Source organism: Streptomyces sp. NPDC059668, assembly GCF_042734135.1.
Lineage (GTDB): Bacteria > Actinomycetota > Actinomycetes > Streptomycetales > Streptomycetaceae > Streptomyces.
This window is the reverse complement of record NZ_JBHWEL010000002.1, coordinates 187,553-243,271: the sequence shown is the minus strand read 5'-3', so window position 1 is coordinate 243,271 and position 55,719 is coordinate 187,553. Positions and strand designations below refer to the sequence as shown.

Here is a 55,719-nt window from a genome sequence, read left to right as displayed (position 1 = left end):
AAGGTCATCCCGGGCTGGATGACGGTCGTGGCGTGCGGGCTGTCGTAGTGCGGAACGATCAGTCCGGAGTGGAACGAGGAGTTGATCCCGTGTCCCGTGAAGTCCCGCACGACCCCGTACCCGAAGCGCTTGGCGTACGACTCGATGACGCGGCCGATGACGTTGATCTGACGGCCGGGCCTGACCGCCTTGATCGCGCGGTCGAGGGACTCCCGGGTCCGCTCGACCAGCAGCCTCGACTCCTCGTCCACGTCGCCGACCAGGTACGTCGCGTTGTTGTCGCCGTGCACCCCGCCGATGTACGCCGTCACGTCGAGGTTGATGATGTCGCCGTCCCGCAGGACCGTGGAGTCGGGGATGCCGTGACAGATCACCTCGTTGAGGGAGGTGCACAGCGACTTGGGGAAACCGCGGTAGCCGAGGGTCGAGGGGTAGGCGCCGTGATCGCACATGTACGCGTGCGCGACGCGGTCCAGCTCGTCCGTGGTGACGCCGGGCGCGATCAGCTTGGCGGCCTCCGCCATCGCCTGCGCGGCGATCCGGCCGGCGATCCGCATCGCCTCGACCGTCTCGGCGTTCTGCACCTCCGGACCGGTGTACGGCGTCGGGGCGGGCTTGCCCACATACTCGGGACGCCTGATGTTTCCCGGGACGGGACGGGTGGGAGAGAGCTCTCCTGGTACGAGCAGCGACTGGCCAGACATGCCAGCGAGTCTAACCAGCGGGCATGGGGGCACTATGTCCGTGGCGAAAGGAGCAGGTCATGGCCCTCTTCAAGAAGCGGACCGTCGGGAAGCCCGGCGAGTGGTACTACTGCCTCGTCCACCAGAAGGTCGAGGAGGGGCCGGACTGCCCCGCCAAGGACCGTTTCGGCCCGTACACCACCCGTGCGGAGGCCGAACACGCCATGGAGACCGCCCAGGAACGCAACCTGGAGTGGGAGACGGACCCCAAGTGGCACGACGCCCAGGACCGGAATCCGGACGACGACTGACCCCAGCCGGGCCCCGGGCGCGGCCCTCCGGCGGGACGGCCGTTCGGGGCGCCGCCCGGGCGCATTGCGCCGGTGACCGCACGGACGGGACGCGACACTCCGGCCGGTCCACGGCGGCATCGGCTACGAGGACGGACTCGACGTCGGCCAGGGCCGAGGGGCACCGCCCCCGTCCGGCGTCCCCAGGGGACGGCCTCGTCCCCGTCCGAGGCCCCTCGCCCCTCTCCCCGTCGCGGCCCCCACCGGGGCGGGCGGCCTCAGGGGTGCGGGTGGGAGGGCACGGCCCGTCCCCGGGCGGAGCGCATCCGTACGGCGTGCTCGTTCGTCCGTACGTCGTACCTCATCAGCCCCGGCAGGCAGAGCCCCAGCAGTCCCACCGCTCCCACGCAGATCACACCCCCGGCCCAGACCGAGGTGCGCACACTCGTCCAGGCGGCCATCCCACCGGCCCGCACCTGCCCCAGCTGGGGTCCGACGGAGTACGACAGCAGCTCGATCCCGGCCAGCCGGCCGCGCAGCTCGTCCGGGATCGTCTGGTCCCACATCGCGCCCCGGAAGATCCCGCTGACCATGTCGAAACTCCCGGCGAGGACGAGGAACAGCAGCACCAGCCCCACGTCGTGGACGGCCCCGGCCCCCACCATGGCCAGCCCCCAGCAGGCCGCCGCGAGGGCCACCATCCGCCCGTGCCGGTGGACGCGGGAGGTCCATCCACTGGTCAGCGTCACCAGCAGCGCCCCGGCGGGCAGCGCCGCGTACATCAGCCCCAGCGACCACTCGGCGTCGAGCTCGTCCGCCAGGAACGGCAGCACGGCGAGCGGCATCGCGAAGAACATCGCCGCCAGGTCGATCGCGTACGTGCCGAGGAGCTCCTTGCGGTTCCACGCGTACCGCGCGCCCTCCGCGATGGACCTCAGCGACGGCCGCGCGGCCTCGTGCGCGGCCGGTGACGCCCCGAGCCCGAGGACCAGGGCCACCGAGACCACGAAGGTCGCCAGGTCCACGGCGTACGCCCAGCCGAGCCCGGCGTAGGCCACCACGACCCCGGCGAGCGCGGGCCCCGCGACCCCGCCGACCGACCAGCGCAGCGAGTTCAGCGAGGCCGCGGCCGGCAGGTGCTCGTGCGCCACGATCCGCGGCACCAGCGAGTCCAGCGCGGGACGCTGCACCGCTCCGAGAGCGGAGGAGAGCGCGGCGACCGCGTACAGCGGCCACACCGCGGGAGTCGGCATCAGCGCGTCGACCAGCAGCCCCGCGCAGAGCAGCCCCTGTCCGGCCTCCGTTCGGACGATCAAATTCCGCTTGTCCAGGGCGTCGGCCAGCGCCCCGCCGTACAGTCCGAACACGATCAGCGGGACGAGTTCCACGGCGCCGATCGCGCCCACGGCGACCGCGGACCCGGTCAGCACCTTCATCTGCACCGGCAGCGCGACAAGGGTCAGCGAACTGCCGAAGTGGGTGATCAGCCCGGACAGCCACAGCCGCCGGAAGTCGGCGGACGCCCGCCAGGGCGCGAGATCGGGGAGCAGCGACCGCGCACGCGGGGCCGGTGCGCCGGGCGAGGCGTGGTCGGCCCGCGTGTCCGGCGAGTCGGGGGAGCGGGGGGAGACGTCGTCACGGGGTGGTACGACCCGGGTCGGCGGGGCCGGGGGCGCGGGGGCTTCTTCGGTCACGTGGGGTCATGCTGAACGGCGTCCTCCCCGGGCGGCAACCGCTTTTCCGCGCGGACGAGGCCGGTACGTGGGCAGGTCCGGGCGGCTCGGCGGAGTGGTGGCGTGCTGGGGCGGTGGGGTGGCGGCGTGCCGGGTCGGCGGGGCGCTGGGGGGGGCGGTGAGGCGCCTACCACCGTGCCGCGGGCGGCGCCGTCAGCTGGTCCGCGAGCCGGGAGAGCCGGTCGCGCAGACGGCGGCGCCCCCGCTGCGAGGGCAGGGTGTTCTCCCCGGCCGCCGCACTGACGAGGTGCTGGACGGTGTCGAGGTCGAGCTCGTGCTCCGGCGGCACGGTCAGGGCCTCGTGCGCCATCGCGCCCAGTTCACGGTCACCGGCGTCGAGCGCGAGCACGGTCGCGCCGGCCCGCCGGGCGTCGTGGACCCGCTCCAGGAGCGGCGCCCCGGGAGCGGACGGCGCCACCACGAGCAGGGTCTCCCCGCGGCGCGCGGCCTCGACGCGGCCGAGACCCACGGCCAGATGGGCCGGGTCCGAGGCCCGCGCCCCGTGCCGCACCAGCGTCGGCGACAGCTCCGGCGTGCCCGACCAGGCGGCCTCGTCCACCAGGTGCGCGGCCAGGTGCCACGGCTCGTACTCCGCCGTGCCCACGAGCAGCAGCCCGCCCCCGTACGACACCACCGAGCCGCGCAGGGCCCCCGCGAACCGCCGGGTGGCCCCCGGCCACTCCGTCCCGGCCAGGACCTCGCGCAGCAACGCGACCCGTACGGCATCCATGCGCACGCATCCTGCCGCAACCGACGACTCGTCAGGCGGAGTTCACCATGAATTCGCCCAAGTGGGGCAGAGCCCGCCCATGACCGAACCGAACACAGTGACCAGCGTCCCCTTCCGCGCGGGGAGCGAGGGCCGGGCGAGTTTCCGGATCCCCGCCCTCGTCGTCACCCACGCGGGCACCCTGCTCGCCTTCTGCGAGGGCCGGACCGACTCCGCCCAGGACCACGGCCGCATCGCCATCGTCCTGAAACGGTCGACGGACGGCGGCCGCACCTGGGGTGCGCCGCAGGCCGTGGCCGAGAACGGGGCCGACCTCGCCGGCAACCCCGCCCCCGTCGTCCTCGACACCGGCCGCGTCCTGCTCGTGCACGTCCGTGCCGCGGCCACCGCCACCGAGGACGCCATCCTGCGGGGCAGGGTGAGCGCCGCCGACGGCCGTCGCGTGTGGGTGCAGTACAGCGACGACGACGGCCTCACCTGGTCCGCGCCGCGGGAGATCACCGCGCAGGTGAAGAGAGCGGGATGGCGGTGGTACGCGACCACGCCGGGGCACGCGATCCAGCTCACCACCGGCCGCGTGGTCGTGCCCGGCAACCACACCCTGCCGCCCGTCGGCACCGACAACGGCACGGAGGCGAGGTACAACAGCGGGCACTGCCTCCTCAGCGACGACCGCGGCGCGAGCTGGTACCTCGGCTACCTCGACGAGAACACCGACGGATACGTCAACGCGAACGAGACCACCGCCGCCGAACTCCCCGACGGTCGCGTCTACTTCAACACCCGCAACGACTCCCCGTCGCCCGGCTGCCGCGCCGACGCGCACTCCGCGGACGGCGGCCGGACCCTGCTGAAACCCTTCCGTCCGCAGGCGGGGCTCGTCACCCCGGTGGTCCAGGGCAGCGTCCTCCAGCTCCGCGATCCCGATCTGCTCCTGTACGCGGGACCCGCCGACCCCGCCGCCCGCGCCCTGATGACGGTCCGCGCCTCCGCCGACGGCGGCACCACCTGGCGGCCCGTGCACACGGTCGACGGACTGCCCGCCGCGTACTGCGATCTGGTCCGCGTCGACGCGGAGACCGTGGGACTCCTCTACGAGACCGGCGACTTCGGCCCGTACGAGACGATCACCTTCCGGCGCGTCCCGGTGACCGCCCTCACCTGAGCCCCCACAGCCCCCGAGCCGCGATCCGCGCACGTAAGGTCGGCCCATGACCTCTACTGACAGCGCACAGAAGGCCCCCGCCAAGGACCCCTGGGACCTTCCCGACGTCTCCGGGCTCGTCGTGGGCGTGCTCGGCGGCACCGGTCCCCAGGGCAAGGGCCTGGCCTACCGGCTCGCCAGGGCGGGCCAGAAGGTGATCATCGGTTCGCGTGCCGCGGAGCGGGCGCGGGCCGCCGCGGAGGAACTGGGGCACGGCGTCGAGGGTGCCGACAACGCCGAGTGCGCCCGCCGCAGCGACCTCGTGATCGTCGCCGTGCCGTGGGACGGGCACGGCAAGACCCTGGAAGCCCTGCGCGAGGAACTGGCGGGCAAGCTCGTCGTCGACTGCGTCAACCCGCTCGGCTTCGACAAGAACGGCGCGTACGCCCTGAAGCCGGAGGAGGGCAGCGCCGCCGAGCAGGCCGCGGCCCTGCTGCCGGACTCGCGGGTCACGGCCGCCTTCCACCACCTCTCCGCGGTGCTCCTCCAGGACCCGGAGATCGAGGAGATCGACACCGACGTGATGGTCCTCGGCGAGGAGCGCGCGGACGTCGAACTGGTGCAGGCGCTCGCCGGCCGCATCCCCGGCATGCGCGGGGTCTTCGCGGGCCGCCTGCGCAACGCCCACCAGGTCGAGTCGCTGGTCGCGAACCTGATCTCGGTGAACCGGCGCTACAAGGCCCACGCGGGCCTGCGGGTGACGGACGTATAAGCGACGGCCGTACGGATGGCGGACGTACGGGTGACGGACGCGTAGACGCGCGGCGGCCGCACGGGCCCGGGTCGGGCGTGGGGCACGGGGCACGGGGCAGGGGGGACACGGACATGAGGGACACGGACATGAGGGACACTGGACGCCGCAGCACCAGCGATCCGTCCGTCTGTCAGGAGCCGTCCCCCATGTCCGCCTCGCCCTCGTCCGACCCGACCCGGCGACTCGCCTTCTACGCCCTCGCGGTCTGTGTCCTCTCCGTCGCCGCGGCCGTGGTCTCCTTCGTCCAGGGCAGCTGGCTGGGGATCGTGTGGGTGCTGCTGGCCGGGCTGTCGTCCAACATGACCTGGTACTACGCGCGGCGCGGCCGGCTGCGCCGCCGGTCCGGTTCCGTCACCGGCTGACGCTGCAGAACTGGTCGACGCCGTCCCAGAAGCGGTAGAGGTTCTGGCCGCAGTAACGGTGCAGGTCGTCGATGCCGAGGCCGCCCAGGATGGAGTAGATCGCGTCGAAGAACACGGTGTTCACCGACGGGATCCACAGCACCGCGAACACGGCGAGCAGGCCGAACGGCGCGAAGGGCTCCACCTGGCGGCGGACGCCGTACGACAGCCAGGGCTCGATCACGCCGTAGCCGTCCAGGCCGGGCACCGGCAGGAAGTTCAGGATGGCGGCCGTGACCTGGAGCAGCGCGAGGAACGCCAGCGCGTACTGGAAGGCGGGCGGCACGCCGTCCAGCGCGTGCAGCCAGAACGGCGCCGTGCACACCACCGCGAACAGCACGTTCGTCAGCGGACCCGCCGCCGAGATCAGGCTGTGCTTCCAGCGGCCCTGGATGCGGTCCCGCTCGATGAAGACCGCGCCGCCGGGCAGACCGATCCCGCCCATGATCACGAAGATCACCGGCAGCACGATGCTCAGCAACGCGTGCGTGTACTTCAGCGGGTTGAGCGTCAGATAGCCCTTCGCGCCGATCGAGATGTCACCGCTGTGCAGCGCCGTGCGCGCGTGCGCGTACTCGTGCAGGCAGAGGGAGACGATCCAGGCCGCGGTCACGAACAGGAAGACGGCCACACCGGGCTGCTCGGCGAACCCGGTCCAGGTCGCCCAGCCCGTCACCGCCATCACGGCCACGATCCCGACGAAGACGGGGCTGATCCTCCGGTCGCTGCGACGGGACGCGGCGGTGGTCATGGGACTCCCTGGACTGGTACGCGTGTGCTGGGCCTGCCCGACCGTACCGGGCCAGGACGGAAAACGTCTCGCGATCGGTCCTCGGTTCCGGAGAGGGTGGGGCCATGGCCGTACGGGACGGCGGCGCCCCGACCGCCGGAACGGGCCGAAGCGGGGTCCTCGCCCGGTGTCCCACCCCGGGCCGGCACCCCGCTCCGGGCCCGGTCCGCCACACCCGACGCCCGCACCTGACGTCACCGGAGACAATGGACCCCGTGCGCTACCGCATCCTCGGAACCACCCAGGCCCTTCGCGCCGACGGCACCGCCGTCCCGGTCGGCGGGGCACGGCTGCGCGCCCTGCTGACCGTGCTCGCGCTGCGGCCGGGCCGGACCGTGCCCGCCGCCCTCCTGGTCGACGAGGTGTGGGGCGACGACCCGCCCGCCGCCGCGCCCGCCGCGCTGCAGGCGCTGGTCGGAAGGCTGCGGCGGGCGCTCGGCGCGGGCGTGGTGGACTCGGTGGACGGGGGCTACCGGCTCGTCGCCGCCGCCGACGACATCGACCTGCACCGTTTCGAGCGGCTCGCGGGCGAGGGGGCCCGGGCGCTCGCCGACGGCGACCCGTCGAAGGCGGCCGTGATCCTCGACGACGCCCTCGCGCTGTGGCACGGGCCGGCTCTGGCCGACCTCCCGGACCGCGCCGCCGAGTCGGCCCGCTGGGAGACCCGCCGCCTCGACGTGCGCCGCGCCCGCCTCGGCGCGGCCCTGGCACTCGGTCACGCCGAACAGTCCCTGCCCGAACTCACCGCCCTGTGCGACCTCCACCCCCTGGACGAGCCCCTGCACGCCCTGCGGCTGCGCGCCCTGCGCGACGCGGGCCGCCCGGCCGAGGCGCTGGCCGCCTACGAGTCGCTGCGCGTGCTGCTGGCCGACCGGCTGGGCTCCGATCCCGGCCCGGAGCTCCGCGCGCTGCACGGAGAACTGCTCCGCCCGGCCGGCCCGGCACGGTCCCCGGGGGCCCCGGCGGCCGAGGTCCGTACCGCGTCCGCACCGCGCACCCCGGCGCCGACCCGGCAGCCCCCCGCGCCCGCCCCGTACCTTCCCGCGGTCCAGGGAGGTCCCCGTGCCCCCGCCGCGTCCGCGCCTCCCGGCAACCTCCGTGCCCGGCTCACCTCGTTCGTCGGACGTCAGGCCGACATCGACACCATCCGGGGCGACCTCGCCTCGGCGCGGCTGGTGACGCTGCTCGGCCCCGGCGGCGCCGGCAAGACCCGGCTGTCGCAGGAGGCGGCGGAGGCCGCCGCCTCCGGGGTCCGGGACGGGGTGTGGCTGGCCGAACTCGCGCCGGTCGACGACCCGAAGGCCGTGCCCGACGCCGTACTCACCGCCGTCGGGGCCCGCGAGACGGTGCTGCGCGGCGCCGGCGCCGAGGAGATGCGGGCCGCCTCCGACCGGCACGACGACCCCCTGCACCGGCTCGCCGAGTACTGCTCCAAGCGCAGCATGCTGCTCATCCTCGACAACTGCGAGCACGTCGTGGACGCCGCGGCGCGACTGGCCGAGGAGCTCCTGGAGCGGTGCCCGGGGCTGACCGTGCTGGCCACCAGCCGTGAACCCCTCGGCGTACCGGGGGAGTTGCTGCGGCCCGTGGAGCCGCTGCCGGAGCCGTTCGCGCTGCGGCTGTTCGCCGACCGCGGGGCCTCCGCCCGGCCGGGCTTCCGGATCGACGCCGACGCCGGGACCGCCGAGGCCGCCGCGGAGATCTGCCGCCGGCTGGACGGCCTGCCGCTCGCCATCGAACTCGCCGCCGCCCGGCTGCGGATGCTCACCCCGCGGCAGATCGCCGACCGGCTCGACGACCGGTTCCGGCTGCTGACCTCGGGCAGCCGTACGGTGCTGCCGCGCCAGCAGACCCTGCGGGCCGTCGTCGACTGGTCCTGGGACCTGCTCGACGGGGACGAACGGGACGTCCTGCGGCGGCTGTCGGTGTTCGCGGGCGGCTGCGACCTCGCCGCCGCCGAGGCCGTCTGCGGGCCGGTGGCCCTGGAGGCGCTCGGCTCGCTCGTCGACAAGTCCCTCGTCGTCGCCGCCCCCTCCGGCGACGGCGCGATGCGCTACCGGCTCCTGGAGACGGTCGCCGAGTACGCCGGTGAACGGCTCGACGAGTCCGGGCAGCGCTCCGCCGCCGAGCGCCACCACCTCACGTACTACCGGGAACTCGCCCGCACCACCGACCCCCAGCTGCGCGGTACCGGCCAGCGCGCGGCGATCGAGCGGATGGAACGGGAGTCGGAGAACCTCCGGGCCGCCCTCCAGCGTGCCGTCGCCACCGGTGACGAACAGGAGGCGCTCTGCCTCGTCCTCTCGCTGGCCTGGTACTGGCAGATGCGTGACCTGCGCCTGATGGCCCGCCACTGGTCCGCCGAGGTCATGGCCCTCGGCCCCGACCCCTTCGCCGAACCCCTGCGGCCGGTCCCCGCGCTGGCCGAGAGCTGCACGGACGCCCCGCCGCCGATGCGCCCCGAGATGCTCGACGAGGCCCGCCGCGGCCTGCATCTCGTCCATCTCGCCTGTATGGACATGGACATGGGCGCCTGGGAGACCCCCGAGGCCCAGGTGAAACTGCGTGCCATCAGCCGGGCCTACAGCCCGGGCCTGCCGCAGACCTGCCGCAGCCCCGGCAACCTCTGGTTCTACGCCGTGATCATGACGGGGGACATGGACCGGATGCGCGCCGTCATCGACGAGACCGTCCGCACCTGCCGCGAGCTCGGCTACGCGTGGGAGCTCGGCGTCGCCCTCCAGATGCGCGCCAACGTCCTGGCCAACCGGGCCACCTGGGCGGGCGACGCGGTCCGGGACGCGGACGAGGCCCTGGAGATCTTCACCCGGATCGGCGACGCCTGGGGCGCGGCCGAGGCGCTCTCGGCGCGCGGCGAGGCCCATGAACGCCGGGGCGCCTACCAGCTCGCGGCCCGCGACTACGCCCAGGCGATGGAGCACGCCGAGGGGCTCGGCGCGCACGCGCAGACGGCGGTGCTCAGCACCCGGCTCGGCGGCGTCCTCATCGAGTCCGGCGAGAGCGAGCGCGGTGAACGGATGCTGCGGGACGTGCTGGCCCGGGGTGAGGGCACTCTGAACGAGGCCATGCCCGCCTCCCGGCTGTTCCTGTCGATGTGGCTGGCCCGCAGCGGCCGGGTGTCCGAGGCGCGCGAGCAGATGCGGCAGCTGCGCGCGGACTTCGAGGCCGTCACCTTCGTGGTCTTCGACGGCTTCGTGCTGGGCATCGAGGCCTGGCTGGACGCGCTGGAGGGGCTGCACGAGGCGGCCCTGGTGAAGGTGCGCAGGGCGCTGGAGCGGGCGGGCGATCCGCTGTCGCAGCTCATCGCGCCGCACATGACCTCCGCGCATCTGACCACCGCCGCCGTCGCCCTCACGGGCCTGGACGGCGGACGCCGGGTGCGGGACGCGGCCGTGCTGCTCGGCGCGGCCGACCGGCTGCTGCCGCCGGGCCACTTCGTGGGCCCGATGGAGGACGAGGTGCGGGTGCGGGCCGAGGCCGGCGTACGGGCCCTGCTGGACGACGGGACGTACGAGAGCGCGTACGCCGAGGGCGGCGCGCTCTCCCTGGAGGAGGCCGCCGCCCTCGTGTGACGCGAGCCGGGGTCCCGGTCATGACCCGGGTGGACGTCAGCTCTTGGTACGGAACTTGTGGATCGCGATCGGCGCCATGACCACGGTGAGTCCTGCCGTCCAGGCGAGGGTCACCCACAGGCTGTGCGTGACCGGGCCGCCCACCATCAGGCCGCGCGTGGTGTCCGCGAGCGAGGACAGCGGGTTGTAGTCGGTGAAGGCGCGCAGCCAGCCCGGCATGGTCCCGGTCGGCGAGAAGATCGACGAACCGAACTGCAGGGGCATCAGGACGAGGAAGCCCATCGCCTGTACCGACTGCGCGTTCTTCATCGTCACGCCGAGGACCAGGAAGATCCACATCAGGGCCGAGCCGAAGAGGACGGAGAGTCCCACCGAGGCGAACAGGCCCGGCCAGTTGGTGATGTCGAAGCCGACCAGTACGCCGACGACCAGGAGGATCGTCGTGGCGACGAGCATCCGCATCAGCTCCACCACGATCTTGGCGAAGAGCACGGAGCCCTGGCCGATCGGCAGGGTGCGGAAGCGGTCCATGACACCGGTCTGGAAGTCCTGGTTGAAGCCGGTGCCGACGGCCGTCGCGATGTTCATGGCCGTCATCGCCATCAGACCGGGCACGACGTACTGCACGTACCTGTCCTGGCCGCCGCCGAGCGACTGCCCGATGGAGCCGCCGAAGACGTACACGAACAGCAGGGTGAAGACGACCGGCATCAGGACGGCGTCGAACATCGACTCCGGGTCCTGGCGGATCCACAGCAGGTTGCGGCGGACGAGGGCGCCGATGTGGCGCGCGTGGGCCCGGGGCGAGATACGCGGGTCGCCCTGGGCGGCGAGGGGGGCTTCGGCGACGGCGGTGCTCATGCGGAGACCTCCTCGTAGGCGGGGGCGGCGGCGGGGGCCGGGTCCTGCGGGGCACTGGCCTTGTGGCCGGTGAGGGACAGGAACACCTCGTCCAGACTGGGCAGTTCGGTGGAGATGGAGGCGATCGTGATGCCGCGCGCGCTGACCGCGCCGACCACGGCGGTGAGCTGTTCGTCGCTGAGGATGGGCACCACCACGGTGCCGGTCTCGATGTCCACGGCCGAGGAGGCGAGACCGGTGAGGCCCAGCTCGTCGAAGAGGGCGGCCAGCGGGCGCAGTTCCAGCGGGTCCAGCGGGCGGATGCGCAGCGTACGGCCGCCGACCCGTGCCTTCAGGTCGTCGATCCGGCCGTTCGCGATGACCTTGCCGCGGTCGATGACCGTGAGCTCGGAGGCCAGCTGTTCGGCCTCCTCCATGTACTGGGTGGTGAGCAGTACGGTCGCGCCGTCGGCCACCATGCGCTTGACCTCCTTCCACACCTCGTTGCGGGTGCGCGGGTCGAGCCCGGTGGTCGGCTCGTCCAGATACAGGACGGACGGGTGGCCGATCATGGAGGCGGCGAGGTCGAGACGGCGGCGCATACCGCCGGAGTACGTCGACGCGGGGCGCTTGGCGGCGTCGGTGAGGGAGAAGCGCTCCAGGAGCTCGTCGGAGCGCCTGCGGGCCTCCTTGCGGGGCAGGTCGAGCAGCCGCCCGATCATGTAGAGGTTCTCCCAGCCGGGGAGCTTCTCGTCGACCGAGGCGTACTGGCCGGTGAGGCCTATCACCCGGCGCAGCTGGCGGGGCTGGGTGAGCACGTCGTAGCCGGCCACCGTCGCCAGGCCGGAGTCGGGCTTGACCAGGGTGGACAGGATGCGGACGAGGGTGGTCTTGCCGGCGCCGTTGGGACCGAGCACGCCGAGGACGGTGCCTTCGTGGACGTCCAGGTCCACGCCGTCCAGTGCCTTGGTCTCGCCGTAGTGCTTGACCAGTCCCCGCACGGTGACGGCGCTGCGGGCGCCGCTGCCGGGGTTCTTGTCGATTCGCGTCATGCCCTCAAGATGTCAGTGCCCACCGACAAACCGCCTACAGGGTGCCTACAGCGTCCGGCGGTCACCGACAGGCCGCCGACGGAGGCCGTCGGCGGGCGGTGCGCGCACCGCGGTCCGGGAACGGCGACAGCCCGCCGACGGGGGAAGTTCGGCGGGCTGTCTTCGTGCCGCAATGGCTCGGTGGGGCCTGGTGACGTCAGTGGACGGAGTGCTCCTCCAGCGGGAACGTTCCACCCACGACGTCGTCGGCGAACGCGCGGGCCGCGTCGCCCATGACCGCGCGCAGATCGGCGTACTGCTTCACGAACTTCGGCACCTTGCCACCGGTGAGACCGAGCATGTCGGTCCACACCAGGACCTGCGCGTCCGTCTCCGGTCCGGCGCCGATGCCGACGGTCGGGATGTGCAGGGTGCGGGTCACCTCGGCGGCGAGTTCGGCCGGGACCAGTTCGAGGACGACGGCGAACGCGCCCGCGTCCTGGACCGCCTTGGCGTCGCGCAGCAGCTGCTGGGCGGCTTCCTCGCCGCGGCCCTGGACGCGGTAGCCCATGGAGTTCACGGACTGCGGGGTGAGGCCGATGTGCGCCATGACGGGGATGCCGGACTCGACGAGCAGCTCGATCTGGCGGTGCGAGCGCTCGCCGCCCTCCAGCTTCACCGCGCCGACCCCGGCCTCCTTGACGAGCCGGGTGGCGGAGCGCAGGGCCTGGACCGGACCCTCCTGGTACGAGCCGAAGGGCAGGTCGCCGACGATCAGGGCGCGGCTGGTGCCGCGGACGACCGCGGCGGACAGCATCGTCATCTCGTCGAGGGTGACGGGCACGGTCGTCTCGTAGCCGAGGTGGCAGTTGCCGGCCGAGTCGCCGACGAGCATCACCGGGATGCCGGCCTCGTCGAAGACGGACGCGGTCATCGCGTCGTAGGCGGTGAGCATGGGCCACTTCTCGCCGCGCTCCTTGGCCGCGGTGATGTCGCGGACCGTGATGCGGCGGGTGCTCTTGCCTCCGTACAGCGCCCTGGCGCTGTCGGTGGTGGCCCGCGCACCGTCCGCGGGCTGCTTCGGGGCAGCCGAGAGCTGCGTCATCGCAACGGCTCCTTCTGTCATCTCGAGGCGCCCTGACGGCGTCCCCGGACCCCCTCCATGGTGGCACCTCGTGCCACCGGGGGCCAGACCGGGTCGAGCGACACGCGTCTCATCCTCCGCCTCCGGGATCCGCCTTTCCGTGGATTCGTCCACCCGGCCCGGCGCTCCGGGGCCGGTTCCGGGGCGCCGGGGAGTTCAGCCGTTCGGGTCGGGCCCGCGCCGGGCCGGCCGCCATCGCCGGCCCGGCGTACGGGGCGGTCCGGCCCTGTACGCCGGGGCCGGCACGTGGGGCCCGGATGGCCCGTACGGCCCATCCGTCCCATTGGTCCGGGTCGCTTGGTAAGGCCTCCGTAAAGGATTTACGATACGATACGGTTCCGTATCGAATTTCGTTAGGCTCCCGCCCATGACAACTCCCGCTGCCCCCGCCGAACGGCGTGTGCCCGAAGCGGTGCACCGGCGCCGCTGGGCCATTCTCGGCGTGCTCATGCTCAGCCTGTTGATCGTGGTGCTGGACAACTCGATCCTCAACGTCGCGATCAAGACGATCTCCACCCCGGCGCCCACCGGACTCGGCGCCACGCAGAGCGAGCTCGAATGGGCCATCAACGCCTACACGCTCGTCTTCGCCGGACTGCTCTTCACCGCGGGCCTCCTCGGCGACCGGCTCGGCCGCAAGAAGGTCCTGCTCGCGGGTCTGGCCGTCTTCGGAGTGGGCTCGGCGCTGGCGGCGGAGTCGGGCTCGCCCGTCCAGCTCATCGTCTTCCGCGCCGTCATGGGCTTCGGCGCCGCCTTCGTGATGCCCGCCACCCTCGCCGTGCTCATGAACGTCTTCGAGCGCGAGGAGCAGCCCAAGGCCATCGGCATCTGGGCCGGCGGCGTCGGTCTCGCCATCGCCATCGGCCCGATCACCGGAGGTGTGCTGCTCGCCCACTTCTGGTGGGGCTCGGTCTTCCTGATCAACGTGCCGATCGTGGTCCTCGCGCTCGGCCTGATGTTCTGGCTGGTCCCGGACTCCCGCGACCCGAACCCCGGCCGCGTCGACCTGGTCGGTGTCGTCCTGTCCGTCATCGGGCTCGTGCTGCTCGTCTACGGCATCATCAAGGGGGGCCAGCTGGCCTCCTTCACCGACGCGACGGTCCTCGCCACCATCGGGGCCGGAGTCGCCGTCCTCGTCGCCTTCGTCGTCTACGAGAAGCGCAGCGACCACCCCTCCATCGACGTCTCGTACTTCAAGAACAAGGTCTTCTCGGCCGCCATCGCCGCCATCGCGCTCGTCTTCTTCGCGCTGATGGGCGTGACCTTCTTCTCCGTCTTCTACACCCAGAGCGTGCGCGGCTACTCGCCGCTGAAGACCGGCGTGCTGATGCTGCCGCTCGCCGCCGCCCAGCTCATCTTCGCGCCGCGCGCCCGCCTCGTCGTCGACCGCATCGGCAACCGCGCCACCTGCACGGGAGGCCTGCTGCTGCTCGCCGCGATGCTCGGCGCGTTCGCGACGCTGAAGGCGGACACCCCGATCTGGCTCCTCGAGGTCATCTTCTTCCTGATGGGCACCGGTATGGCGCACATCATGACCCCGACGAGCGTCGTCATAATGCAGGCGCTGCCGCGCGAGAAGGCCGGCTCCGCCTCCGCCCTGAGCAACGTCTTCCGCCAGGTGGGCGGCGCCCTCGGCATCGCGGTCCTCGGTTCGGTCCTCTCCTCGGCCTACCGCAACGGCATCGAGGGCAAGCTCTCCCTGCTCCCGCCCGGCCTGCGCCACACCGCGGGCGAGTCCATCGAGGCCACCCTCGGTGTCGCGGCCAAGCTCGGCCCCAGGGGCGACGCCCTCGTCACCCCGGCCAACGACGCCTTCCTGCACGCCATGCACGTGACCGCCCTGTGCGGCGCGGGGGTCGCGATCGTGGGCGCGGTCATCGTGGCCGTGTTCCTGCCGGGCCGTCCGCCCACCCGGCAACAGGACGAGGACCGGACGGAGTTGGTGACCGCGGAGCACTGACGGGAGTACGCGGCGGGGGCACCCCTTGCACCGGCACCGGGTGCCCCACGGGCCGTACACGCCGTAGACCGGGAAGAACCACCAGGACAGGACGAAGGAACGGAGCGACACGTGAGCCTCGCGGACAGCCGGGCCAGGAACGAGGGTTCCCCGCGGGGGCGCCCCCGCAGCGAGGCCGCCGAACGCTCCATCATCGAAGGCGCGATGAAGCTCCTCGAGGACGGTGTCCCGCTCGCGGACATCTCCATCGAACGTCTGGCCCGCACCGCGGGCGTCGGCAAGGCGACCATCTACCGCCGCTGGAGCGGCAAGGACGAACTCTTCGTCGACGTCATGCGAGCGGCCGAACCCCCGGACGCCGAACTCCCGGGCACCTCGATGCGCGACGATCTGATCGCCCTTCTGGAACCGCTGCGCCAGCGGGGACTGGCCAGCCGGTCGTCCGCGCTCCTGCACAACGTCTACGCCCAGATAAAGACCAGCCCGAAGATCTGGGCGGCCTACCAGGCCACCGTCATCGAACCGCGGCGCCGGACCACCTTCGAAGTCCTGCGCCGCGGACAGCGCGACGGCGAACTCCGTGACGACGTGGACATAGAGGTCATCAACGACCTCTTCGTCGGACCCATGCTGGTGCGCGCCGTGATGCGCCCGGAGGCAGAACTCCCCGAGGACCTCGCGGAGCAGATCGTCGACGCGGTGCTCATGGGCCTCCGCCCGCCCGGACGTTAGCCCATCTGTTCGACATCGGTTCACCCGGGCGAAGGGTGGGTCGAATGTGCGCGTTTCGTCACAGAGGGCGCGCTCCGCCCCCGATTCGGAACTCCGGAACCCGAGTTGTTCGTCCTCGTGCCCGTACGGCCGTCATGGGACGGCAGGAACGGCACCGATCATCCCCTAGGGTCGTAACCGCGGGGCTGACGGTGTGCACGGCAGGTTGTGAGGCGACGGTATGGCGCAGGCGTATATGACGGAGACGGGCAGCGGCGGCTCGGGGCCCGAGCGCCGAGGACCCCGGCTTCGGCGCCTGCTGGACAGATGGCGCGGCGACCGCGGCATCTGGCGCCGCGGCCTGATCCTCGCCGCGCTCGCGCTGCTCCTCGCGCTCGTGATGCTGCTGCACGCGCAGATCCCGAACCGGATCGGCAACCTCGGCAGTCTCACCGAGACGTTCCTGCCGTGGCTGGGCCTGTTCGTCCCGGTCCTGCTGGCCCTCGCGCTGGTACGGAGGTCCGCGAGCGCCCTGATCGCCGTGCTGCTCCCCGCGGTCGTCTGGCTGAACCTCTTCGGCGGCCTGCTCGTCGACAGGACCGGCAGCGGCGGCGACCTCACCGTCGCCACGCACAACGTCAACGCGGAGAACCCCGACCCGTCCGGCACCGCACACGACGTGGCCGCCTCCGGCGCCGACGTGCTGGCCCTGGAGGAGCTGACGGCCACGGCGGTCCCGGCGTACGAGAAGGCGCTGGCCGCCACGTACAAGTACCACTCCGTGCAGGGCACCGTCGGACTGTGGAGCAAGTACCCGCTGACCAGGGCCCGGCCGGTGGACATCAAGCTGGGCTGGACGCGGGCGATGCGGGCGACGGTGGCCACGCCGGACGGCGGCGTCGCCGTCTACGTCGCCCACCTGCCCTCGGTCCGGGTGAAGCTGGAGGCCGGGTTCACCGCCCGCCAGCGCGACCGCAGCGCCGACGCGCTGGGCGAGGCGATCGCCGACGAGCCGATGAAGCGGATCGTCCTGCTCGGCGACCTCAACGGCACGATGAACGACCGCTCCCTCAACGGCGTCACCTCGCAGATGCGCTCCACCCAGGGCGCGGCGGGCAGCGGCTTCGGGTTCAGCTGGCCGGCGTCGTTCCCGATGGCCCGGATCGACCAGATCATGGTCAAGGGCGTCGAGCCGGTGACCTCCTGGACGCTGCCCGAGACCACCAGCGACCATCTTCCGATCGCCGCCCGTGTGAAGGTCGCGGCAACCGGGTCTTAACCTGCTGGAATACTGGGCCTGACAGAGTTTGTTCCATAGCTGAACTTACGAAGCCCGTGCACACCGGTGTGCACGGGCGCCTCCGTGCGCGCCGAACGGCCCCGGCTCCGGCCGACCCGGTCCGTCCTCCCCGCCCGCCGGCCCGTCGGCTCACCCCCGCGAGGCCCCCGCCCCGCCCCTCCGCTCCTTCGAAAGGCCCCTTCATGCCCCTGGCCCTGCTCGCCCTCGCCGTGGGCGCCTTCGGCATCGGCACCACCGAGTTCGTGATGATGGGCCTGCTGCCCGACGTCGCGGACGACCTCCACATATCCATCCCCACCGCGGGACACCTGGTCTCGGCGTACGCGCTCGGCGTGGTGGTCGGCGCTCCGCTGCTCGCGGCCGCCACCGCCCGGATGTCCCGCCGCAAGGTCCTGATCGGCCTCATGGTCCTCTTCGTCGCGGGCAACGCGCTCTCCGCCCTCGCCCCCGACCAGCACTGGCTGCTCGCCGCGCGCTTCCTCAGCGGTCTGCCGCACGGTGCCTTCTTCGGCGTCGGCGCCGTCGTCGCCACCGGCCTCGTCGCGCCCGAGCGCAAGGCGCGCTCCGTCTCGCTGATGTTCCTCGGGCTGACCGTCGCGAACATCGCGGGCGTGCCGGTGGCCACGTTCATCGGCCAGCACTTCGGCTGGCGGGCCACCTTCCTCGGGGTCAGCGTGATCGGCCTGGCGGCGATCGCCTCGCTGGCGCTGCTCATCCCGCACGACCACACCCACGCGGCCACCGGCGGCCTGCGCGGCGAACTGGCGGCCCTGCGGTCCCTCCCCGTCTGGCTGGCCCTGGGGACGACGGTGGCCGGCTTCGGCGCGCTGTTCTCCGCGTACAGCTACGTCACGCCGATGCTCACCGGGTCCGCCGGGTACGCCGAGTCCAGCGTCACGCTGCTGCTCGCGCTGTTCGGCGTCGGCGCGACGGTGGGCAACCTGGTGGGCGGACGGCTGGCGGACCACTCCCTGCGCGGCACGCTCTTCGGCGGCCTCGCCTCCATGGTCGCGGTGCTCGCCCTCTTCCCCCTGCTGATGTCGGCGCAGTGGAGTGCCGCTCTCGCCGTCACCCTGCTCGGCACGGCCGCCTTCGTCACCGGCTCGCCGCTCCAGCTGATGGTCATGGAGAAGGCCTCCGCGGCCCCGTCGCTGGCGTCGTCCGCGAACCAGGCCGCGTTCAACCTCGCGAACGCCGGGGGCGCGTGGATCGGGGGGCTCGCGCTGGCCGCCGGGTTCGGCGCCACCTCCCCGGCGCTCGCCGGAGCCGTCCTCGCCGTGCTGGGCCTGGCCGTCGCCGGGACGGCGTACACGGTCGACCGCCGTCACGGGGCCGCCCCGGCGGTCACCCACGGCCGGCTGGTCGCCGCTCACGTCCCCGACCGGCCGGAGGCCCTGCGCCGCTGAACGGTCAGTCCCGCGTCTCCGGCGGGTCGAAGCGGGCCAGGTCACGCAGCCAGGTGCGGGCCGAACCGTCGGACGGCGCGCGCCAGTCGCCGCGCGGCGAGAGCGAACCGCCCGCCGAGACCTTCGGCCCGTTCGGCATCGCCGAGCGCTTGAACTGCGCGAACCCGAAGAAGCGGCGGCAGAACACCTCCAGCCAGCGCCGGATCTCCGGCAGGTCGTACGCGACCCGCTCGGCCTCGGGGAAGCCGGGCGGCCAGGCGCCCGCGTCCGGGTCGTGCCACGCGTGCCAGGCGAGGAAGGCGATCTTCGACGGCCTGAACCCGTAGCGCAGCACGTGGAAGAGCGTGAAGTCGTGCAGCGCGTACGGGCCGATCTTCGACTCGGTCGACTGCATCTCCTCGCCCGGGACCAGCTCCGGACTGATCTCCGTGTCGAGGATCGCGGCGAGCGTCCGGCCGGTCTCCTCGCCGAACTGGCCGGTGCCGATGACCCAGCGGATCAGATGCTGGATCAGCGTCTTCGGGACACCCGAGTTGACGTTGTAGTGGCTCATCTGGTCGCCCACGCCGTACGTGGACCAGCCGAGCGCCAGCTCCGACAGGTCACCGGTCCCGAGCACGATGCCGCCGCGCTGGTTGGCGAGCCGGAACAGGTAGTCGGTGCGCAGTCCGGCCTGCACGTTCTCGAAGGTGACGTCGTACACGGGCTCGCCGGACGCGAAGGGATGCTCCATCTCCTCCAGCATCAGCCGGGCGGTCGGCGTGATGTCCAGCTCGGCCGCCGTGACGCCGAGGGAGCGCATCAGCTCGTGCGCGTTGCCCTTGGTGTGGTCGCTGGTGGCGAAGCCGGGCAGGGTGAAGGCGAGGATGTCGCTGCGCGGGCGGCCCGCCCGGTCCATCGCGCGGGCCGCGACGATCAGCGCGTGCGTGGAGTCGAGCCCTCCGGACACCCCGATGACGACCTTCGGGCCACCGATCGCCGCGAGCCGCTGCTGGAGCCCCGCGACCTGGATGTTGTACGCCTCGTAGCAGTCCAGGGCCAGCCGGTCGGGGTCCGCGGGCACGAACGGGAAGCGCTCGACGCGACGCCGCAGGCCCAGGTCGCCGGCCGGCGGGTCGAGCCGGAACGACACCGTGCGGAAATCGGCGGTGCGGGGCGTGTGGGTGCGCCGGTTGTCGTCGAAGCTGCCGGTCCGCAGCCGCTCCTGCCGCAGCAGGTCGAGGTCGACGTCCGCCACGGCGAACTGGTCGTCGAGCGGGAAGCGTTCGGACTCGGCCAGCAGCGCCCCGTTCTCGTAGATCATGGTCTGTCCGTCCCAGGACAGGTCGGTGGTCGACTCGCCCAGGCCGGCCGCCGCGTAGACGTACGCGGCGATGCAGCGCGACGACGCCGAGCGGCACATCAGCTTGCGGTCCTCGGCCCGGCCGACGGTGATCGGGCTGCCGGAGAGGTTGGCGAGGACGGTGGCGCCCGCCAGGGCCGCCTCGGCGCTCGGGGGCACCGGCACCCACATGTCCTCGCAGATCTCCGTGTGCAGCACCAGGCCCGGGACGTCGTCCGCGGCGAACAGCAGGTCCACACCGAACGGCACGGACTCCCCGTCGACCCGGATCGTGCCACCGCGCTCGTCGTCGCCCGCCGCGATCTGCCGACGCTCGTAGAACTCCCGGTAGTTGGGCGGGTACGACTTGGGCACGACACCGAGGACCCGGCCGCGGTGCACGATCACCGCGCAGTTGTAGACCCGGTTGCGGTGGCGCAGCGGGGCGCCCACGACCAGGACCGGCAGGAGTTCCGCCGACCCCGCCACCACGGTCCGGAGCGCCTCCTCGACCTGGTCGAGCAGCGCGTCCTGGAGCAGCAGGTCCTCGATCGAGTAGCCGCACAGTCCCATCTCCGGGAAGACGGCGACGGCGACGCCCTCCCCGGCGCACCTGCGCGCCTGGCGCAGGACCGCTTCGGCGTTGGCGGGCGGGTCCGCGATGACGGTGTGGCCCGTACAGGCGGCGACGCGTGCGAAGCCGTGCTGATAGAGCGACCGGAAGTTCAGAGAAGGCACCCGCCCAGTGTAATCGTCAGAGCGACACAATGGGGTGTGGGGCGCCCCACGCGCGGACGCCCATGGCGAAGGGCCGGGCCCACCCCGCGCGAGCGGAGTGGGCCCGGCCCCTCAGGCCAGAGCCGCGATCGGGCTCAGTGGCGGCGGTACGACTCGACGTAGCCGGGGGCGGGCGAGCCCACTCCGGTGACGTCGTCGTAGCCGCGTACGGCCGACAGCGAGCTGTCCTTGCCGAGGCTGCGCACGGAGATCAGCAGACCCCCGGACGCGTCGAACGAGTTGGCGAAGTCCACACGCGCCACGGCGAGTCCGGAACCCTTGGGGTTGTCCGTGACGTCGTGGTACGCCTTGGAGCCGTACTTCGCGTAGATCGACGGGTTGGCGAAACCGATCGCCTTGCCGCCGCGCGCCTCCTGGGCCAGGGCCTGGACGGCCGCGATCACCGGCGCGGCGAGCGAGGTGCCGCCGATCCGGTACTCGCTGTACTGCTGCGACCCGTCCGGGAAGGTCTGCGTCTGGCCGACGCGGAAACCGGTGTTGGGGTCGGCGATCGCCGCGATGTCCGGGACGGTGCGCATGGCCGTGGTGCCGTTGGCCTTGGCGAGCGCGCCCGGTACGACGCCCTTCTGGTAGAAGGGCTGCGCCACGGTCTTGCTGGTGCCGCCGCCCGCGCCCGAGGTGAACGCGCCCGGGAAGCCGGTCCAGCTCTTGCCGTCGGCCGACAGGGTGGCCTTCTCAGTTCCCCAGCCGGTCTCGAACTGGTACTTGTCGTTCTTGCCGACCGCCAGCGAGGTGCCGCCGACCGCCGTCACCCACGCCGAGTTGGCCGGGGTGTCGACCTGCTTCGTACCGGTGTTGGCGACCTCGTCGCCGTTGTCGCCGGAGGAGAAGTAGAAGCCGATGCCCTCGACCGCGCCGAACTGGAAGACCTGGTCGTAGGCGGCGGCCAGGTCCGGGGTCTGGTTGGCCTCGATGTCGCCCCACGAGTTGGAGACGATGTCGGCCAGGTGCCCGTCGACGATCTTGCTGAGCGAGTCGAGCAGGTCGTCGTCGTAGCAGGAGGCGGCGCCCACGTACGTGATGTCCGCCCCGGGCGCCACCGCGTGCACGGCCTCGACGTCGAGGGTCTCCTCGCCGTACCAGCCGGCCGCGCCGCACTCCTCGGTCTTCGTGTAGGTGCCGGGCAGCACCTGACGCAGCTGACTGGTGGAGTACTTCGCGTCGCCGTGCTTCTTGGCGTACGAAGCCGCGTCGAACGCGATGGTCGGCGAGGCGTACGCGTCGGTGATGGCGACACGGACGCCCTTGCCGGTGCGCTTGCCCGCGCCGTAGGCGGCGCGCAGCTGCTTACCGGTGTATCCCTGCACCGCGTACGGGATCTTCTTGCCGTACGCGTCCGGCAGCGTGCTCGCCGTGTTCGAGCCGTAGTACGAGGAGAACGGCCCGGCGTTGCGGAACACCGCGTCCGGAGGCGGCAGGGTGTCGTTGTGCGTCGCCTTGTGCGGGGCGTTGTCCAGGCCGGTGACGGTCAGGACGGCACCGTTCAGGGCGGCCGGGACGGAGGCCGACCCGGCCGGAGCCCGGTAGGTCTTCTTGCCCTTGGTGTAGTTGTGCAGCTGGGTGCCGAACGCCTTCTCGGCGGCGGCGACGTCACCGGTGACGGAGACGTAGTGCTGCGTGCTGCCGGTGACCTTCAGGCCGGCCGACTTCAGCCACGAGGTCACCTCGGCGACCTGTGCCTTGGTGGCGCCGAAGCGGGCCTGCGTCTGCTCGGCGGACAGGTACTTCCCGTACGAGGCAGACGCCGGGTCGGCGACGGCCTTGGCATACGCGGCAAGGCCGGCGGCGTCCCGGCCCGCGAAGTAGACCCGGGCGGAGACCTGGGAGCTGTCGGACGTGGCCCCCTTGTCCGCCTTCGGCGTGGCCCACGCGGGCTTGGTGCCCGCGAGGGTGTGCCGGCTCGGGCCGGTCGCGGCGTGGGCCGCGGGTATGCCGAGCGCCAGTGCGCCGGCGAGCAGCGGCAACGTCGCTGCCATGCTCACTCCGGCGCGTACTGCAGCGCGATTGGATCTCATAAAACCCCCTGCGATGCGGTTCGTCGCATGTGCGGTCGTCCGTGATGTGCGAGACCGTGCGCCGAACAGAGGGCACACGGAATGGATCACGCTGGGGTCACTCTGGCGATGAACCGTTCATGCCAGGGGAATGAGAAGGCCAAGGAAACGCCAAGTGGACGTGATTGAAGGTCATTTGGGATGGTTTGGAGAGGGCCCCTCCCAAGGTCATAGGGATATCCCTCGACTTCGTGTGAAGGGGTTCCCCGTCTCCGGGCGCGGCCCCGGGGCGTGTTGGGAGAGTCCCGCCCCGCCCCGGCACGCCCGGGCCGCCCTCCGGGCGGACGACGGGACTTCCGTGACCCGTCCTAGTCGCGTGCCTTCGCGCCGCGCGCCTTCAGCAGGTCGGCCATCAGCTTGATCTCGGACTGCTGCGCGTCGACCATGCCCTGCGCGAGCTTCTTCTCCACGCCGACCGTGCACTTCTGCACACAGCCCTCGGCCATGTGGATGCCGCCCTTGTGATGGTCGGTCATCAGTTGCAGGTAGAGGATCTCGGCCTGCTTGCCCTTCAGGGTGTTCAGCTTCTTCAGCTCGGTGTTGGTCGCCATGCCCGGCATCAGCGCGCCGTCCTTGCCGGACGCCATGTCGCCCATGCCCATCCAGGTCATGGGCGGGTCCGCGGACACCTTCGGCAGCTCCCACAGGTCGAGCCAGCCGAGCAGCATGCCGCGCTGGTTGGCCTGCGTCTGCGCGATGTCGTACGCGAGCCGCCGCACCTCCTCGTCGCCCGTGCGGTCGCGCACGAGGTACGACATCTCGACGGCCTGCTGGTGGTGGACCGCCATGTCCCGCGCGAAGCCCGCGTCCGCGGAGTCCGCGGCGGGCGTCCTGCTCCCCGGCTCGTCGCTCTCGGCGACCGCGTACGTGATGGCCCCGGCGGCGACCAGCGCCGCCGCCGTGGTGCCCGCGATCCAGCCCGCCTGCCGCATCTGGCTCACTGCGACAGGCCGTTGGTGCACGCGGCGCCCGGTTCGGGCGTCTGCTTGCCCTGCACGAACTCGGAGAAGAACGTGTTGACGGCCGGGTCGCTCGCGCTCGTCACCGTGCGCTGCTTGCCCCAGGCGCTGAGCATGATCGGGTCCTTCTGGTCCTCGACGGGGCTCATCAGGGTGTACGGGGTCTTCTTGACCTTCTCCGAGAGCGCCTTCACGTCGGCGTCCGAGGCCTTGCCGTTGTACGTCACCCACACCGCTCCGTGCTCCAGCGAGTGCACGGCGTTCATGTTGTTGACCGGCTTGGCGTAGACGTCGCCGTTGCAGTTCATCCACACCTGGTTGTGGTCACCGCCGACCGGGGGCTCCATCGGGTACTTCACGGTCTTGGTGACGTGGTTGCGGGACAGCTTCCCCGACCACGTCCGCACGCCGTCCTTGCCCGCGACGAAGTGCCCGGAGCCGCCGCCCTTGGAGTCGCTCGCCGAGGTGTCGCTCTTGTCGGACTGCGACCTGACCAGGACGACACCGCCGACCACGAGACCGACGACGACGACCGCGCTGGCCGTGATCGTGAGGATCCGGGTGCGACGCTCCCGGGAACGCTCGGCCTTGCGCATCTCTTCTATGCGCGCCTTGCGCTGCGCGGAGGTGGTGTTCTTGGCGGAACCCATGGCGAGTCCTTATGGGGATGGGACGGTCGGGTCCGCTGATCGTAATGGGGCGGGGGCGCCCCACAGGCGGTAGGGGCGCAGAATGTCCGAAGGTGCGCGCTCCTGGACTACGCCACGGGCGATTCCGTACGCCCCGCCCGGATAATTTGAACCTGGGATGCGCATTATCTACGCTGGTGGTATGAGGCTGTTGCGCTCCACCGACCTGGCCCTGCGGGTGCTGATGCGGCTCGCCGTCGCGGGGGACTCGACGCCCACGACCCGGGAGGTCGCGGCGGACATGGACGTCCCCTACACGCATGCCGCCAAGGTCGTCGCCGAGCTCCAGCACCTCGGGCTGCTCGATGCCCGCCGGGGCCGGGGCGGCGGCCTCACGCTCACCGAGGCGGGCCGTACGGCCTCGGTCGGGGCCGTCGTCCGGACCTTCGAGGGGGACGGTGACGTCGTCGACTGCGAGGGCGCCGCGCCCTGCCCACTGCACTCCGCGTGCCGGCTGCGGGGCGCGTTGCGGCGGGCCCAGGAGGCGTTCTTCGCCTCGCTGGACCCGCTGACGGTAGGGGACATGGTCGCGGCACCGACCGGCCCGCTGCTGCTGGGGATCTCCAGCCGCCCCTGAGGGCCGCGTCCGCTCGCCGGTCCTTTCCGGCGCCTGCCGGTCCCTTCCTGCCTTGTCTTCTCCGGGACCCTGCCTCGTCCTTTCCGGGACGGGGCCGGCGGCCCCGTCCCGCGCTCCGTTCAGTCCTGTGCGAGCCAGAGGTCGGGCCCGAACACCTCGTAGTGGATGTCGGCGGCGGCCACACCCTTGCCGAGGAGCTGGGCGCGCACCGCCCGCATGAACGGCAGCGGGCCGCACAGGTACGCCCGGGTGCCCGGCGCGACCGGCACCGAGGAGAGGTCCGCGCGGCCGGGCCGGCCGGCTCCCGCCGCCTCGGCGTCCCGCTCGTACCAGAAGTGGACCGCCGCGTCGGCGAGCTTCGCGGCGTACGCCTCGTGGTCGGCGCGCAGTGCGTGGTCGGCGGGGGAGCGGTCGGCGTGCACGATCGTGACGGGGGCGCGGTGTCCGGTGAGCGCGAGCTGTTCCAGCATGGCGATCATCGGGGTGACGCCGATACCCGCGGAGGCCAGCAGTACGGGGGCGTCGGTGTCGTCGAGCACCAGATCGCCGTACGGGGCGGAGACCTCCAGGCGGGCGCCGACTCGCACCTGGGTGTGCAGGTGGTTCGAGACCTCGCCGTCGGGGCTCCCCGCGTCGCGCACCCGTTTGACGCCGATCCGCCGGTCCGGCGAGCCCGGGGCACCGGCGAGGCTGTACTGGCGTATCTGGCGGGCGCCGTCCGGCAGCGTCACGCGGACCGAGACGTACTGGCCCGCCCGGAAGTCCGGCAGCGGTCCGCCGTCGGCCGGGCGCATCCGGAAGGTGGCGACATCGGCGGTCTCCTCGTCGCGGCCGACGACCTCCCAGGTCCGCCAGCCGGAGGAGCCGTCCGCGTGCTGGGCGTACAGCCGCTTCTCCAGGGCGATCAGCGCGTTCGCCATCAGCCAGTAGACCTCGTCCCAGGCGGCCGCGACCTCGGGGGTGACCGCGTCGCCGAGGACCTCGCCGATGGCCGCGAAGAGGTGCTGGTGCACGATCGCGTACTGCTCGGGAGCGATTCCCAGCGAGGCGTGCTTGTGCGCGATACGGCTCAGCATCACGTCTGGGCGCTCGTCCGGCCGCTCGACGAGCCGGCGGGCGAAGGCGGCGATCGACCCCGCCAGCGCCTGACGCTGGCTGCCGGAAGCCTGGTTGCCGCGGTTGAAGAGATCGCGCAGCAGCTCCGGGTGGGCGGCGAACAGCCGCTCGTAGAAGCGGTCGGCGATCTCGCCGATGGCCGCGCCGACCGCGGGGAGGGTGGCGCGCACGGTGACGGTGGACTGCTCGGACAGCATCGGAACTCCTCGAGGCCATGACGGAAGCGGAGGGCCGCGGTCGCGGCTCCCTCGTACGTACGGCACGGTAGTAAAACTTGCATCTGAGATGCAAATTAAAGTTCGCGCAGCGGGAGCGGGGACACCGGGCATTACAAGGAGGCGGGTGAGCAGGCAGTATGGGCAGCGGAGGGGACACCTTCCGTATGCGAGGCGTTCACGCCGTGGTCGGCGGGCCGATCATGGTCGGCAACGCGCACGAAATGGTGTTGTGGTGGGATGCTCAGGTGCCCCGACCGTCTTCGAGGCGTGGGAGCAGGCAGCCTGACCAGCAAGGATGGGTGGAAGCGGAAGATGGACAAGCAGCAGGAGTTCGTGCTCCGGACACTGGAGGAGCGGGACATCCGGTTCGTACGGCTGTGGTTCACGGACGTGCTGGGCTTCCTCAAGTCGGTGGCCGTCGCCCCGGCCGAACTGGAACAGGCCTTCGATGAGGGCATCGGCTTCGACGGCTCGGCGATCGAGGGCTTCGCCCGCGTCTACGAGTCCGACATGATCGCCAAGCCCGATCCGTCGACGTTCCAGGTGTTGCCGTGGCGCGCGGAGGCCCCCGGCACGGCGCGCATGTTCTGCGACATCCTCATGCCGGACGGCTCCCCGTCGTTCGCCGACCCGCGCTACGTCCTCAAGCGCGCCCTCGCGAAGACCTCCGACCTGGGCTTCACCTTCTACACCCACCCGGAGATCGAGTTCTTCCTGCTCAAGGACCGCCCGCTGGACGGCTCCCGCCCCACCCCCGCCGACAACTCCGGCTACTTCGACCACACCCCCCAGAACGTGGGCATGGACTTCCGCCGCCAGGCGATCACCATGCTGGAGTCGATGGGCATCTCGGTCGAGTTCTCCCACCACGAGGGCGCGCCCGGCCAGCAGGAGATCGACCTCCGCTACGCCGACGCCCTCTCCACGGCGGACAACATCATGACCTTCCGCCTGGTCATGAAGCAGGTGGCGCTGGAGCAGGGCGTGCAGGCGACCTTCATGCCCAAGCCCTTCTCCGAGCACCCCGGCTCCGGCATGCACACCCACCTCTCGCTCTTCGAGGGCGACCGCAACGCCTTCTACGAGTCCGGCTCGGAGTACCAGCTCTCCAAGGTCGGCCGCTCCTTCATCGCGGGCCTGCTCAAGCACGCCGCGGAGATCTCGGCGGTCACCAACCAGTGGGTCAACTCCTACAAGCGCATCTGGGGCGGCTCGGAGCGCACCGCGGGCGCCGGCGGCGAGGCCCCCTCGTACATCTGCTGGGGCCACAACAACCGCTCCGCCCTCGTCCGCGTCCCGATGTACAAGCCCGGCAAGACCGGCTCGGCGCGGGTCGAGGTCCGCTCCATCGACTCGGGCGCGAACCCGTACCTGGCGTACGCGCTGCTCCTGGCCGCGGGCCTGAAGGGCATCGAGGAGGGCTACGAACTCCCGCCGGGCGCCGACGACGACGTCTGGGCCCTCACCGACGCGGAGCGCCGCGCGATGGGCATCGAGCCCCTGCCCCAGAACCTCGGCGAGGCCCTCGCCCTCATGCAGCGCAGCGAACTGGTCGCCGAGACCCTGGGTGAACACGTCTTCGACTTCTTCCTGCGCAACAAGAAGTCGGAGTGGGAGGAGTACCGGTCGGAGGTCACGGCCTTCGAGCTGCGGAAGAACCTGCCGGTGCTGTAGAGGCAGGTCAGCGGCACTTTTCGCGATGCGGCACGCGGGGCCGGCGGTCGATGACCACCGGCCCCGCGGCCGTCCTCAGTGCCCTTGGGCCGTCTGTGGGCCGTCCGTCCCGGGAGCGCGGCCCCCGTGCATGCTGTCCACGGCCTTCCGGTCGCGGCCATCGCTGCTCGGTAGCAGGCGTGTACACCCGGAGCGCGAAGTCCGGGTCTGTATGGCTCAGGTAGGTGCTCTCAGTGCCTTTTACGGGTCGATCACGACCGCCTCTGGTCGAATATGACAAAAGGTGCCTGAGCGTCACGGGCTGGTGTGAAGATGGCTCTCCACAGCTCGGGGGAATTCATGACGTATGCGCCTCAGCCGCCTTTGCCGCCTCGGCCGCCTCAGTCGCCTCGGCCCGCGCGAAGGCTTTCCGAAAATTGGTCTGCGGTCGCCGCGATGGTGAGCGCTGCGACGGCCGTGCTCACCTTTCTTGTCGGCTTTATCGGCCTGCCGGCGATTGGTGTCGAGTCACCCACCGGGGGCGCTGTAACCACCACTGCCACTGCAACAGCAACCGTTACGGCCGCAGCCGTAAATCCGGGACCGGCGGCAGACTCGCCCGGGAGTGGTCAATCCTCGCCACCTGCCTCTTCCTCTGCCGCTGCGACTGAGCAAGCTGATGTCCGCTGGTCCGGGCCTCTTGTCGTTGAAGGAGGAAACGGGTTCGACCTCGACACGCTTCCTCCGACGGGGATGGCCAGCGGTGCTGACTTCTGGGCAGGCGTTACGGCAGACCGTACGGGGGCCGCTTTTTCGGTCTCCAAATTTCTCTTGCTTCCCAAGGGTGCTGACGAAAACAAACCCGGCGACTGCGGAACGCGAGTGGAAACCGAGGGGGAGAGCAATATGGACGTCCCGCTCGGGCGTTCGGTATGCATGAAGACAAGCGAAGGGAGTGATGCGATTCTGACCGTCTCAAAACTCAATCCTGACAAGGGGATCGTGTACTTGAGTGTCAGTGTTTGGGAGAAGTCGGAAGAGAGACTGCTCCCGTAGGTCGCCCGTGCCGGCTTCCGGCCCACGGGGGATGCCCGGGCGCCCCGGTAGGTGCTCGGTGCCGGACCGGCACTCGGGACACGGCGGGGCGCCTTCGGCCGGGCGTTCAGCCCAGGTAGAAGTCCCTGCGGGCGGCGACGAACTCCTCGATCGAGCGGGCGGGGACGCCCGTGACGCGCTCGACGCCGTCGGTCGTGCGGTCGTAACGGTTGTCGCGGTGCAACCGGGCCATGGTGGCGACGTGCTGTTCGAGGTGCGGCGGCATCCCCAGCTTGGGGAGCTGGGCCTCCCACCGGTCCTGCGGCATGTCCACGTACGACACGGGACGGCCCAGCGCCCGCGAGAACTCCGCGGCCAGCTCCGTCATGGGGACCGAGCGCGGCCCGGTCAGTTCATGGACCTGCCCGATGTGCGGAGCCGGGTCGCGGAGCACGGCGGCGACGACCCGGGCGACGTCGTCCACCGCGACCGGCGAGGTGCGTCCGGTGCCGAACGGCAGCGCGATGGTGCCGTTCGCTTGGATCGACCGCGCGGCCAACGTGGTGAACAGCGGAGTGTCCAGGAACGCCGTCGGCCGGATGTGCACCACGGGCAGACCGGACCAGTTCAGCACCTGCTCCGACAGCCAGTGCAGCCGCTGCTGGTGCGACTCCTCGGTGCTGGTGGCGGTCATCTGCGACACCGTCATCTGGGACAGGCCGACCAGGGCGTCCAGTCTTCCGTACTCCTTCGCGACGGAGGCCACCACGGTCGCCGCCAGGAGGTGGTCCGGGGAGACGCGCAAGGCGAAGTACATCCGCGTCACGCCTTGCAGCGCGGCCGCCACCGTCTCGGGCCGGGTCAGGTCACCGACGACGACCTCCGCGCCGAGCGCCCGCACCTCGGCCGCGCGCTCGTCGTCGCGACGGACCATGAATCGCACCGGCACATCCTGCGCGCGCAAGTGCTCGAAGACCGCGCGGCCCACGCCGCCGGCACCGGGGATGAGGACAAGGTTGTCGGCAGTCATCAGTTGATCTCCTTCGAAGTGACGCAACATATGAGGTGAGTTGAATTGCGGTGATGCGGTGATGCGGTGATGCGGTCATGCCGTGACGTGGTGACGCGGGGAGGGGATCGATGTCGCCGGCGGCTCAGGCGGTCCGGCGCCGGGCGCCCTCGCCGGCGTCCTTGCCCGGCAGGAAGACCAGTACGACGACGGCGCCGACCAGGGCGACGGCCGCCGACCCCATCGCGGTGACGTGCATGGCATGGATGAAGGCGTCGTGCGCGGGCCGCACCAGCGCGCGGCCGGCCGGACCCAGCTTCTCGGCGACGGTCAGCGTCGCCTGGACGGATTCGCCCGCGGTGTGCCGGTCGGAGGGGGGCAGCGCGTCCAGACGGCCGTCGATGCCGTTGCGGTAGGTGGTGGACAGCAGTGACCCCAGGACGGCGATCCCCATGGCCCCGCCGACCTGCCGGAAGGTGTTGTTGACCGCGGATCCGGAGCCGGCCTTCTCCCGCGGCAGCGACGACATGATCATGACGGTGGCGGGCGGCATCACATGGGCCATCCCCGTGCCCATCAGGAAGAACAGGACCTCCAGCACCCAGATCGGGGTGTCCTGGCCGAGCAGCAGGAAGCCGGCGAAGGCCACGGCGGTCAGGACGAGCCCGCCGGCGCACACGGCCCGGGCACCGAAGCGGTCGACGACCAGCCGGGCCCGCGGCGCGAAGAACATCTGGGAGACGGCCAGCGGCACCACGAGCAGACCGGACTGCAGGACGTCGTAGCCGCGCACGCTCTGGTTGTAGAAGACGCTGAAGAACGTGACGCCCATGAGGGCGAAGAAGACCAGGCCGATGGCGGCGACGGACGCGGAGAACCGCCGGTTGCGGAAGTAGGTGACGTCGAGGGCCGGATGGTCGCTGCGCGCCTCGTACACCACGAAGCCGGCGAGGACCGCCAGGCCGCCGAGTATCGTCGCCCAGGCCTCGGGCCGGGTGAAGTCACCCAGCTGACCGCCCTTGATGATGCCGTAGACCAGCAGCGCCAGGCCGGCGATCGACAGCAGCACGCCGACCGGGTCGAGCCTGCCGGGACGGGGGTCCTTGGAGTCGGGGACGATCGCGGCCATCGCGACCACGGCGGCGATCACGATCGGCACATTGACCAGGAAGACCGAGCCCCACCAGAAGTGCTCCAGCAGGACGCCGCCGGTGATCGGTCCCGCGGCGATGGCGAAACCGACCACACCGGTCCAGATGCCGATGGCCTTGGGCTGCTCCTTGGGCTCGAAGACGTTCATGATGATCGCGAGGGTCGCGGGCAGGATGAAGGCGCCGCCGAAGCCCATCACGGCGCGGAAGGCGATGAGCTGCCCGGAGGTGTCCGACAGCGCGGACAGCACGGAGCCCGCGCCGAACACCAGCATGCCGAAGAGCAGCACCTTCTTGCGGCCGAGCCGGTCACCGAGGAGGCCCGCGGTGAAGAGCAGTCCGGCGAAGACCAGCGTGTAGGAGTTGACCGCCCATTCCAACTGGCTCTGGGTGGAGCCGAGTCCGGTGGGAGCGGGCTGGGCGATGGTCTTCATCGCCACGTTGAGGATCGAGTTGTCCAGCATCACCACCAGGAGACTGAACGAGAGCACCGTGAGGATGGCCCAGCGACGGCGGTGGACCGCCTCGGAAACGCCTGGCCGCCGGGCGGGCGGCACGGGGGACGTGGACGCGACAGGCGTGGGCTCGGTGGGGGTGGGCGGTGATGCCACGGTGGTCTCCAGTGCTGTTCGGTGACTCCGCGATCGCGGGGCGGAGGTCGGCGGCCGCGGGGGGCGGGAGGCGGCGCGAGGTGATGCTCGGCCTGCCGGGGATCCGGGCGGCGGCAAAATAGATGTCACTAGGACTCTAAACATGAGCTAGGATAGATGGCAAGTCACATCTACTGGGGAGGGTGGTCCCATGGGCCGCGTGTCCAAGGCTCAAGCGCAGGAGAACCGGCAGCGCGTCGTCGCCACCGCCTCCCGGATGTTCCGCGAGAAGGGCACCGCGGTCAGCATCGCCGACCTGATGAAGGCCGCCGGGCTCACCCACGGCGGCTTCCACAAGCAGTTCGCCTCCAAGGAGGACCTGATCGACGAGGCCATCGCGCACGCCTTCGACGAGCAGGCGGGACACTCGGCGGCGACGGTGGAGGAGCAGGCCGAGGGGTGTGCCGGCAAGGGCGTCAGCGAGGGTGCGGGCGAACACGGGGACGCGGGGGAGCACGCGGCGGCCCGCCGGACGATGATCGAGGACTACCTCTCCGTATGGCACCGCGATCACGCCGGGGACGGCTGCCCCGTCTCCGGATTCGCCGCCGACCTGGGGCGCGAGCCCGAGCAGGCCGTCGGCGTCCGCCCCCTCTACGTCAACGGCGTCCGCAACCGAGCCGCACGGCTGGCCACCGGAGACGACGACGGCCTGGCCCAGCTCTGCACCTTGGTCGGCGCCGTGGCCCTCGCCCGCGCGACCCGGGGCAACCCGATCTCCGAAGAACTGCTTGAGGCCGCGCGCGTGGCCCTCGTCGGGAGCGACCCCGGGCAGTCCGAACCGCGGGGGTACACGGACTGATCCGGCCCGGTCACGGGGGCTTCACCGACCTGCCGTGGCAGGCCCTAGTCCTGGACCGGCAGGTCCGGATGCGTGAACACGAAGATCATGTACGCGATCGCCGCCGCCGTGCCCACCGTCCCGAGCGCCAGTCCGGTCAGGGGCGGGACACGGCTGACGCCCTGACGGGAGGCGGCTCGGTATTCGATGACTCCGCGGACGGCGCCGGTGAGACCGACGGGCAGGGCGAGCGGCCACACGATCATCCACAGGGGACAGCAGAACCAGCACACGACGGAAGCTCCGCCGAGAGCGACGGCCAGACTTCCCCGTATCGGTCCGCTGCCGGTCACCTCATCCGTACGAGTCACGCGCTGATCAAAGCAGACGCGGGTCCGGGGCCCGGTCGCCGGCCGGCTCGTCCGGCTCTCCACCACCACGGCCCACCGTGCCGTCGCCGACCCGGAGGACTGGTTCCCCATCGACAGGTCACGGGGATCGAAGTCCGTGAAATCAGGATCCCGGGATCTCGCCGGGTCCGGCCCCAGGATGCTCGCGGAACTGGTCCTAGGTGTGCGGGATCGGGGATGGCGCGTCGGCGGGCAGCGTTCATCCGCCCGCGGTGTCCTCGGGCTCCCAGCGGAGCAGGTCGCCCGGCTGGCACTCGAGCACCTCGCAGAGCGCGGCGAGCGTCGCGAAGCGCACCGCCTTGGCGCGGCCGTTCTTGAGTACCGCCAGGTTGGCGGGCGTGATCCCCACGCGGTCCGCGAGGTCGCCCACGGACATCTTCCGCCTGGCCAGCATCACGTCGATGTCGACGGCGATCGGCATCAGATCACCTCGTCCAACTCGGCCTGCATCCGCGCCGCTTCGACGTCGCGGGCGACGGCCTGGGCGAGCAGCATCCGCAGCACGAGCACGATGAGCGCGACTCCGAGGACGGCGACGCCGATCCCGCCCATGATGAGGGTGACGCCCGGATCGTCCCGCTGGCCGGGCGCGTTCAGGGCGGTGACGGCGAACCACACGAGGGCGGCCGCGACGATCGCGCCGATGATGAGGTCCACGTACCGGAAGGCGGCGTGGGAGAACACGGTTCCGCCTCGCACCATCGTCACCAGTCGCCATACGCAGACCAGGGCGACCTGGACCGCCCCGATGCCCAGGATCGTGACCACGCGCAGCGGGGTCAGCGGGAGCGACCCGTCCTCCGGGTCGTTCCCGCTGATCAACGCCCACAGCATCAATGCCTGTACGAACACGGTGCCGGCGAGCACCACCACGAGCACGGCGCGCAGCGCGCGCACGGTCAGCTTTCCCATGACCCGTCCTTCCATCGAGAGGCGATGGAAATCTATCGAAACTCGATAGGTGGAGCAAGGGCTGGGCGGGAGAGAGGGCGGACGGGCGGGCGGTGGTCGTGTGGGGGTTCAGCCCGTCGGCCGGTCCACGTACGCGGGGGACACCGCCGCGGTGCTGATCCGCCGCGGCTCTCCCGTGCCGTCGGACGGGACGGTGTAGAGGTCGGCTCCGTAGTCGCCGGGGAGGGCGTAGACGAGGGTGTGGTCGTCGCGCCAGACGGCCTGGTCGTCGACGCTGCGGGGCTCGGCGACGGGGGTTTCGCGCAGGGTGCGGAGGTTCAGGACGTACAGGTGCCAGGGGGCGTCCTTCGGGAGGCCCTTCACCCGTTTCTTGTAGGCGACCCGGGTGCCGTCGGGCGAGAGCGACGGGCACTCCACGTTCGGGTGGAGGGTGGTCAGCGTGCGGGCCCGCAGGTCGCCCCGGACCAGGTACGTCGAGCCCTGCGTGGCGAGCGTCGCGTAGAACGTGCGGTCGTCGGCGGCGAAGGTGACCCCCCAGAAGTTGACGTCCGCCGCGTGGTAGGTCCTGCCGTCCTTCACGACGCGGAACGCCTCCAGGGACGGGGTCAGCCGTCCCGTGCGGGTGTCGACGATCGCCGCGCGGGTCGAGAAGTTCGTGCCCGCGTACGAGTCGCCGCCCACGAACGCCGTCCAGGCGGCGTAGCGGCCGCTGGGGGAGACGCGGGCGCGGGACGGGATGCCGGGGACGTCGTAGCGGGCCGTCACCCGGAGGCGGGAGTCGAGGATGACGGCCCGGTAGGTGTCCTGGACCGGACCGTGCCGCGACTGCAGGCAGACCCCCGTGCCCCCGGCCGCGTAGAAGCGCAGGCACTTCACCTTGGAGGCCGTTCTCGGGCCCGACGGGTCCGACGCCGGGACCGACGTCAGCTCGTCGCGGTGCGGACCCCACGCCATGTTCCGGAAGATCATGCGGCCCCGTGTGCCGAGCGCCACCTGCCCCGCGGTGATCTCCGGGCCACCCGGTACGGCACGGTCACGGCGGTCGGCGCGGGCCGAGGCGTGCAGGACGGACGCCGTGGCGACGCCCGCCAGCACGACGAGGGCCGAGACCAGCACCAGGAGACGGGTACGGAGGGTCATGCGGGGCCTTCCGAAGGGGTGGGACGCAGGGCGAGCGAGACCAGGACCCCGAGCGCGAGCAGCACGGCCGACCCGGCGAGGGCCGTACGGTCGCCCCAGGCCGTCCAGGCGGCGCCGAAGCCGAGCGAGCAGACGAAGCGGGCCAGTGCCTGACCGGTCTGGACGAGGGCCAGCCCGGACGAGCGCAGTTCCTCCGGCACGCTCTCCGAGGCCGCGGCCATCAGCACGCCGTCGGTGGCCGCGTAGAAGCCGCCGTGCAGGAGCAGGACCACGTACGGCAGCGCCGCGCCGTGCCAGGCCGAGAGCAGCAGGGCGTACACGAGCAGCAGGGCGCCGTGGCCGGCCAGGAACAGCCGTCGGCTGCCGATCCGGTCGGCGAGCCGGCCCAGCGGGACGGCCAGCAGGAGGAACGCGGCGGCCGTGCCGAGGGGGAGCAGCGCGAACCAGCGGTCCGGTACGCCGAGCCGCCGCTGGAGGAGCAGGAAGACGAAGGCGTCGCTGACCGTCGCGAGTCCCAGCAGGAGGGCGCACAGGGTGATGCGGCGTACGGCCGGGGTGGCGAGCAGGGACAGGGCCGCGCGGAGGGTGGGGGGCGCGGTCGTGCCCGCGGGGTCCTCCGGAGTCGGCGGGGCCGCCGACTCCGTCGCCTTCCTGGGGTGGGTCTCCGTCGTGTCCCTGGGCCGTGTGGGCCGCGTGCCCTCCGCGGAGCGTGTGGACCGCGTGGAGCGCGCCCCGGCCTTCGTGCGGGTGTCTCCCGGCACGAACAGCACCAGCACCAGGACTCCCACCACGGCCACGCAGAAGCTCACCGTGAACACGGCGTCGTAGCCGTCCACCGTCGCCCGCAGGATCAGGAAGGCGACCAGCGGGCCCAGCAGCGCGCCCGCCGTGTCCATGGCCCGGTGCACACCGAAGGCGCGGCCACGCGTCGCGGGCGTGCTCGACAGGGAGATCAGCGCGTCGCGCGGGGCGGTGCGCAGGCCCTTGCCGGTGCGGTCGGCGGCCAGGACGAGGCCGATCGGGGTCAGCGAGTGGGCGAGCAGGAGGAGGGGTTTGCAGGCCGCCGAGAGTCCGTAGCCGAAGCCCGCCACCCACTTGTGACGGCCGCCGCCGCGGTCGGCCAGGTGGCCCCCGACCAGCCGGACGAGCGCCGAGAAGCCGTTGTAGATGCCGTCCAGCAGGCCGAACCCCAGCGGGGACAGGCCGAGGCCCGCCACCAGGTACAGCGGGAGCACCGCGGTGACCATCTCGGACGAGACATCGGTGATGAGACTGACCGTGCCGAGCGCCAGCACCGTGGGCGCGACCGCGGCGCGGCGCCGCCCCGCCCCCCGCGCGGGGGGGGGCCGTCCGCCGTTCTCGGCGCCATTGTCAGAGAATGGGCGTTCTCCTACGCTGGGCCGACGTGTCGACGTCGTTCTGCAGGAACGGAGATGTGCATGCTCAGCAAGCGCGAAGCCGCCGAAGCCGTCCGCCAGGCGAAGGTGAGGACGGGGGTCACCTGGGCCCAACTGGCCGAAGCGGTCGGCAAGCCGCTCGCGTGGACGACGGCCGCGCTGCTGGGGCAGCACCCGATGCGCGAGGAGGAGGCGGCGACGGCCGCGGCGCTCCTCGAACTCGGCGACGACGCCGTCCTCGCCTTCCAGCTCCAGCCGACCCGAGGCGCCCTGGACGCCGCCGTGCCCGTGGACCCCACGATCTACCGGCTCTACGAGGTCGTCCAGGTCTACGGCCCGACGATCAAGGAGCTGATCCACGAGCAGTGCGGGGACGGCATCATGAGCGCGATCAACTTCCGCCTCGACGTACGGCGCGTGCCCGACCCCGAGGGCGACCGGGTCGTCGTCACCCTCGACGGGAAGTACCTCCCTTATCAGTGGTAGCGCGTACCGACATCAGTGGTGGCGCATACCGGCGGACAGCCGTGCTCCTGGTCCGTGGTGGCGCCTATCGGCGGACAGCCGCCCTCCCGCGCTCTTGTCCGTAATGGCGCGACCGTCCGGCCCGAGCACCGGCGCCGGCCGGAGGCCTCCGCCCCGCCCGGCCGGGCGGTAGGCTTCCCGGCATGCGCTCGCACGAGCGCATGCCGGGAGAAACGTGACGGGGAGGAGCCGACGTTGCACGTCCAGGATTGGCTCGAGACGGTGCCCGCGGTCAGCATCTACGCGCTGGTGGCCCTGGTCATCGGCCTGGAGAGCCTGGGTATACCCCTGCCCGGCGAGATCGTCCTGGTCTCGGCGGCGCTGCTGTCCTCCCAGCACGCGGGGATCAACCCCGTCATCCTCGGCGCGTGCGCCAGCCTGGGCGCGGTGGTCGGAGACTCCATCGGCTACGCGATCGGCCGCAAGGGCGGACGGCCGCTGCTGGCCTGGCTCGGCCGGAAGTTCCCCCGGCACTTCGGCCCAGGGCACATCGCGACGGCCGAGCGGTCCTTCCAGAAATGGGGCATGTGGGCCGTCTTCTTCGGCCGCTTCATCGCCCTTCTGCGCATCTTCGCGGGACCGCTCGCCGGCGTGCTGAAGATGCCGTACTGGAAGTTCCTGATCGCCAACGTGCTCGGCGGGATCATCTGGGCCGGGGGCACCACCGCGGTCATCTACTACGTGGGTGTCGTCGCCGAGTCCTGGCTGAAGCGGTTCTCGTGGGTCGGGCTGGTGTTGGCGGTGCTCATCGGGCTCGCCTCGATGCTGGTCGTCAAGCGCCGGGCGAAGCGGGTCTCCGCCGAGGCGGACGAGTCACAGCCGGAACCGGTCGCCGCCGAGTAGGTCCCGTCACCAGGACGGCCGGGCCGGCCGCGACCGGTCACCACGTGTTCCCGCGCCCCGAGGGGCGCGCCTCAGCCGCCGGCGTTCCCCGTCGCGTCCTTGTGGGCCTTCGCCAGCTCGACGTAGAAGGTGCCGTTCAGGGTGAGGCCCTCGCGCTCCTCCTGCGTCAACGGGCGCCTGACCTTCGCGGGCACGCCCGCGACCAGCGAGCCGGGCGGGACCCGCATCCCCTGCGGGACCAGGGCCTGGGCCGCGACCAGTGAACCGGCGCCGATCACCGCCCCGTTGAGGACCGTGGCCCCCATCCCGATCAGGCAGTCGTCCTCGACTGTGGCCCCGTGCAGCACGGCGTTGTGCCCGACCGAGACACGCTCGCCCACGGTGACGGTGAAGCCGGGATCGACGTGCAGGGTGCAGTTGTCCTGGATGTTGCTGTCGGCGCCGATGACGATCGGCCCGCAGTCGGCCCGCAGCACCGCGCCGTACCAGACGCTCGCGCCCGCCCGCAGGGTGACGTCCCCGACGACCACCGCCGTGGGCGCCGTGAACGCCTCCGGGTCCACCTGCGGATCCTTGCCGCCGATCCCCATGATCAGCGCCTGCTGCGTCATCGCCGCCTCCTCGTCGTCGGTACACCGGCACCGTATGCCATGATCCCGGGCCCGGTGGGGCGAAGATCACAGCCGTGATCTCTGCTGGCCCCCGCTCCCCCTGAGTACCGTGAGCGCGTGCCCAGCAACAGGAACGCGTTCTCGTCATGGCGGCGCCGTCTCGCGCAGCGCGCCGTCCACGCGGGCTGGGCCTGGGTGCAGCGCACGGCCTCGGTCACCGCCGAACACCCGGGGCGGCTGCGCTTCGGGGCGATCGGAACAGGTACCAGACTCGCCTTCCCGCTCGGCACCGTCTTCGGTGAACCCTGGATCCATCTCGGCGACCACTGCATCGTCGGCGAGCAGGTCACCCTCACCGCGGGGCTGATGCCCGACCTCGACCTCGGCCCCGACCCGATCCTGCGCCTCGGTGACGGCGTGGTGCTCGGCCGCGGCAGTCACGTCATCGCCGACACGACGGTCACCATCGGCAGCGACTGCTACTTCGGGCCGTACGTGTACGTGACGTCCACGAACCACTCCTACGACGATCCGCACGAGCCCATCGGCAAGCAGTGGCCCCGCATGGAGCCCGTGCGGATCGGACCCGGCTGCTGGATCGGCACCGGCGCGGTGATCCTGCCGGGAGCGCGGATCGGGCGGAACGTCGTGGTGGCGGCCGGCGCGGTGGTACGCGGCACGGTGCCCGACCACGCGGTCGTGGCGGGCGCGCCCGCCCGGGTCGTACGGCGCTGGGATCCGGCGGCCGGATGGCAGCCGCCGCTGCGGACGCCGGCGCCCGTGCCGATCCCCGACGGGGTCACGCCCCAGCAACTGCTCGCGCTGTCCGGGCTGGACGAGGCGGCCGTGGCCCGGCTCGCGGAACTGGACCTCGCGGCCGGGGAGGCCGCCGGGGACGTTCGCGCCGAGTCCTGACCCGGCCCGTCGCGCGTGTGCCCGCTTAACCCACCTCGCCGTGAGCACGGCCGTCCGAACCCGCCCCGCAATGGGACGGCCGTCCTGACTCAGCCCGTCGCGAGCAGGACCGTGCCGACCAGCGCCAGGCCCGCGCCCGCCGCCTGGACGCCGCGCAGCCGTTCGCTGAGGAAGCCACGCGCGGCCAGCGCCGTGACCACCGGGTAGAGCGAGGCGAGCACGGCGGCCACCGTCACCGGGCCGTGGTGGGCGGCGACGGAGTAGGTGCCGTTGGCCGCCACGTCGGCGAGGCCGACGAAGGCGAACGACGGGAGCGCGCGCCAGGGGAAGCCGCCCTCGGGGAGCCCGGCGGAACCGTGCCGCACCGAGGCCCACAACGCCGTGCCGCCCGCGAGGACATTGGTGACGCGCTGCACGAACAGGGCGAGGAACAGCCCGGTGACCGACGAGGACGCCTCCGCGATCAGGACGAACACCGTGCCGAAACCGAGCGCCGCGAGCAGCGTGAGCAGGATCGCCTGCCGCTGCACCGGGGCGCCCCGGAACTGCGGGCCGCCCGCGAGCACCACACCGGCGACGGCGATCGCGATGCCCGCGAACTGAAGCGGTCCGGGCCGCTCACCCAGGGCGAGACCCACGGTGAGCGGGACGGCGACGCCCAGCGAGCCGAGCGGCGAGACCACGCCCATCGGGCCGAGGGCGAGGGCCTTGTAGAACGAGAACAGCGCGACCGGTCCCACCAGGCCGGCCGCGACGGCGAACCACAGCCTCGGTCCCGCCTCGCTCCAGGCGCCGGTCGCGGCCACGATCACGCCGAGAACGCACGCCGCGACCGCCTGTGAGACGACGACCACGGTGAGGGCGGGGGTCCGCCGGGTCAGCAGGCCTCCGCCGAAGTCGGCCAGGCCCCACAGGAGGCTGGTGGCCAGGGCGAAGAGCGCTGTCATGAGTCGCCTCGCAGTACAGTTCGGTGAACGATCGGGTGCACCACACCATAGTTCACTGTATTGAACTCTGTCATTCAGAATATTGGACGGAACGTGTCGGATCTCGACCTGCTGACCCAGTCCCTGGCGCGCAACGTGAAGCGCTGGCGCACCGAGCGCGGCTTCACCCTGGACGCGCTCGCGGCCCGCGCCGGAGTCAGCCGCGGCATGCTCATCCAGATCGAGCAGGCCAGGACCAACCCCAGCCTCGGCACGGTCGTCAAGATCGGCGACGCGCTCGGCGTCAGCATCACCACGCTCCTCGACTACGAACAGGGCCCCAAGGTCCGGATCGTCCCGGCCGAGCAGGCCGTACGGCTGTGGCACACCGACGCGGGCAGTTACAACCGGCTCCTCGCGGGCACCGAGGCCCCCGGCCCGCTGGAGATGTGGGACTGGCGCCTGATGCCGGGCGAGGGCAGCCCCTCCGACCCGCACCCCACGGGCACCGTCGAACTCGTCCATGTCACCGCGGGCGACCTGACCCTCACCGTCGACGGCGTGGCCCACCGCGTACCGGCGGGGGCGAGCGCCTCCTTCGAGGCCAACACCCCCCACCGGTACGGCAACGACGGCGCCGTACCCGTGGAGATGGTCATGGCGGTCTCGGTCCCGCTCGTGCACTGAGACTCCCGGCCGGGCGCCCCCGAGCGGCTGTTACCGTGCGGGCATGCGCGCCCCCATCGGACACTTCGACCACGCCACGCCCGTTCCCGAATGCCTCGGCGAACTCGTCGGCCCGGTCGCCGACGCCGTACGTGCCTGGCGGGGCACCGTCCCCGCCGAGCAGATCGTGTACGTCGACACGGACCCCGCCTGGGCCGACACCGCGACCTTCGTCGAGCACTACGGCGAGGAACTGCTCGAACTCTCCGCCAACTGCGTGGTCGTCGCGGGCAGGCGGGGCGGGGAGACCACGCTCGCCGCGTGCCTGGTCCTCTCCGCCACCAGGGTCGACGTCAACGGTGTCGTCCGCCGCCAACTCGGCGCCCGCAAGGCCTCGTTCGCGTCCATGGACACCGCGACCGGTGAGACCGGCATGGAGTACGGCGGCATCACGCCCGTCGGACTGCCCGCCGACTGGCCCGTACTGGTGGACCCGGCCGTCGTCGACCTCCCGTACGTCCTGGTCGGCAGCGGCCGGCGGCGCGGAAAGCTGCTGGTGCCGGGCAAGGCGTTCGGGGAACTGCCCAACGCCGTGGTGGTCGAGGGGCTCGGCGTCGCCTGACGGACCGGACCCCGGGGGCGTCCCGCGTCAACCGCTTGCCGTGATCCGCACGCGGTCACGAGGATGCCGTCATGCCGACCTTCTCCGCACCCGACGGAACCACGCTCGCCTACCACGCCGTGGGGGAGGGCGAGCCGCTGCTCTGCCTGTCCGGCGGCCCCATGCGGGCCTCCGCCTACCTCGGTGATCTCGGCGGACTGGCACAGCACCGCCGCCTGTACCTCCTCGACCCGCGCGGAACCGGCGACTCCGCCGTCCCGGCCGACCCGGCGACGTACCGCTGCGACCGGCAGGTCGGGGACGTCGAGGCCTTCCGCGCGCACCTCGGGCTGGACCGCGTCGATCTCCTCGCCCACTCCGCGGCCGGCGACCTCGCCCTGCTGCACGCGAGCGCGCATCCGCACCGGGTGCGCACCCTCACCCTGGTGACCTCCCGTGCGCGCGCCCTCGGTGTCGACTTCACCCAGCGGCACCGCCGGGAGGCGGCCGAGCTGCGCAGGGCGGAGCCGTGGTTCGGGGAGGCGTACGAGGCCTTCGAGCGGATCTGGGACGGCTCGGCGGCCGACGCCGACTGGGACGCCGTCGCCCCCTTCTTCTACGGCCGCTGGGACGCGACCGCCCGGGCGCACGCGGCGGCCGAGGCCGGACAGACCAACGAGGAGGCCGCGGAGGTGTATGCGTCCGCCGGTGCCTTCCGTCCCGTCACGGCCCGCGCCGCCGTCGCCGCGCTCGACGCGCGGGTCCTGCTGCTCACGGGCGAGCTGGACAGCGGACCCCTGCCGCGGGTGGCCGCCGGTATCGCGGAGCTGATTCCCGGGGCCCGCCTGGTCGTCCAGCCGGGTGCCGGGCACTTCCCGTGGCTCGACGATCCGCGGTTCTTCACGGAGACCGTCGTGGGCTTCCTCGACCGGGAGCGGTGACGCCCGGGGGGACCTGCCGCCCGGCCGTCCGATCAGGTCGGGTCAGGCCAGGTCGGGTCCGGCCAGTCGCAGGTCGACCCACTCGGCGGTGTCGCCCGGCAGTACGTAGCGCTCGATCTCGGTGAATCCGTGCTTCAGGGCGAAGCGCAGTCCGTCCTCGTTCGAGGCGAGGACGACCGTCTCGATCACCTCGGCGCCCAGTGCCCGCGCCTGTTCCAGCCCCCGCTCGTACAGCTCCCCGCCGAACCCCCGCCCGCGGTGCTCGGGCAGCACCCGGGCGATCACCGTCGCCGTCGAGGTGTCCTCCTTCGGCGGGCGCACCGTCGTGCAGCCCACCAGGACGTCGCCGAGGTGGACGACCTCCAGGAGGTTGCGGCCGGCCCGCTCCCGGACCTCGTCGAGCGACAGGGCGGCGGGAGGGACGATCACGTTGTGGACGTGACGCCAGGCCTCGAGGCCGGGTTCGTCGACCGGACGCCGGAACAGAAGAGTGGACATCGCATCAGCCAACCCGGACGCGCCGCGCGGCGTCAACCGGATTCGCCGCACGGGCCCGGGACGGGGGAGGTCGGGTCAGCCGAGGCGGGGGATCTCGATCGCCGGGCAGCGGTCCATGACCATGTCGAGACCGGCGGCGCGGGTACGGTCGTACGCGGCCTCGTCGACGACGCCGAGCTGGAACCAGACGGCCTTGGCGCCGATCGCGACGGCCTCGTCGGCCACGGCCCCGGCGAGGTCGCCGTTGACGAAGACGTCGACGACATCGACGTCGAACGGGATCGCGTCGAGCGAGGGGTAGCCCTTCTCGCCGTGGACGGTCTCGGCCTTCGGGTGCACGGGGACGATCCGTTTGCCGTGCCGCCGCAGGACGTCGGCGACCCCGTACGCCGCGCGCGCCTCGTTCGACGAGAGGCCGACGACCGCCCAGGTGTCGCCGAGTTCGTTCAGGATCCTGCGGATCGTCGCCTGGTCGCCGTACACGGTCGTCCTCCTGGGTGCCTGCCGCGGAATGTCATCGGTGTTCAGCCGGGGAACAGCGGACGGCACACGGTGATTCCCTGATTGCCCGGTCCGCCCGGGGACGTGCGCGGACGCCGGGCGGCGCGTCCGCGTCGGGAGGGCGGTACCGGCGGGTGTGCCGAAGCGCCCGCCGGTGCCCGCCTCCGCCTCCCGTCGCCTCAGCCGCTCCCGGTCCGCGGCCGCAGCCCGTTCGCCGCCGTGTCGAGCAGGGTCATCGCGTCGTACCCCGGAGTGCCGGGCTCGGCGTAGTACGCGACGAGCCTGTGGCCGGGGGTGCCCTCGAGATGCATGGACTGGTACCCGAGGGTCAGGTCGCCGACCTCCGGATGGTGGAACGTCTTGTGGCCGTGGGACCGCAGCCGAACGCCGTAGTGTTCCCACAGGCGCGCGAAATCGGGGCTCTTGAGGAGGAGTTCGTCGACGAGTTCGGCCAGGTCGGGGGCGTCCGGGTCGGTGCCGGCGAGGGCGCGCATCCGGCCGACGCAGGCGCGGACCTGAGCGTCCCAGTCGTCGAACAGCGAAGGCGCGTCCGGGTGCAGGAAGACATAGCGCGCCACGTTGCGCCTGTGCACCGGCCACTCGTCCAGGCCGGCGAGGAGCCGCATCCCGCCCGGGTTGCAGGCGAGCACGTCCGACGTACGGCTGACCACGTGCGCGGGGTTGGGCCGCAGGTTCTCCAGGAGCAGCCTGACGCCGGGCCGCACGGACCGGGTCGGTGTCGCCGGTGGCCGCGGCGCGGCGCGGGCGGCACGCGCGACCAGGTCGCGCAGGTGCTCGTGCTCCTGTGCGTCCAGACGGAGGACACCGGCGAGGGCGTCCACGACCGCGGGAGTGGGTCGGGTCTCCCGGCCGCGCTCCAGCCGTGTGTAGTAGTCGATGCTCACCCCGGCGAGCATGGCCAGCTCCTCGCGGCGCAGTCCGGGCGCGCGGCGCAGGGCGGGGCCGAGCCTGAGACCGGCCTCCTCCGGGGACACATGGGTACGGCGGGCGCGCAGGAAGCTCCCCAGATCCGTGCCGCCGCTGCTGCCGTTCTGCCGCTCGCGTGCCATGGGGACCAGTGTGGCAGCCCCGTGACCTGCACAGCAGGAGAGCGAAGGGCCGTGTCACACCCCCGAACGCCCCTCCCGGCACGGTGCGGTCCGCCGGGATGCGGGTAGGGACAGCAGGCCGGAAGCTCAGTGGGTGCGCCCCCCGTTCTCGCCGGGACCCTTCGTGATCGCTCCTCGCCCTACCCTCCTGGAGAAGTCGTGCTCACCGTTCACGCGTACGCCGCCACGTCCGCGACCGGACCGCTCACCCCCATCACCCTCGTACGCCCTGACGTGGGCCCCACGACGTCCTCACCGCGATCGGGTACCGCGGCATCCGCCGCTCCGACATCCACGGCGTCCACGGCGGCCGCGGCGTCCACGGCGAACGGAGCCGGTCGGCCCACCCGCCGGCCCCCCGCCACGAGATCGCCGGCCCCGTCACCTGGGCCGGAGCCGAGGTCACCAGGCACGTCGTAGCCCAGGGCGGCCGCTCCACGTGATCGACACCTCGACCCCGGGCTGACGCCCGCCCGGACCTGAACGCCCGCCCGGACCCGTACGCCCGCCCCGAGACCCCCCGAGGAAGACCATGACCACCATCGCCATCGTCGGAGCCGGACCCGGCCTCGGAGCCGCTGTCGCACGACGGTTCGGACGCGCGGGCTTCGACGTCGCCCTCGTCTCGCGTGACGCGGACCGGACGCGCGCGTTCGCCGCCGAGCTGACCGGGGAGGGGCTGACGGCCCGTGGTTTCGCCGCCGACGTCCGCGACCCGGCCGCCCTGGAGGCGGCCCTCGACGCCGCCACCGCGACGCTGGGGCCCATCGAGGTCCTGCAGTACAGCCCGGTCCCGCACCGGGACTTCATGCGACCCGTCCTGGAGACCGAGGTCGCCGACCTCGTCGGCCCGATCGAGTTCTCGGTGTACGGTCCCGTCGTCGCCGTGCGCCAGGTGCTGCCCGGCATGCGGGAACTCGGCCGCGGCACCGTCCTGTTCGTGAACGGCGGCACCGCCGCGATTCCGCACACCGAACGCGCCGGCACCTCCATCGCCTTCGCCGCGGAGAGCGCCTACGGCCATCTGCTGCACGAGGCGCTCGCCCCGGACGGCATCCACGTCGCGCAGTTCGTCATCCCCGGCGCGATCATCCCCGGACACCCGCGGAAGGACCCCGACGCCCTCGCGGAGGCCCTGTGGACCATCCACCGGGACCGGCACGGGTACCGGCACTTCGCCGACGACCTCGACGCCTGACCCGACCCGGCGCCCACCCGGCCGGCGGTCGGGCGGGGCCGAGGGCGGGTGACCTCCCGGCCCCCACCGTCTCCCGATCCGGCGGGCGGCCGGCGATCCGGCCGTCCGGAATGGGGTCCACCTTCCTGCGCCCGGCCCTCCGGCCGCCTACGCTCACCTCGTGCTGCGTATCACCGACGCCCGAACGGGCGAGACCGTCGACGCCGTCCGCGCCCGCCGGGGCCTGACCCGCGTCGAGGCGCACGTCGAGCGTGACGACCTGTCCGCGCTACGGGTCCTGCTGGTCGCCGACGTGCTCGCCCGCGCCCTGGAACTCGGCGGGACCCCCGTCGTCACGGTCGCCGACCCGCCCGCGGCGCTCAGGGCGCGCGCCGAAGCGCTCGGCATCCGCCGGGCCGAGGGCGAGCGGGGCGGCGCGGGCCCCGCCCTGCACGTACGCGTCTCCGCCGGCCAGGACCCCGCGGTCCCGGAGCCTCCCGACGCCGACCCCGCCCCGGACGGAGCCCGCGTCGAGGTCGCCCCGGTGAGCGGCACCGCCGATCAGGCGCTGCTGCGGATGATCCTGCTCGCGACCCCGCGCCGGCAGCCCCTCGACCTCGACGCCGCCGACCTCGACGGTGCCCGCGAGACGCTCGGGCGGTGGCGCAAGGCCGTCGCCGGCTGGGCCACCCGGCCGTCCAGGCCCGTTCCCGAGCACGTACGCCAGGAGTTGCGCGCCGCCTGGGAGGACGACCTCGACGTCCCCGCCGTGCTGGAGGCGCTGCGGCGCGTCGAGCACGCCGAGGACATCCCGGACGGCGCACGCTTCGAGACGTACGCCTACGCGGACCGGCTGCTCGGACTCGAACTCACCCGTGACATCGGGACGCAGTGGTGATCGCACGCGCCGGCACGGGCCCGCTGCGCAGACTCGTCGTCCTCAGACACGCCAAGTCCGCCTGGCCCGCCGGCGTCGACGACCACGACCGCCCCCTCGCCCCGCGCGGGCGCCGCGACGCCCCGGCGGCCGGGCGCGCCCTCGCGGACGCCGACTGCCTGCCCGACCTCGCCCTGTGCTCCACCGCCGTGCGCGCCCGCCAGACGTGGGAGCTGGCGGCCCAGCAGTGGGGCACGCCGCCGCCCGCGCGGTTCGACCGGCGGCTGTACGGCGCCGGCGCACCGGAGTTGCTCGCGGCGGTGCACGAAGTACCCGACCAGATGATGACGTTGCTGCTGATCGGGCACAACCCGGGGGTCCAGGAGCTGGTCCTCGAACTGGCCGGGGACAGTCTCGACGACGCGCTGGACGACGTACGGACGAAGTTCCCGACCTCCGCCACGGCCGTCCTGGCCTGGCACGGTGCTTCCTGGGACGCGCTCACCCCGGGCGTGGCCCTGCTGACGGACCTGACCGTGCCGCGGGGCCGGAAGAAGCCCTGAACGCCCTGCGGGTCAGCCCACGTGGACGCGCGGCCGCCGTTCCGGGTCGGGCTCGGCGCGGCGGAGCACTTCGCGGGTGACCGGGGCGACCTCGCCGTCGCCGAAGACCAGGAAACGGACCAGGTGGCTCAGCGGGTTGCCCTCGGTCCAGTTGAAGTAGGCGTGCGGGACCTGGCCGGTGCGGTCGCGCAGCCGCATCATGACGGCCGCGATGGTGTTGGGCACGGTGGCGCCCTCGACGCGCAGCCTGCGCACCCCGTGCTTCTCGTCGCCGTGCACCGCGACGTCGGCCGTGAAGTCCGAGGAGTCGGTCACGAAGATCTCCAGGAACAGCACGGGACGGCCGTCCGGTATGTGCGTCTGCTCGCGCTGGCTGTACTCCTTGGCGCGGTACTCCCGCGTGCTGTGCTCGTGCGGTTCGTTCGCTATCAGCAGCAGCGGTCCGCTCACCGCCGCCTCGTCGACGAACCGCGCCGCGGCCTCGTCGAACGTGACCTCGGCGGCCCGGAGTTCGAAGGCGCGGCGCACGCGGGACGCGAACGAGGTGGACAGGATCGCCAGGATGAAGATCAGTGCGATCTTGATGCCGTCGGGACGTTCGATGACGTTGGTGACCAGCGTGTAGCCGAACACCGCGGTGATCGCGCCGAAGCCGATCGCGGCGGCGCGGTGGCCGCGCTGGTGCACGGCGACCGCCGAGGCGAACGACGCGGAGAGCATCAGGACCAGCACACCGGTCGCGTACGCGCCGCTCTGGTCGTCGACGTTCGCGTCGAACCACAGGGTGATGAGCACGGCGGCCGCCATGAAGACGAGCACCAGGGGACGGACGGCGCGGGTCCACTCGGGAGCCATGCCGTAGCGGGGCAGATAGCGCGGGACGAGGTTGAGGAGGCCGGCGAGCGCCGAGGCCCCGGCGAACCACAGGATCGCGATGGTCGACACGTCGTAGACCGTTCCGAAGCCCTCGCCCAGGTACTGGTGCGCGAGGAAGGCGAGCGCGCGGCCGTTCGCCGAGCCGCCGCTCTCGAACTCGCCCTGCGGAATCAGGATCGTCGTCGCCAGGCTCGACAGCAGCAGGAAACAGCTCATGATCACGGCGGCCGTGGTGAGCAGTCGGCGGGTCTCGCGGATCCGGCCCGCCGGCTTCGCGTACGTGTCCGTGGGATCGCCCTTGACCTGCGGCATCACCGCCACGCCGGTCTCGAAGCCGGACATGCCGAGCGCCAGCTTGGGGAAGACCAGGAGCGCCACCCCGATCATCGCGAGCGGCGAGGAGTGCTCCGCCGTCATCGCGTCGGTCCAGTCGCCGACCTTGTGCGGGTGGCTCAGCACCTGCCAGGCGGCGGTGACCAGGACGACGACGTTGAGCGTCAGATACGTGGCCACGAGCGCCACGGCGATGCCCATGGCCTCCTTGAAGCCCTTCAGGAAGACCGCGCCCAGCGCGGCCACCAGGAGAAGGGTGATCCACACGTTCGCGCCGTGCGTCCAGTGCGGTGCGAACGGGTTCTCCACGACGTGCGCGGAGGCGTCCGCCGCGGACAGGGTGATCGTGATGAGGAAGTCGGTGGCCGCGAAGCCGAGCAGCACCAGGACGAAGACCTTCCCCGCCCACCAGGGGAGCAGCCGTTCCAGCATCGCTATCGAACCCTCGCCGTGCGGGCTCTCCTTGGCGACGCGACGGTAGACCGGCAGCGCGCCGAGCAGGGTCAGCGCGATCAGGACGAGGGTGGCGAGCGGGGAGAGCAGTCCGGCCGCGAGGGCGGCGATGCCCGGCTGGTAGCCGAGCGTGGAGAAGTAGTCGACGCCGGTGAGACACATCACCCGCCACCAGGTGTGGCCCTGGTGCTCGCTGTCCGGGGTGGCGTGCGGGCCCGGGTGCCGGGCCGACTGCTCGCTGAGGCCCTCCAGGAGCCACGCCCGCCAGCGGGGCGCGGCGGCCAAGGGCCCGCGATCCGCGGGTTCGGCCGGGTCCGCCTTGGCTGCGCCATCCCTTTCGTCCGTGTTGTCGGTGTTATCTGTTTTATCTGTGTTGTCTGCGTTGTCCACCTGGGTGCCGGTCATGCTGCGATCTCCCTGCGATCGGTCGGGCCGGCGGTCCGGCTTCGGGCAACGAGGAGCGAGTATCCACGACGCCCTCGTGAAGGCCCGCGCCGGGGCGACCGGGCCGCAAGCCGGGACCTCGCCCCTCCGCGGTCCGCCGCGCGCCCGTGCAGCGCATACGCTGGCCGGATGCAGGACGAGTACCGCACAGTGGCCCGCGCGGGTGTGCACGAGACCGAGATCAACCGCTCCCGCTTCCTGTGCGCCCTCGCCCCGGCGGCCACCGAGCAGGAGGCCCAGGACTTCGTCGCGGACGTCCGCCGGCAGCACGCCGACGCCACCCACAACTGTTTCGCCTACGTCATCGGAGCCGACGCCGCCGTCCAGCGGGCGAGCGACGACGGTGAACCCGGCGGCACCGCGGGCGTCCCCATGCTCCAGATGCTGCTGCGCCGTGACATGCGCTACGTCGTCGCCGTCGTCACCCGCTACTACGGCGGGGTCAAGCTCGGCGCGGGCGGACTCATCAGGGCGTACGGCGGTTCGGTGGGCGAGGCGCTGGACGCGGTCGGCACACTGACGCGCAGACGCTTCCGGCTGGCCACGGTCACCGTGGACCACCAACGCGCGGGCAAGGTCCAGAACGACCTGCGCGCCACCGGGCGCGAGGTGCGCGACGTGCGCTACGGCGAGGCCGTCACGATCGAGATCGGACTGCCGGACGCCGACGTGACCGCGTTCCGGGCCTGGCTCGCGGACGCGACGGCCGGGACGGCCGGGTTCGAACTGGGCGGAGAGGCGTACGGGGACGCATAGACGGACGGCACGGGCCGATACGGGAGTAGCCGCCCGTGATGTCCGACCCGCCCGTTAGTCTCGGGGATCATGAGGCTTCTGCACACGTCCGACTGGCACCTCGGCCGGGCATTCCACCGGGTGACGATGCTCGGCGCCCAGGCCGGGTTCATCGGCCATCTCGTCACGACCGTGCGCGAGCGCGGCGTCGACGCGGTGGTCGTGTCCGGGGACGTGTACGACCGTGCGGTCCCGCCGCTGGCGGCCGTCGAGCTCTTCGACGACGCCCTGCACCGGCTGGCCGACCTCGGGGTACCCACGGTGATGATCTCCGGGAACCACGACTCGGCGCGCCGCCTCGGCGTCGGGGCCGGGCTGATCGGGCGGGCCGGTATCCATCTGCGGACCGAACCCTCGGCGTCCGGTACCCCCGTCGTCCTCGCCGACGCCCATGGCGACGTCGCCCTCTACGGCCTGCCGTATCTCGAACCGGCCCTGGTGAAGGACGAGTTCGGGGTGGACAGAGCCGGACACGAGACCGTGCTCGCCGCTGCCATGGACCGGGTCCGCGCCGACCTCGCCACGCGCCCGCCGGGCACCCGTTCCGTGGTCCTCGCCCACGCCTTCGTCACCGGAGGGGCGGCCAGCGACAGCGAGCGGGACATCACCGTCGGCGGTGTCGCCGCCGTGCCCGCCGGGGTCTTCGACGGGGTCGACTACGTGGCGCTGGGCCATCTGCACGGCAGCCAGACCATCACCGAGCGGGTCCGCTACTCCGGCTCCCCGCTGCCGTACTCCTTCTCCGAGGCGGACCACCGCAAGAGCATGTGGCTCGTGGACCTGGGCCCGGACGGCTCGCTCGACGCCGAGCGGGTCGACTGCCCCGTGCCCCGGGCGCTCGCCCGCCTCCGGGGGCGGCTGGAGGACCTGCTCGCCGACCCGGAGCTGGCGCGTCACGAGGAGGCGTGGGTCGAGGCCACCCTCACCGATCCGGTCCGGCCGGCCGAGCCGATGGCCCGGCTGACCGAGCGCTTCCCGCACACCCTCAGCCTGGTCTTCGACCCCGAGCGGGCTCCCGAGGACCCGGACGTGTCGTACGCCCGGCGGCTGGCGGGCCGCAGCGAACAGCAGATCGCCGAGGACTTCGTGGCCCATGTGCGCGGCACGGGTCCCGACGCCCGGGAACAGGCCGTGCTGCGGGACGCCTTCGACGCCGTCCACGCCGACGAGGCCGTACGGGAGGTCGCCCGGTGACACCGCCACCGGGCGGATCCGGCGCCGGCGCCGGCCCGCTCACCGCCGCCCGCACCGGCCGCGACGACCTGGGCCGGGACGACTCGCGCGGGGAGCCCTTCGGCGCTGCTCGCTTCAACGGGGCCCGCGTCGACGGCGACCGTGTCAACGGCGGCCGCGTCAACGGGGCCCGCTTCGACGACAGCAAGGGGGGCCGATGAGGCTGCACCGTCTGGACATCACCGCCTTCGGGCCCTTCGGGACCACCCAGAAGATCGACTTCGACGAGCTGTCGGCCGCCGGACTCTTCCTGCTGCACGGACCGACGGGCGCGGGCAAGACGTCCGTCCTCGACGCCGTCTGCTACGCGCTGTACGGAGCGGTCCCGGGCGCCCGTCAGAGCGGTCAGGGACTCACCCTGCGCAGCGACCACGCGTCCCCCGCCACCCGTACCGAGATCCGCCTCGAACTCACCGTCGCCGGACGCCGGCTGGAGATCACCCGGCAGCCTCCCTGGGCCCGCCCGAAGAAGCGCGGCACGGGCACGACCACCGAAAAGGCCCAGAGCTTCCTGCGCGAGTACGAGGGTCCGGCGGGCTCCTGGAAGGACCTCAGCCGCTCCCACCAGGAGATCGGCGAGGAGATCACCCAGCTGCTCGGCATGAGCCGGGAGCAGTTCTGCCAGGTCGTACTGCTGCCCCAGGGCGACTTCGCCCGCTTCCTGCGGGCCGACGCCGAGGCCCGCGGCAAGCTCCTCGGCCGCCTCTTCGACACCCACCGCTTCGCCGAGGTCGAGAGACGCCTCACCGAGCGCCGGCGGGCCGCGGAGGCCCAGGTGCGTGACGGGGACGCCGCGCTGCTCGCCGACGCCCACCGCATGCAGCAGGCGGCCGGGGACATCGCCGAGGTGCCGCTGCCCGACCTCGCGCCCGGCGACCCGGGCCTCGCCGAGGCCGTCCTCGCCTGGGCCGCCGTCGCCCGCGGCACGGCCCGCGAGCGGCTGACCCTCGCGCACAGCGCGGTCTCGGCCGCCGAGTCCGCGCAGGCCGCCGCCGACCGCGTGCTCGACGACGTACGCGAAGTGGCCCGGCTGCAGCGCCGGTTCACCGAGGCGCGGGAGCGTGCCACGCGGCTGGAGGAGCGCTCGGACTCCCACCGCGAGGCACAGACACGCATGGAGCGGGGCCGCAAGGCCGAGGCGGTGGCGCCCGCACTCGACCTGCGCGACGCGGGCGAGGCCGAGCACCGGCGTGCCCTCATGGCCGAGGCACACGCGCGGGCCGCCCTCCCGGCGTCCTTCGCCGACGCCGGAGCGCCCGGGCTGGCGGCGGACGCGCGCAGGGCGGCCGAGGAACTGGGCGGCCTGGCCTCCGCCCGCCGGGCCGAGCGCCGGCTCGGCGAACTCACCGAGGAGCGCGCCGGCCTGGACCGCCAGGAGCGCGCCGACGAGGACGTCCTACAGGACGCCGAGAGCTGGCTCGCCACCTGGGAGACCACCCGCGCCGGCCTCCGGGCCCGCATCGAGACCGCGCAGGAGGCCGCCACCCGCGCCGAGCAGTTGGCCGTCCGGCGCGACCCCGCCCGGGCCAGGCTGCGGGCCGCCCGCGAGCGCGACCAGCTCGCCCGGGACACGGACGACGCCCACGAGCAGGCCCTCGCCTCCCGCGCCCACGCGACGGACACCCGCGCGCGATGGCTCGACCTGAAGGAGGAACGGCTCAAGGGCATCGCCGCGGAACTCGCCGCCGGACTCGTCGACGGAGACCCTTGTGCCGTCTGCGGCGCCACCGAACACCCGGCGCCCGCACGGAAGATCGCCGGACACGTCGACCGGGAGACGGAGGAGCGCGCCCTCGCCGTCCACCAGCGCGCCGACGAGAAGGCCACCGAGGACGAGCGCCGGCTCGGTGTCGTACGCGAGGCGCTCGCCGCCGCCTCCGCCGAGGCGGGCGACACACCGACCGACCGACTCGCCGAGCAGGAGGCCGAGCTGGAGCGGGAGCACGGCGAGGCCCGCGCCGCCGCCTCCGGACTGCACGCCGCCCGCGAGCGTCTCGCACAGGCCGAACTCGAACACGAACGGCGGGTCGCCGCCCGGCAGAAGGCCGAACTGCGGGCCGCCGCCAGGGTGTCCCACCGCGACACCCTCGACCGCGAAAGGACCCTGCTGGAGCAGGAGTTGACGCAGGCCCGGGGCGCAGCCGATAGTGTCGCCGCGCGCGCAGCGCAGCTGGAGCGGCGGGCCGCGCTGCTCACCGAGGCCGCGGACGCCGTCCGCGCCGCCGAGGACGCCGCCCAGCGGCTCAAGGACGCCGACGCGCGACTGGCCGACGCGGCCTTCCGCGCCGGGTTCTCCACACCACAGGCCGCGGCCGCCGCGCTGCTCGACGACGCGGCCCACCGGGAGCTGCAACGCCGCCTCGACGCCTGGCAGTCGGAGGAGGCCGCGGTCCGCGCCGTGCTCGCCGAGGCCGACACGACCGCCGCGGCCCAGCGGCCGGCCGTCGATCTGCCGGCGGCCGAACACTCCGCCGAGTCCGCCGCCCGGCGGCTGCGGGACGCCTCCTCCGCCCGGGACGCGGCCGACCGGCGCTGCGCCGAACTGGACCGGCTGTCCGCGCGCGCGACCACGTCCGTACGCCGCCTGGGACCGCTGCGCGAGGAGTACGACCGGGTGGCGCGCATGGCGGGCCTGGCGGCGGGCACCTCGGCGGAGAACGAACGCAAGATGCGCCTGGAGTCCTACGTCCTCGCCGCCCGTCTGGAACAGGTCGCCGCCGCCGCGACCGCACGCCTGCAGCGCATGTCGTCCGGGCGCTACACCCTCGTCCACTCCGACGACCGCGCGGGCCGTGGCCGCAGCGGGCTCGGACTGCACGTCGTGGACGCCTGGACCGGCCGGGAGCGGGACACGGCGACACTCTCCGGGGGCGAGACGTTCTTCGCCTCGCTCGCGCTGGCCCTCGGCCTCGCGGACGTCGTCACGGACGAAGCCGGCGGGGTGCGGCTCGACACGCTCTTCATCGACGAGGGCTTCGGCAGCCTCGACGACCAGACCCTCGACGAGGTCCTCGACGTGCTCGACTCGCTCCGGGAGCGTGACCGCAGCGTCGGCATCGTCAGTCATGTCGCCGACCTCCGGCGTCGTGTCCACGCTCAGCTGGAGGTCGTGAAGGGGAGAACGGGGTCGGTCGTACGGCAGCGGGGCGTCCAGGACTGACCGCCGGGTCAGCGCCCCAGAGGGCGCCGGGGCAGCGGCGAGGAGTAGACGACGCTCGTCGTCACCGAGCCCAGCGTGCCGATCCTGCCCGAGAGTTCCTCCAGGTGACTCATCGAGCGGGCCGCGACCTTGATCACGAAGCAGTCGTCTCCGGTGACGTGGTGGGCCTCCAGTATCTGGGGCGTCGCGTCGACGAGATCGTGGAACGGCTTGTAGTTGCCGTTCGGGTAGCGCAGGCGGACGAAGGCGAGAATCGGCAGGCCGATGTTCTCCGGGGCCACGACGGCCGCGTACCCCTGGATGACGCCCGCCTCCTCCAGCCGCCGCACCCGCTCGGTGACCGCGCTCGCGGACATCGAGACGGCACGGGCCAGTTCGGCGAAACTGGCCCTTCCCTCACGCTGGAGGACATCGAGGATGCGCCAGTCGGTGGCGTCCGGGGAATACGTGGTCATGTGCGAGAGATAGCAGGGAAATCCCCGGCGCTTCAAGCGGAGGGCCGTGGATCGCCACTTCAGGAGCGGGATCACCCCACGTAGGTTTCTGGCCATGAGACCCCTGACACCCGCGCAACCCGTGACCTCCGTACCGAGCGGCCCGCCGGCCGTGACGAACGCCGTGTCGAGCGCCCCGCCGGCCGTGACGAACGCCGTGCTGCGCGTCGCCCCGGCCCCTCCGGCCGCGGCCGTCGCCCACTTCGGCGCGAGCGTCGCCTTCCACGCCGACGTGTCCGACGTCGCCTCCGCGCTCGCGGCCGGCGGGGACCCCGGATTCGTCGTCCTCGACTCCCGTTCCACCCAGGCGTGGGACCAGGGGCACGTGCCCGGCGCGATCCATCTGCCGACCGCGCTCGTCGCCGAACAGGCCGAGCGGCTCCTCGACAGGTCGGTGCCGGTCGTCACCTACTGCTGGGGACCCGGCTGCAACGGCGCCACCCGCGCCGCCCTCGCCGGACTCGGCTTCCAGGTCAAGGAGATGCTCGGCGGGTTCGAGTACTGGGTGCGTGAGGGCTTCGAGTTCGAGACCTGGGAGGGGCGTGAGCGGCGTGGGCCGGACCCGTTGACGGCGCCCGTGGGCGCGGAGGACTGCGGCTGCTGAGCGGGGCGGATCAGCCCCGGCCCGCGTGGGACCGCCGAGGGCGGCCCGGCCCCCGCCGGGGGGCCGGGCGCGGGGGGCCGGGGGCGCCCCCCCGGGCGCCCGGGGGGCCGGGCGCCCCGGGCCCCGGCCCCGCG

General features: G+C 72.4%; 52 protein-coding genes (1 of these 52 running past the window's edge). 26 read left to right on the top strand and 26 right to left on the bottom strand.

Features of this window, described 5'->3' with window-relative positions; all coding sequences use genetic code 11:
• Positions 1-704: the 5' portion of a type I methionyl aminopeptidase gene (map, locus tag ACFV2J_RS03570; protein WP_385083551.1), read on the bottom strand. Its footprint begins 154 nt before the window's first position; 704 of the gene's 858 nt are visible here — the first part of the coding sequence; it begins with the start codon at positions 702-704; the stop codon falls past the left edge of the window.
• Between the two features lie 59 nt (positions 705-763).
• Between map and ACFV2J_RS03565 the strand changes: the two genes are divergently transcribed.
• Positions 764-994, top strand: a complete 231-nt coding sequence (locus ACFV2J_RS03565) for a hypothetical protein (RefSeq protein WP_385083550.1) — start codon at positions 764-766, stop codon at positions 992-994.
• Positions 995-1,251: 257 nt separating this feature from the next.
• On the opposite strand, the gene ACFV2J_RS03560 is transcribed toward ACFV2J_RS03565, so the two are convergent.
• Positions 1,252-2,523 carry an MFS transporter gene (locus tag ACFV2J_RS03560; RefSeq protein ID WP_385083564.1) on the bottom strand — a complete coding sequence of 424 codons (1,272 nt, stop codon included), beginning with the start codon at positions 2,521-2,523 and terminating at the stop codon, positions 1,252-1,254.
• Between the two features lie 310 nt (positions 2,524-2,833).
• On the bottom strand, positions 2,834-3,436 hold the full coding sequence (locus tag ACFV2J_RS03555) for a hypothetical protein (RefSeq protein WP_385083549.1): 603 nt from the start codon (positions 3,434-3,436) through the stop codon (positions 2,834-2,836).
• Positions 3,437-3,515: 79 nt separating this feature from the next.
• On the opposite strand from ACFV2J_RS03555, the gene ACFV2J_RS03550 reads away from it, so the two are divergent.
• The 3 genes from ACFV2J_RS03550 to ACFV2J_RS03540 all read left to right on the top strand — a co-directional run bounded on the left by ACFV2J_RS03550 (position 3,516) and on the right by ACFV2J_RS03540 (position 5,756).
• Positions 3,516-4,601, top strand: coding sequence for an exo-alpha-sialidase (locus ACFV2J_RS03550; RefSeq protein ID WP_385083548.1), 1,086 nt, complete (start codon positions 3,516-3,518; stop codon positions 4,599-4,601).
• 46 nt (positions 4,602-4,647) lie between these two features.
• Positions 4,648-5,352 (top strand): NADPH-dependent F420 reductase, encoded by a 705-nt coding sequence (gene npdG, locus ACFV2J_RS03545; RefSeq protein WP_385083547.1) that lies wholly within the window; start codon positions 4,648-4,650, stop codon positions 5,350-5,352.
• A 188-nt stretch (positions 5,353-5,540) separates the two neighbouring features.
• Positions 5,541-5,756, top strand: coding sequence for a hypothetical protein (locus ACFV2J_RS03540; protein ID WP_385083563.1), 216 nt, complete (start codon positions 5,541-5,543; stop codon positions 5,754-5,756).
• On the opposite strand, the gene ACFV2J_RS03535 is transcribed toward ACFV2J_RS03540, so the two are convergent.
• Positions 5,746-6,546, bottom strand: coding sequence for a site-2 protease family protein (locus ACFV2J_RS03535; protein ID WP_385083546.1), 801 nt, complete (start codon positions 6,544-6,546; stop codon positions 5,746-5,748). The genes ACFV2J_RS03540 and ACFV2J_RS03535 overlap by 11 nt on opposite strands.
• Before the next feature lie 245 nt (positions 6,547-6,791).
• Here ACFV2J_RS03535 and ACFV2J_RS03530 point away from each other — a divergent pair, with 245 nt between their 5' ends.
• Positions 6,792-10,178 (top strand): BTAD domain-containing putative transcriptional regulator, encoded by a 3,387-nt coding sequence (locus ACFV2J_RS03530; RefSeq protein WP_385083545.1) that lies wholly within the window; start codon positions 6,792-6,794, stop codon positions 10,176-10,178.
• Positions 10,179-10,214: 36 nt separating this feature from the next.
• Here the strand turns inward: ACFV2J_RS03530 and ACFV2J_RS03525 are convergent, their stop codons facing one another.
• From ACFV2J_RS03525 to panB, 3 genes are all read right to left on the bottom strand, one after another.
• Positions 10,215-11,039, bottom strand: coding sequence for an ABC transporter permease (locus ACFV2J_RS03525; RefSeq protein ID WP_385083544.1), 825 nt, complete (start codon positions 11,037-11,039; stop codon positions 10,215-10,217).
• Positions 11,036-12,070: an ATP-binding cassette domain-containing protein gene (locus ACFV2J_RS03520; protein WP_385083543.1), complete on the bottom strand. Its 1,035-nt coding sequence runs from the start codon at positions 12,068-12,070 to the stop codon at positions 11,036-11,038. Before ACFV2J_RS03520 ends, ACFV2J_RS03525 begins: the two co-directional genes overlap by 4 nt.
• A gap of 196 nt (positions 12,071-12,266) precedes the next feature.
• A complete protein-coding gene (gene panB, locus ACFV2J_RS03515) occupies positions 12,267-13,154 on the bottom strand; it encodes a 3-methyl-2-oxobutanoate hydroxymethyltransferase (protein WP_385083542.1) in 888 nt (295 codons plus the stop codon).
• Between the two features lie 406 nt (positions 13,155-13,560).
• Between panB and ACFV2J_RS03510 the strand changes: the two genes are divergently transcribed.
• From ACFV2J_RS03510 to ACFV2J_RS03495, 4 genes are all read left to right on the top strand, one after another.
• A complete protein-coding gene (locus tag ACFV2J_RS03510) occupies positions 13,561-15,153 on the top strand; it encodes an MFS transporter (RefSeq protein WP_385083541.1) in 1,593 nt (530 codons plus the stop codon).
• Positions 15,154-15,264: 111 nt separating this feature from the next.
• Positions 15,265-15,885 (top strand): TetR/AcrR family transcriptional regulator, encoded by a 621-nt coding sequence (locus ACFV2J_RS03505; RefSeq protein ID WP_385083540.1) that lies wholly within the window; start codon positions 15,265-15,267, stop codon positions 15,883-15,885.
• Between the two features lie 220 nt (positions 15,886-16,105).
• Positions 16,106-17,143: an endonuclease/exonuclease/phosphatase family protein gene (locus ACFV2J_RS03500; protein WP_385083539.1), complete on the top strand. Its 1,038-nt coding sequence runs from the start codon at positions 16,106-16,108 to the stop codon at positions 17,141-17,143.
• 203 nt (positions 17,144-17,346) lie between these two features.
• On the top strand, positions 17,347-18,570 hold the full coding sequence (locus ACFV2J_RS03495) for an MFS transporter (protein WP_385083538.1): 1,224 nt from the start codon (positions 17,347-17,349) through the stop codon (positions 18,568-18,570).
• Between the two features lie 4 nt (positions 18,571-18,574).
• Here the strand turns inward: ACFV2J_RS03495 and ACFV2J_RS03490 are convergent, their stop codons facing one another.
• From ACFV2J_RS03490 to ACFV2J_RS03475, 4 genes are all read right to left on the bottom strand, one after another.
• Positions 18,575-20,620, bottom strand: a complete 2,046-nt coding sequence (locus ACFV2J_RS03490; RefSeq protein WP_385083562.1) for an NAD(+) synthase — start codon at positions 20,618-20,620, stop codon at positions 18,575-18,577.
• Between the two features lie 143 nt (positions 20,621-20,763).
• Complete coding sequence (locus ACFV2J_RS03485) at positions 20,764-22,704, bottom strand: protease pro-enzyme activation domain-containing protein (protein ID WP_385085725.1); 1,941 nt, start codon at positions 22,702-22,704, stop codon at positions 20,764-20,766.
• Between the two features lie 347 nt (positions 22,705-23,051).
• Positions 23,052-23,675, bottom strand: coding sequence for a DUF305 domain-containing protein (locus tag ACFV2J_RS03480; protein WP_385085727.1), 624 nt, complete (start codon positions 23,673-23,675; stop codon positions 23,052-23,054).
• 5 nt (positions 23,676-23,680) lie between these two features.
• Positions 23,681-24,352, bottom strand: a complete 672-nt coding sequence (locus tag ACFV2J_RS03475; protein WP_385085723.1) for a DUF3105 domain-containing protein — start codon at positions 24,350-24,352, stop codon at positions 23,681-23,683.
• 181 nt (positions 24,353-24,533) lie between these two features.
• On the opposite strand from ACFV2J_RS03475, the gene ACFV2J_RS03470 reads away from it, so the two are divergent.
• On the top strand, positions 24,534-24,968 hold the full coding sequence (locus tag ACFV2J_RS03470) for an RrF2 family transcriptional regulator (protein WP_385085721.1): 435 nt from the start codon (positions 24,534-24,536) through the stop codon (positions 24,966-24,968).
• Positions 24,969-25,087: 119 nt separating this feature from the next.
• Here the strand turns inward: ACFV2J_RS03470 and ACFV2J_RS03465 are convergent, their stop codons facing one another.
• Positions 25,088-26,281 carry a globin domain-containing protein gene (locus tag ACFV2J_RS03465; RefSeq protein ID WP_385085719.1) on the bottom strand — a complete coding sequence of 398 codons (1,194 nt, stop codon included), beginning with the start codon at positions 26,279-26,281 and terminating at the stop codon, positions 25,088-25,090.
• Between the two features lie 333 nt (positions 26,282-26,614).
• On the opposite strand from ACFV2J_RS03465, the gene glnA reads away from it, so the two are divergent.
• The gene (gene glnA / locus ACFV2J_RS03460; protein ID WP_385085717.1) at positions 26,615-27,976 is read left to right on the top strand and encodes a type I glutamate--ammonia ligase; all 1,362 of its coding nucleotides are present in this window, start codon (positions 26,615-26,617) and stop codon (positions 27,974-27,976) included.
• 1,141 nt (positions 27,977-29,117) lie between these two features.
• Here glnA and ACFV2J_RS03455 read toward each other — a convergent pair.
• Positions 29,118-30,020, bottom strand: coding sequence for an NAD(P)H-binding protein (locus tag ACFV2J_RS03455; RefSeq protein WP_385085716.1), 903 nt, complete (start codon positions 30,018-30,020; stop codon positions 29,118-29,120).
• Positions 30,021-30,144: 124 nt separating this feature from the next.
• On the bottom strand, positions 30,145-31,641 hold the full coding sequence (locus ACFV2J_RS03450; protein WP_385085714.1) for an MFS transporter: 1,497 nt from the start codon (positions 31,639-31,641) through the stop codon (positions 30,145-30,147).
• A 310-nt stretch (positions 31,642-31,951) separates the two neighbouring features.
• On the opposite strand from ACFV2J_RS03450, the gene ACFV2J_RS03445 reads away from it, so the two are divergent.
• Positions 31,952-32,602, top strand: coding sequence for a TetR family transcriptional regulator (locus tag ACFV2J_RS03445; RefSeq protein WP_385085712.1), 651 nt, complete (start codon positions 31,952-31,954; stop codon positions 32,600-32,602).
• A 44-nt stretch (positions 32,603-32,646) separates the two neighbouring features.
• Here ACFV2J_RS03445 and ACFV2J_RS03440 read toward each other — a convergent pair whose 3' ends face one another.
• From ACFV2J_RS03440 to ACFV2J_RS03420, 5 genes are all read right to left on the bottom strand, one after another.
• The gene (locus tag ACFV2J_RS03440) at positions 32,647-32,952 is read right to left on the bottom strand and encodes a hypothetical protein (RefSeq protein WP_385085710.1); all 306 of its coding nucleotides are present in this window, start codon (positions 32,950-32,952) and stop codon (positions 32,647-32,649) included.
• 238 nt (positions 32,953-33,190) lie between these two features.
• Positions 33,191-33,412: a helix-turn-helix domain-containing protein gene (locus ACFV2J_RS03435; protein WP_385085708.1), complete on the bottom strand. Its 222-nt coding sequence runs from the start codon at positions 33,410-33,412 to the stop codon at positions 33,191-33,193.
• A complete protein-coding gene (locus tag ACFV2J_RS03430; protein WP_385085706.1) occupies positions 33,412-33,903 on the bottom strand; it encodes a DUF2975 domain-containing protein in 492 nt (163 codons plus the stop codon). The genes ACFV2J_RS03435 and ACFV2J_RS03430 overlap by 1 nt, the downstream gene beginning before the upstream one ends.
• Before the next feature lie 108 nt (positions 33,904-34,011).
• Entirely contained in the window at positions 34,012-35,043 is a 1,032-nt protein-coding gene (locus ACFV2J_RS03425; RefSeq protein WP_385085704.1) for a TolB family protein, read from the bottom strand.
• Complete coding sequence (locus ACFV2J_RS03420) at positions 35,040-36,290, bottom strand: MFS transporter (protein WP_385437187.1); 1,251 nt, start codon at positions 36,288-36,290, stop codon at positions 35,040-35,042. Before ACFV2J_RS03420 ends, ACFV2J_RS03425 begins: the two co-directional genes overlap by 4 nt.
• A 192-nt stretch (positions 36,291-36,482) precedes the next feature.
• Between ACFV2J_RS03420 and cynS the strand changes: the two genes are divergently transcribed.
• Positions 36,483-36,926 (top strand): cyanase, encoded by a 444-nt coding sequence (cynS, locus tag ACFV2J_RS03415; RefSeq protein WP_385437158.1) that lies wholly within the window; start codon positions 36,483-36,485, stop codon positions 36,924-36,926.
• Between the two features lie 234 nt (positions 36,927-37,160).
• The gene (locus ACFV2J_RS03410; RefSeq protein ID WP_385098092.1) at positions 37,161-37,808 is read left to right on the top strand and encodes a DedA family protein; all 648 of its coding nucleotides are present in this window, start codon (positions 37,161-37,163) and stop codon (positions 37,806-37,808) included.
• A 71-nt stretch (positions 37,809-37,879) separates the two neighbouring features.
• Here the strand turns inward: ACFV2J_RS03410 and ACFV2J_RS03405 are convergent, their stop codons facing one another.
• Positions 37,880-38,419, bottom strand: coding sequence for a gamma carbonic anhydrase family protein (locus tag ACFV2J_RS03405; protein WP_385098089.1), 540 nt, complete (start codon positions 38,417-38,419; stop codon positions 37,880-37,882).
• Between the two features lie 117 nt (positions 38,420-38,536).
• Between ACFV2J_RS03405 and ACFV2J_RS03400 the strand changes: the two genes are divergently transcribed.
• Positions 38,537-39,334, top strand: a complete 798-nt coding sequence (locus ACFV2J_RS03400) for an acyltransferase (protein WP_385437155.1) — start codon at positions 38,537-38,539, stop codon at positions 39,332-39,334.
• Positions 39,335-39,423: 89 nt separating this feature from the next.
• Here the strand turns inward: ACFV2J_RS03400 and ACFV2J_RS03395 are convergent, their stop codons facing one another.
• Positions 39,424-40,281 carry an EamA family transporter gene (locus ACFV2J_RS03395; RefSeq protein ID WP_385094052.1) on the bottom strand — a complete coding sequence of 286 codons (858 nt, stop codon included), beginning with the start codon at positions 40,279-40,281 and terminating at the stop codon, positions 39,424-39,426.
• A gap of 93 nt (positions 40,282-40,374) precedes the next feature.
• Here ACFV2J_RS03395 and ACFV2J_RS03390 point away from each other — a divergent pair, with 93 nt between their 5' ends.
• From ACFV2J_RS03390 to ACFV2J_RS03380, 3 genes are all read left to right on the top strand, one after another.
• Positions 40,375-40,947, top strand: coding sequence for a helix-turn-helix domain-containing protein (locus ACFV2J_RS03390; RefSeq protein WP_385094049.1), 573 nt, complete (start codon positions 40,375-40,377; stop codon positions 40,945-40,947).
• A gap of 43 nt (positions 40,948-40,990) precedes the next feature.
• Positions 40,991-41,548, top strand: coding sequence for a YbaK/EbsC family protein (locus ACFV2J_RS03385; protein WP_385094046.1), 558 nt, complete (start codon positions 40,991-40,993; stop codon positions 41,546-41,548).
• Between the two features lie 71 nt (positions 41,549-41,619).
• A complete protein-coding gene (locus tag ACFV2J_RS03380; protein WP_385094044.1) occupies positions 41,620-42,468 on the top strand; it encodes an alpha/beta fold hydrolase in 849 nt (282 codons plus the stop codon).
• A gap of 42 nt (positions 42,469-42,510) precedes the next feature.
• Here the strand turns inward: ACFV2J_RS03380 and ACFV2J_RS03375 are convergent, their stop codons facing one another.
• The 3 genes from ACFV2J_RS03375 to ACFV2J_RS03365 form a co-directional block, all read right to left on the bottom strand.
• Positions 42,511-42,966 (bottom strand): GNAT family N-acetyltransferase, encoded by a 456-nt coding sequence (locus ACFV2J_RS03375; RefSeq protein ID WP_385094041.1) that lies wholly within the window; start codon positions 42,964-42,966, stop codon positions 42,511-42,513.
• A 75-nt stretch (positions 42,967-43,041) separates the two neighbouring features.
• Positions 43,042-43,449 carry a CoA-binding protein gene (locus ACFV2J_RS03370; protein ID WP_385437151.1) on the bottom strand — a complete coding sequence of 136 codons (408 nt, stop codon included), beginning with the start codon at positions 43,447-43,449 and terminating at the stop codon, positions 43,042-43,044.
• Between the two features lie 197 nt (positions 43,450-43,646).
• Positions 43,647-44,537, bottom strand: a complete 891-nt coding sequence (locus ACFV2J_RS03365) for a helix-turn-helix transcriptional regulator (RefSeq protein WP_385094035.1) — start codon at positions 44,535-44,537, stop codon at positions 43,647-43,649.
• A 571-nt stretch (positions 44,538-45,108) separates the two neighbouring features.
• Between ACFV2J_RS03365 and ACFV2J_RS03360 the strand changes: the two genes are divergently transcribed.
• The 3 genes from ACFV2J_RS03360 (at position 45,109) to ACFV2J_RS03350 (ending at position 47,193) form a co-directional block, all read left to right on the top strand.
• Positions 45,109-45,774 carry an SDR family NAD(P)-dependent oxidoreductase gene (locus tag ACFV2J_RS03360; protein WP_385094032.1) on the top strand — a complete coding sequence of 222 codons (666 nt, stop codon included), beginning with the start codon at positions 45,109-45,111 and terminating at the stop codon, positions 45,772-45,774.
• 160 nt (positions 45,775-45,934) lie between these two features.
• A complete protein-coding gene (locus tag ACFV2J_RS03355; protein WP_385437148.1) occupies positions 45,935-46,651 on the top strand; it encodes a hypothetical protein in 717 nt (238 codons plus the stop codon).
• Positions 46,648-47,193: a SixA phosphatase family protein gene (locus ACFV2J_RS03350; protein WP_385085592.1), complete on the top strand. Its 546-nt coding sequence runs from the start codon at positions 46,648-46,650 to the stop codon at positions 47,191-47,193. Before ACFV2J_RS03355 ends, ACFV2J_RS03350 begins: the two co-directional genes overlap by 4 nt.
• 12 nt (positions 47,194-47,205) lie before the next feature.
• Here the strand turns inward: ACFV2J_RS03350 and ACFV2J_RS03345 are convergent, their stop codons facing one another.
• A complete protein-coding gene (locus tag ACFV2J_RS03345) occupies positions 47,206-49,260 on the bottom strand; it encodes an amino acid transporter (protein WP_385085590.1) in 2,055 nt (684 codons plus the stop codon).
• Positions 49,261-49,428: 168 nt separating this feature from the next.
• Here ACFV2J_RS03345 and ACFV2J_RS03340 point away from each other — a divergent pair, with 168 nt between their 5' ends.
• The 4 genes from ACFV2J_RS03340 (at position 49,429) to ACFV2J_RS03325 (ending at position 54,487) form a co-directional block, all read left to right on the top strand.
• Positions 49,429-50,055, top strand: a complete 627-nt coding sequence (locus ACFV2J_RS03340) for a YigZ family protein (RefSeq protein ID WP_385085588.1) — start codon at positions 49,429-49,431, stop codon at positions 50,053-50,055.
• A 69-nt stretch (positions 50,056-50,124) separates the two neighbouring features.
• Positions 50,125-51,288 (top strand): exonuclease SbcCD subunit D, encoded by a 1,164-nt coding sequence (locus ACFV2J_RS03335; RefSeq protein ID WP_385085586.1) that lies wholly within the window; start codon positions 50,125-50,127, stop codon positions 51,286-51,288.
• A complete protein-coding gene (locus ACFV2J_RS03330) occupies positions 51,285-51,488 on the top strand; it encodes a hypothetical protein (RefSeq protein ID WP_385085584.1) in 204 nt (67 codons plus the stop codon). Before ACFV2J_RS03335 ends, ACFV2J_RS03330 begins: the two co-directional genes overlap by 4 nt.
• Entirely contained in the window at positions 51,485-54,487 is a 3,003-nt protein-coding gene (locus ACFV2J_RS03325; RefSeq protein ID WP_385437145.1) for an AAA family ATPase, read from the top strand. The genes ACFV2J_RS03330 and ACFV2J_RS03325 overlap by 4 nt, the downstream gene beginning before the upstream one ends.
• An 8-nt stretch (positions 54,488-54,495) precedes the next feature.
• On the opposite strand, the gene ACFV2J_RS03320 is transcribed toward ACFV2J_RS03325, so the two are convergent.
• Positions 54,496-54,942: an Lrp/AsnC family transcriptional regulator gene (locus tag ACFV2J_RS03320; RefSeq protein ID WP_385085580.1), complete on the bottom strand. Its 447-nt coding sequence runs from the start codon at positions 54,940-54,942 to the stop codon at positions 54,496-54,498.
• A gap of 94 nt (positions 54,943-55,036) precedes the next feature.
• On the opposite strand from ACFV2J_RS03320, the gene ACFV2J_RS03315 reads away from it, so the two are divergent.
• Positions 55,037-55,585, top strand: a complete 549-nt coding sequence (locus ACFV2J_RS03315) for a rhodanese-like domain-containing protein (RefSeq protein WP_385085578.1) — start codon at positions 55,037-55,039, stop codon at positions 55,583-55,585.
• The last annotated feature ends 134 nt before the right edge of the window (positions 55,586-55,719 follow it).

Bases quoted from the DNA above. Each gene is read 5' to 3' on its own strand.
- ACFV2J_RS03565 (WP_385083550.1), top strand. From the start codon at position 764: ATGGCCCTCTTCAAGAAGCGGACCGTCGGGAAGCCCGGCGAGTGGTAC.
- ACFV2J_RS03555 (WP_385083549.1), bottom strand. From the start codon at position 3,436: ATGGATGCCGTACGGGTCGCGTTGCTGCGCGAGGTCCTGGCCGGGACG.
- ACFV2J_RS03550 (WP_385083548.1), top strand. From the start codon at position 3,516: ATGACCGAACCGAACACAGTGACCAGCGTCCCCTTCCGCGCGGGGAGC.
- npdG (WP_385083547.1), top strand. From the start codon at position 4,648: ATGACCTCTACTGACAGCGCACAGAAGGCCCCCGCCAAGGACCCCTGG.
- ACFV2J_RS03540 (WP_385083563.1), top strand. From the start codon at position 5,541: ATGTCCGCCTCGCCCTCGTCCGACCCGACCCGGCGACTCGCCTTCTAC.
- ACFV2J_RS03535 (WP_385083546.1), bottom strand. From the start codon at position 6,546: ATGACCACCGCCGCGTCCCGTCGCAGCGACCGGAGGATCAGCCCCGTC.
- ACFV2J_RS03530 (WP_385083545.1), top strand. From the start codon at position 6,792: ATGGACCCCGTGCGCTACCGCATCCTCGGAACCACCCAGGCCCTTCGC.
- ACFV2J_RS03525 (WP_385083544.1), bottom strand. From the start codon at position 11,039: ATGAGCACCGCCGTCGCCGAAGCCCCCCTCGCCGCCCAGGGCGACCCG.
- ACFV2J_RS03520 (WP_385083543.1), bottom strand. From the start codon at position 12,070: ATGACGCGAATCGACAAGAACCCCGGCAGCGGCGCCCGCAGCGCCGTC.
- panB (WP_385083542.1), bottom strand. From the start codon at position 13,154: ATGACGCAGCTCTCGGCTGCCCCGAAGCAGCCCGCGGACGGTGCGCGG.
- ACFV2J_RS03510 (WP_385083541.1), top strand. From the start codon at position 13,561: ATGACAACTCCCGCTGCCCCCGCCGAACGGCGTGTGCCCGAAGCGGTG.
- ACFV2J_RS03500 (WP_385083539.1), top strand. From the start codon at position 16,106: ATGGCGCAGGCGTATATGACGGAGACGGGCAGCGGCGGCTCGGGGCCC.
- ACFV2J_RS03495 (WP_385083538.1), top strand. From the start codon at position 17,347: ATGCCCCTGGCCCTGCTCGCCCTCGCCGTGGGCGCCTTCGGCATCGGC.
- ACFV2J_RS03485 (WP_385085725.1), bottom strand. From the start codon at position 22,704: ATGAGATCCAATCGCGCTGCAGTACGCGCCGGAGTGAGCATGGCAGCG.
- ACFV2J_RS03480 (WP_385085727.1), bottom strand. From the start codon at position 23,675: ATGCGGCAGGCGGGCTGGATCGCGGGCACCACGGCGGCGGCGCTGGTC.
- ACFV2J_RS03475 (WP_385085723.1), bottom strand. From the start codon at position 24,352: ATGGGTTCCGCCAAGAACACCACCTCCGCGCAGCGCAAGGCGCGCATA.
- ACFV2J_RS03470 (WP_385085721.1), top strand. From the start codon at position 24,534: ATGAGGCTGTTGCGCTCCACCGACCTGGCCCTGCGGGTGCTGATGCGG.
- ACFV2J_RS03465 (WP_385085719.1), bottom strand. From the start codon at position 26,281: ATGCTGTCCGAGCAGTCCACCGTCACCGTGCGCGCCACCCTCCCCGCG.
- glnA (WP_385085717.1), top strand. From the start codon at position 26,615: ATGGACAAGCAGCAGGAGTTCGTGCTCCGGACACTGGAGGAGCGGGAC.
- ACFV2J_RS03455 (WP_385085716.1), bottom strand. From the start codon at position 30,020: ATGACTGCCGACAACCTTGTCCTCATCCCCGGTGCCGGCGGCGTGGGC.
- ACFV2J_RS03445 (WP_385085712.1), top strand. From the start codon at position 31,952: ATGGGCCGCGTGTCCAAGGCTCAAGCGCAGGAGAACCGGCAGCGCGTC.
- ACFV2J_RS03435 (WP_385085708.1), bottom strand. From the start codon at position 33,412: ATGCCGATCGCCGTCGACATCGACGTGATGCTGGCCAGGCGGAAGATG.
- ACFV2J_RS03430 (WP_385085706.1), bottom strand. From the start codon at position 33,903: ATGGGAAAGCTGACCGTGCGCGCGCTGCGCGCCGTGCTCGTGGTGGTG.
- ACFV2J_RS03425 (WP_385085704.1), bottom strand. From the start codon at position 35,043: ATGACCCTCCGTACCCGTCTCCTGGTGCTGGTCTCGGCCCTCGTCGTG.
- ACFV2J_RS03420 (WP_385437187.1), bottom strand. From the start codon at position 36,290: ATGGTCACCGCGGTGCTCCCGCTGTACCTGGTGGCGGGCCTCGGCCTG.
- cynS (WP_385437158.1), top strand. From the start codon at position 36,483: ATGCTCAGCAAGCGCGAAGCCGCCGAAGCCGTCCGCCAGGCGAAGGTG.
- ACFV2J_RS03405 (WP_385098089.1), bottom strand. From the start codon at position 38,419: ATGACGCAGCAGGCGCTGATCATGGGGATCGGCGGCAAGGATCCGCAG.
- ACFV2J_RS03395 (WP_385094052.1), bottom strand. From the start codon at position 40,281: ATGACAGCGCTCTTCGCCCTGGCCACCAGCCTCCTGTGGGGCCTGGCC.
- ACFV2J_RS03385 (WP_385094046.1), top strand. From the start codon at position 40,991: ATGCGCGCCCCCATCGGACACTTCGACCACGCCACGCCCGTTCCCGAA.
- ACFV2J_RS03380 (WP_385094044.1), top strand. From the start codon at position 41,620: ATGCCGACCTTCTCCGCACCCGACGGAACCACGCTCGCCTACCACGCC.
- ACFV2J_RS03375 (WP_385094041.1), bottom strand. From the start codon at position 42,966: ATGTCCACTCTTCTGTTCCGGCGTCCGGTCGACGAACCCGGCCTCGAG.
- ACFV2J_RS03365 (WP_385094035.1), bottom strand. From the start codon at position 44,537: ATGGCACGCGAGCGGCAGAACGGCAGCAGCGGCGGCACGGATCTGGGG.
- ACFV2J_RS03360 (WP_385094032.1), top strand. From the start codon at position 45,109: ATGACCACCATCGCCATCGTCGGAGCCGGACCCGGCCTCGGAGCCGCT.
- ACFV2J_RS03345 (WP_385085590.1), bottom strand. From the start codon at position 49,260: ATGACCGGCACCCAGGTGGACAACGCAGACAACACAGATAAAACAGAT.
- ACFV2J_RS03340 (WP_385085588.1), top strand. From the start codon at position 49,429: ATGCAGGACGAGTACCGCACAGTGGCCCGCGCGGGTGTGCACGAGACC.
- ACFV2J_RS03335 (WP_385085586.1), top strand. From the start codon at position 50,125: ATGAGGCTTCTGCACACGTCCGACTGGCACCTCGGCCGGGCATTCCAC.
- ACFV2J_RS03325 (WP_385437145.1), top strand. From the start codon at position 51,485: ATGAGGCTGCACCGTCTGGACATCACCGCCTTCGGGCCCTTCGGGACC.
- ACFV2J_RS03320 (WP_385085580.1), bottom strand. From the start codon at position 54,942: ATGACCACGTATTCCCCGGACGCCACCGACTGGCGCATCCTCGATGTC.
- ACFV2J_RS03315 (WP_385085578.1), top strand. From the start codon at position 55,037: ATGAGACCCCTGACACCCGCGCAACCCGTGACCTCCGTACCGAGCGGC.